The sequence below is a fragment of the Colwellia sp. MB02u-14 genome (genome assembly GCF_014076915.1).
GTDB lineage: Bacteria > Pseudomonadota > Gammaproteobacteria > Enterobacterales > Alteromonadaceae > Colwellia_A.
This window is the reverse complement of sequence record NZ_JACGUX010000006.1, coordinates 173,015-230,685: the sequence shown is the minus strand read 5'-3', so window position 1 is coordinate 230,685 and position 57,671 is coordinate 173,015. Positions and strand designations below refer to the sequence as shown.

48 protein-coding genes and 1 pseudogene (2 of these 49 running past the window's edge) are annotated in these 57,671 nt (G+C 37.2%); 31 read left to right on the top strand and 18 right to left on the bottom strand.

The window, feature by feature from the left end:
- The 3 genes in view from H4J52_RS02420 to H4J52_RS02410 are tightly spaced (at most 17 nt apart) and all read left to right on the top strand, a layout consistent with a single transcriptional unit that may run on beyond the window.
- A protein-coding gene (locus tag H4J52_RS02420) for an extracellular solute-binding protein (RefSeq protein WP_182180906.1) crosses the window boundary here: on the top strand, nt 1–522 show its 3' portion. Its footprint begins 501 nt before the window's first position; the window shows 522 of its 1,023 coding nt (coding positions 502–1,023); its start codon lies off the left edge, out of view; its stop codon occupies nt 520–522.
- Between the two features lie 17 nt (nt 523–539).
- On the top strand, nt 540–2,168 hold the full coding sequence (locus H4J52_RS02415; RefSeq protein WP_259366560.1) for an iron ABC transporter permease: 1,629 nt from the start codon (nt 540–542) through the stop codon (nt 2,166–2,168).
- On the top strand, nt 2,169–3,314 hold the full coding sequence (locus tag H4J52_RS02410; RefSeq protein WP_182180907.1) for an ABC transporter ATP-binding protein: 1,146 nt from the start codon (nt 2,169–2,171) through the stop codon (nt 3,312–3,314).
- 304 nt (nt 3,315–3,618) lie between these two features.
- Here the strand turns inward: H4J52_RS02410 and H4J52_RS02405 are convergent.
- Nucleotides 3,619–4,221, bottom strand: a pseudogene (locus H4J52_RS02405) (MFS transporter); the annotation flags it as partial.
- 129 nt (nt 4,222–4,350) lie between these two features.
- Here H4J52_RS02405 and H4J52_RS02400 point away from each other — a divergent pair.
- The 3 genes from H4J52_RS02400 to metK all read left to right on the top strand — a co-directional run bounded on the left by H4J52_RS02400 (nt 4,351) and on the right by metK (nt 7,353).
- Nucleotides 4,351–5,088 carry an ABC transporter substrate-binding protein gene (locus H4J52_RS02400; RefSeq protein ID WP_182180909.1) on the top strand — a complete coding sequence of 246 codons (738 nt, stop codon included), beginning with the start codon at nt 4,351–4,353 and terminating at the stop codon, nt 5,086–5,088.
- Nucleotides 5,089–5,182: 94 nt separating this feature from the next.
- A complete protein-coding gene (gene murI, locus H4J52_RS02395; RefSeq protein WP_182180910.1) occupies nt 5,183–6,034 on the top strand; it encodes a glutamate racemase in 852 nt (283 codons plus the stop codon).
- Nucleotides 6,035–6,165: 131 nt separating this feature from the next.
- A complete protein-coding gene (gene metK, locus H4J52_RS02390) occupies nt 6,166–7,353 on the top strand; it encodes a methionine adenosyltransferase (protein WP_182180911.1) in 1,188 nt (395 codons plus the stop codon).
- 441 nt (nt 7,354–7,794) lie between these two features.
- Here metK and H4J52_RS02385 read toward each other — a convergent pair whose 3' ends face one another.
- The 3 genes from H4J52_RS02385 to H4J52_RS02375 form a co-directional block, all read right to left on the bottom strand.
- Entirely contained in the window at nt 7,795–8,772 is a 978-nt protein-coding gene (locus H4J52_RS02385; RefSeq protein WP_182179593.1) for a rhodanese-related sulfurtransferase, read from the bottom strand.
- A gap of 271 nt (nt 8,773–9,043) precedes the next feature.
- The gene (locus H4J52_RS02380) at nt 9,044–12,151 is read right to left on the bottom strand and encodes an efflux RND transporter permease subunit (RefSeq protein WP_182224159.1); all 3,108 of its coding nucleotides are present in this window, start codon (nt 12,149–12,151) and stop codon (nt 9,044–9,046) included.
- 9 nt (nt 12,152–12,160) lie between these two features.
- Entirely contained in the window at nt 12,161–13,339 is a 1,179-nt protein-coding gene (locus tag H4J52_RS02375) for an efflux RND transporter periplasmic adaptor subunit (protein ID WP_182179596.1), read from the bottom strand.
- Nucleotides 13,340–13,579: 240 nt separating this feature from the next.
- On the opposite strand from H4J52_RS02375, the gene rsmE reads away from it, so the two are divergent.
- The 4 genes from rsmE to ruvX all read left to right on the top strand — a co-directional run bounded on the left by rsmE (nt 13,580) and on the right by ruvX (nt 16,522).
- Nucleotides 13,580–14,341 carry a 16S rRNA (uracil(1498)-N(3))-methyltransferase gene (rsmE, locus tag H4J52_RS02370; protein ID WP_182179598.1) on the top strand — a complete coding sequence of 254 codons (762 nt, stop codon included), beginning with the start codon at nt 13,580–13,582 and terminating at the stop codon, nt 14,339–14,341.
- Between the two features lie 69 nt (nt 14,342–14,410).
- Nucleotides 14,411–15,367, top strand: a complete 957-nt coding sequence (gshB, locus tag H4J52_RS02365; protein WP_182179600.1) for a glutathione synthase — start codon at nt 14,411–14,413, stop codon at nt 15,365–15,367.
- Between the two features lie 146 nt (nt 15,368–15,513).
- On the top strand, nt 15,514–16,068 hold the full coding sequence (locus tag H4J52_RS02360; RefSeq protein ID WP_182179602.1) for a YqgE/AlgH family protein: 555 nt from the start codon (nt 15,514–15,516) through the stop codon (nt 16,066–16,068).
- A gap of 19 nt (nt 16,069–16,087) precedes the next feature.
- Nucleotides 16,088–16,522, top strand: coding sequence for a Holliday junction resolvase RuvX (gene ruvX, locus H4J52_RS02355; RefSeq protein ID WP_182179604.1), 435 nt, complete (start codon nt 16,088–16,090; stop codon nt 16,520–16,522).
- A 67-nt stretch (nt 16,523–16,589) separates the two neighbouring features.
- Here the strand turns inward: ruvX and H4J52_RS02350 are convergent, their stop codons facing one another.
- Nucleotides 16,590–17,717, bottom strand: coding sequence for a PilT/PilU family type 4a pilus ATPase (locus H4J52_RS02350; RefSeq protein ID WP_182179606.1), 1,128 nt, complete (start codon nt 17,715–17,717; stop codon nt 16,590–16,592).
- 92 nt (nt 17,718–17,809) lie between these two features.
- Complete coding sequence (locus tag H4J52_RS02345; RefSeq protein WP_182179608.1) at nt 17,810–18,853, bottom strand: type IV pilus twitching motility protein PilT; 1,044 nt, start codon at nt 18,851–18,853, stop codon at nt 17,810–17,812.
- A gap of 67 nt (nt 18,854–18,920) precedes the next feature.
- Here H4J52_RS02345 and H4J52_RS02340 point away from each other — a divergent pair, with 67 nt between their 5' ends.
- The 8 genes from H4J52_RS02340 (at nt 18,921) to H4J52_RS02305 (ending at nt 24,642) form a co-directional block, all read left to right on the top strand.
- Entirely contained in the window at nt 18,921–19,601 is a 681-nt protein-coding gene (locus H4J52_RS02340; RefSeq protein ID WP_182179643.1) for a YggS family pyridoxal phosphate-dependent enzyme, read from the top strand.
- A 104-nt stretch (nt 19,602–19,705) separates the two neighbouring features.
- Entirely contained in the window at nt 19,706–20,521 is an 816-nt protein-coding gene (gene proC, locus H4J52_RS02335; RefSeq protein ID WP_182179610.1) for a pyrroline-5-carboxylate reductase, read from the top strand.
- A gap of 42 nt (nt 20,522–20,563) precedes the next feature.
- Nucleotides 20,564–21,112 (top strand): YggT family protein, encoded by a 549-nt coding sequence (locus H4J52_RS02330; protein ID WP_182179612.1) that lies wholly within the window; start codon nt 20,564–20,566, stop codon nt 21,110–21,112.
- A gap of 94 nt (nt 21,113–21,206) precedes the next feature.
- Nucleotides 21,207–21,647 carry a DUF4426 domain-containing protein gene (locus tag H4J52_RS02325; RefSeq protein WP_182179614.1) on the top strand — a complete coding sequence of 147 codons (441 nt, stop codon included), beginning with the start codon at nt 21,207–21,209 and terminating at the stop codon, nt 21,645–21,647.
- Nucleotides 21,648–21,734: 87 nt separating this feature from the next.
- Complete coding sequence (locus H4J52_RS02320; protein WP_182179616.1) at nt 21,735–22,328, top strand: XTP/dITP diphosphatase; 594 nt, start codon at nt 21,735–21,737, stop codon at nt 22,326–22,328.
- Nucleotides 22,328–23,476 carry a radical SAM family heme chaperone HemW gene (hemW, locus tag H4J52_RS02315; RefSeq protein WP_182179617.1) on the top strand — a complete coding sequence of 383 codons (1,149 nt, stop codon included), beginning with the start codon at nt 22,328–22,330 and terminating at the stop codon, nt 23,474–23,476. The genes H4J52_RS02320 and hemW overlap by 1 nt, the downstream gene beginning before the upstream one ends.
- On the top strand, nt 23,476–23,991 hold the full coding sequence (tadA, locus tag H4J52_RS02310) for a tRNA adenosine(34) deaminase TadA (RefSeq protein WP_310649970.1): 516 nt from the start codon (nt 23,476–23,478) through the stop codon (nt 23,989–23,991). Before hemW ends, tadA begins: the two co-directional genes overlap by 1 nt.
- A 42-nt stretch (nt 23,992–24,033) precedes the next feature.
- Nucleotides 24,034–24,642 (top strand): lytic transglycosylase domain-containing protein, encoded by a 609-nt coding sequence (locus tag H4J52_RS02305; RefSeq protein ID WP_182224158.1) that lies wholly within the window; start codon nt 24,034–24,036, stop codon nt 24,640–24,642.
- On the opposite strand, the gene H4J52_RS02300 is transcribed toward H4J52_RS02305, so the two are convergent.
- Nucleotides 24,639–25,097, bottom strand: a complete 459-nt coding sequence (locus tag H4J52_RS02300; RefSeq protein ID WP_404851970.1) for a MarR family winged helix-turn-helix transcriptional regulator — start codon at nt 25,095–25,097, stop codon at nt 24,639–24,641. The two genes, H4J52_RS02305 and H4J52_RS02300, sit on opposite strands and share 4 nt — an antisense overlap.
- 368 nt (nt 25,098–25,465) lie before the next feature.
- Here H4J52_RS02300 and H4J52_RS02295 point away from each other — a divergent pair, with 368 nt between their 5' ends.
- Nucleotides 25,466–26,683: a PDZ domain-containing protein gene (locus tag H4J52_RS02295; RefSeq protein WP_182179621.1), complete on the top strand. Its 1,218-nt coding sequence runs from the start codon at nt 25,466–25,468 to the stop codon at nt 26,681–26,683.
- Between the two features lie 136 nt (nt 26,684–26,819).
- Here the strand turns inward: H4J52_RS02295 and H4J52_RS02290 are convergent, their stop codons facing one another.
- Both H4J52_RS02290 and purL read right to left on the bottom strand, forming a co-directional pair.
- Complete coding sequence (locus H4J52_RS02290) at nt 26,820–27,494, bottom strand: nitroreductase family protein (protein ID WP_182179623.1); 675 nt, start codon at nt 27,492–27,494, stop codon at nt 26,820–26,822.
- Nucleotides 27,495–27,687: 193 nt separating this feature from the next.
- Nucleotides 27,688–31,614: a phosphoribosylformylglycinamidine synthase gene (gene purL, locus H4J52_RS02285; protein WP_182224165.1), complete on the bottom strand. Its 3,927-nt coding sequence runs from the start codon at nt 31,612–31,614 to the stop codon at nt 27,688–27,690.
- A gap of 202 nt (nt 31,615–31,816) precedes the next feature.
- Between purL and mltF the strand changes: the two genes are divergently transcribed.
- Nucleotides 31,817–33,247, top strand: a complete 1,431-nt coding sequence (mltF, locus tag H4J52_RS02280; protein WP_182179627.1) for a membrane-bound lytic murein transglycosylase MltF — start codon at nt 31,817–31,819, stop codon at nt 33,245–33,247.
- A 354-nt stretch (nt 33,248–33,601) separates the two neighbouring features.
- Here mltF and H4J52_RS02275 read toward each other — a convergent pair whose 3' ends face one another.
- Nucleotides 33,602–34,192, bottom strand: a complete 591-nt coding sequence (locus H4J52_RS02275; protein WP_182179629.1) for a carboxymuconolactone decarboxylase family protein — start codon at nt 34,190–34,192, stop codon at nt 33,602–33,604.
- Between the two features lie 323 nt (nt 34,193–34,515).
- Here H4J52_RS02275 and H4J52_RS02270 point away from each other — a divergent pair, with 323 nt between their 5' ends.
- Nucleotides 34,516–35,286 carry an ABC transporter substrate-binding protein gene (locus tag H4J52_RS02270; protein ID WP_182179631.1) on the top strand — a complete coding sequence of 257 codons (771 nt, stop codon included), beginning with the start codon at nt 34,516–34,518 and terminating at the stop codon, nt 35,284–35,286.
- Nucleotides 35,287–35,431: 145 nt separating this feature from the next.
- Here the strand turns inward: H4J52_RS02270 and cysS are convergent, their stop codons facing one another.
- Complete coding sequence (gene cysS, locus H4J52_RS02265) at nt 35,432–36,817, bottom strand: cysteine--tRNA ligase (protein WP_182179633.1); 1,386 nt, start codon at nt 36,815–36,817, stop codon at nt 35,432–35,434.
- A gap of 190 nt (nt 36,818–37,007) precedes the next feature.
- Here cysS and H4J52_RS02260 point away from each other — a divergent pair, with 190 nt between their 5' ends.
- The 3 genes from H4J52_RS02260 to H4J52_RS02250 all read left to right on the top strand — a co-directional run bounded on the left by H4J52_RS02260 (nt 37,008) and on the right by H4J52_RS02250 (nt 38,708).
- Nucleotides 37,008–37,499 (top strand): peptidylprolyl isomerase, encoded by a 492-nt coding sequence (locus H4J52_RS02260; RefSeq protein WP_182179635.1) that lies wholly within the window; start codon nt 37,008–37,010, stop codon nt 37,497–37,499.
- A gap of 9 nt (nt 37,500–37,508) precedes the next feature.
- Nucleotides 37,509–38,264, top strand: a complete 756-nt coding sequence (locus H4J52_RS02255; protein WP_182179637.1) for a UDP-2,3-diacylglucosamine diphosphatase — start codon at nt 37,509–37,511, stop codon at nt 38,262–38,264.
- Nucleotides 38,265–38,579: 315 nt separating this feature from the next.
- A complete protein-coding gene (locus H4J52_RS02250) occupies nt 38,580–38,708 on the top strand; it encodes a diguanylate cyclase domain-containing protein (RefSeq protein ID WP_182179649.1) in 129 nt (42 codons plus the stop codon).
- A gap of 28 nt (nt 38,709–38,736) precedes the next feature.
- Here H4J52_RS02250 and H4J52_RS02245 read toward each other — a convergent pair whose 3' ends face one another.
- Nucleotides 38,737–39,510, bottom strand: coding sequence for a tRNA isopentenyl-2-thiomethyl-A-37 hydroxylase MiaE (locus tag H4J52_RS02245; RefSeq protein ID WP_182179639.1), 774 nt, complete (start codon nt 39,508–39,510; stop codon nt 38,737–38,739).
- Between the two features lie 1,172 nt (nt 39,511–40,682).
- Between H4J52_RS02245 and H4J52_RS02240 the strand changes: the two genes are divergently transcribed.
- A complete protein-coding gene (locus tag H4J52_RS02240) occupies nt 40,683–41,078 on the top strand; it encodes an OmpA family protein (RefSeq protein ID WP_259366561.1) in 396 nt (131 codons plus the stop codon).
- Here the strand turns inward: H4J52_RS02240 and H4J52_RS02235 are convergent.
- Nucleotides 41,032–43,527, bottom strand: coding sequence for a GGDEF and EAL domain-containing protein (locus H4J52_RS02235; RefSeq protein WP_220460034.1), 2,496 nt, complete (start codon nt 43,525–43,527; stop codon nt 41,032–41,034). The two genes, H4J52_RS02240 and H4J52_RS02235, sit on opposite strands and share 47 nt — an antisense overlap.
- 1,847 nt (nt 43,528–45,374) lie before the next feature.
- Here H4J52_RS02235 and H4J52_RS02230 point away from each other — a divergent pair.
- The 3 genes from H4J52_RS02230 to H4J52_RS20365 all read left to right on the top strand — a co-directional run bounded on the left by H4J52_RS02230 (nt 45,375) and on the right by H4J52_RS20365 (nt 46,583).
- Nucleotides 45,375–45,611, top strand: a complete 237-nt coding sequence (locus H4J52_RS02230; protein WP_182178031.1) for a DNA-binding protein — start codon at nt 45,375–45,377, stop codon at nt 45,609–45,611.
- A gap of 446 nt (nt 45,612–46,057) precedes the next feature.
- A complete protein-coding gene (locus H4J52_RS02225) occupies nt 46,058–46,303 on the top strand; it encodes a hypothetical protein (protein ID WP_182224157.1) in 246 nt (81 codons plus the stop codon).
- A gap of 79 nt (nt 46,304–46,382) precedes the next feature.
- Nucleotides 46,383–46,583: a replication endonuclease gene (locus tag H4J52_RS20365; protein WP_404851969.1), complete on the top strand. Its 201-nt coding sequence runs from the start codon at nt 46,383–46,385 to the stop codon at nt 46,581–46,583.
- Between the two features lie 1,016 nt (nt 46,584–47,599).
- Here H4J52_RS20365 and H4J52_RS02215 read toward each other — a convergent pair.
- The 3 genes from H4J52_RS02215 to H4J52_RS02205 all read right to left on the bottom strand — a co-directional run bounded on the left by H4J52_RS02215 (nt 47,600) and on the right by H4J52_RS02205 (nt 51,301).
- Complete coding sequence (locus H4J52_RS02215) at nt 47,600–49,558, bottom strand: methyl-accepting chemotaxis protein (protein ID WP_182224155.1); 1,959 nt, start codon at nt 49,556–49,558, stop codon at nt 47,600–47,602.
- Nucleotides 49,559–49,843: 285 nt separating this feature from the next.
- Nucleotides 49,844–50,173: a VF530 family DNA-binding protein gene (locus tag H4J52_RS02210; protein ID WP_182178039.1), complete on the bottom strand. Its 330-nt coding sequence runs from the start codon at nt 50,171–50,173 to the stop codon at nt 49,844–49,846.
- A gap of 330 nt (nt 50,174–50,503) precedes the next feature.
- On the bottom strand, nt 50,504–51,301 hold the full coding sequence (locus H4J52_RS02205; RefSeq protein ID WP_182178041.1) for an alpha/beta fold hydrolase: 798 nt from the start codon (nt 51,299–51,301) through the stop codon (nt 50,504–50,506).
- Nucleotides 51,302–51,638: 337 nt separating this feature from the next.
- Here H4J52_RS02205 and H4J52_RS02200 point away from each other — a divergent pair, with 337 nt between their 5' ends.
- On the top strand, nt 51,639–52,871 hold the full coding sequence (locus H4J52_RS02200; protein WP_182224154.1) for a hydroxymethylglutaryl-CoA reductase: 1,233 nt from the start codon (nt 51,639–51,641) through the stop codon (nt 52,869–52,871).
- 206 nt (nt 52,872–53,077) lie between these two features.
- On the opposite strand, the gene H4J52_RS02195 is transcribed toward H4J52_RS02200, so the two are convergent.
- Nucleotides 53,078–55,495, bottom strand: a complete 2,418-nt coding sequence (locus tag H4J52_RS02195) for an alpha/beta hydrolase family protein (RefSeq protein WP_404851839.1) — start codon at nt 55,493–55,495, stop codon at nt 53,078–53,080.
- 423 nt (nt 55,496–55,918) lie between these two features.
- Here H4J52_RS02195 and H4J52_RS02190 point away from each other — a divergent pair, with 423 nt between their 5' ends.
- Both H4J52_RS02190 and H4J52_RS02185 read left to right on the top strand, forming a co-directional pair.
- Nucleotides 55,919–56,197, top strand: coding sequence for a hypothetical protein (locus tag H4J52_RS02190; protein ID WP_404851968.1), 279 nt, complete (start codon nt 55,919–55,921; stop codon nt 56,195–56,197).
- Between the two features lie 267 nt (nt 56,198–56,464).
- Entirely contained in the window at nt 56,465–57,064 is a 600-nt protein-coding gene (locus tag H4J52_RS02185; protein WP_182178049.1) for a Yip1 family protein, read from the top strand.
- 142 nt (nt 57,065–57,206) lie between these two features.
- Here the strand turns inward: H4J52_RS02185 and purF are convergent, their stop codons facing one another.
- A protein-coding gene (gene purF, locus H4J52_RS02180; RefSeq protein ID WP_182178051.1) for an amidophosphoribosyltransferase crosses the window boundary here: on the bottom strand, nt 57,207–57,671 show its end. The gene runs 1,053 nt beyond the window's last position; the window shows 465 of its 1,518 coding nt (coding positions 1,054–1,518); its start codon lies off the right edge, out of view — the gene reads right to left on this strand; its stop codon occupies nt 57,207–57,209.

The window sequence follows — 57,671 nt, the reverse complement described above, 5'->3', positions numbered from 1 at the left end:
ATTGCACTCGTTGCCTCTATGATTGCTGCTCATGGTAAAACAGAGACCCTCACTTGGTTAGAAAAGTTTAAAGTTAACTTGGCCCGCAAACCTCAGGGTAATGACCGTGGTCAAGTACAAGCAATTCATCAAAACTTATGTGATATAGCGTTAGGTAATAGTTACTATTTTGGCAAAATGTTGGTTGATGAAAAGCAGAAGTTATGGGCTGATTCGGTATACATTAATTTCCCCAATCAAAATAACCGGGGTGCTCATGTGAATATATCAGGAATGGGCATGGCAAAATATGCTCCTAATCATGACAATGCTAAAGCTTTAATGGAATTCTTGGTGTCAAAAGAAGCACAGAAGCTTTATGCTGAAACGAATATGGAATATCCAGTGAGAGCTGATGTAATGCCATCTGATTTAGTTGCCTCATGGGGTAAGTTTAAAGCAGATTCATTGTCGTTAGAATCGATCGCAAAGTATAGAAAAGAAGCGCTTAAACTTATAGATAAAGCTAAATTTGATTTATAAAGGATGATGATTATTTCTTGATAGCCCCATTAAAAAATAATATCTGGCGAAGTGCCTGCTGGCTCATAGTATTTTTACTCATAACACCGGTAGTAGTTATGGTATTAGCCAGCTTTAGTTCGTCAAGTGATTTATTTTCTCATCTTTGGCAAACAGTCTTACCTGACTATATTACTAACACACTAGTACTAGGCGTGTTGGTCGTTTTTTTGTCTTTAATTTTTGGTACTTTGAGTGCGGCTTTCATTGTTCATACCAACGTTTTGGGTAAAAATTTTCTGAGATGGTTACTTTTATTGCCCTTAGCAATGCCCGCCTATTTAGTTGCTTATCTTTATACTGATCTGTTTGATTACGCAGGACCCGTTCAGCGCGCGTTACGTAGTTGGTTTAATTGGCAGTCGCCGAGTGATTATTGGTTTTTTGATATACGTACTTTACCTGGAGCTTCCATTGTAATTTCGTTAGTGTTGTTTCCTTATGTTTATATGTTAACGCGTACTGCACTTGAGCAACAAGATCAAAACTTGTTAAGGGCCGGACGTTTATTAGGGTTGTCAGCAAAACAAAGCTTTTTAAAAGTTGCCTTACCGCTGGCACGGCCAGCAATAGCGATATCAGCGAGTTTAGTCCTTATGGAAACCTTAGCTGACTTTGCCACGGTAAATTATTTTGCGGTAAATACACTGACTACAGCTATATATGATACTTGGCTGGGCTATGGTGACTTAGCAACAGCAAATGCTTTAGCCAGTATATTAATGCTGATAATTCTGTTTGTGGTTGTTGGTGAACAACGTGCAAGAGCCGGTCAAAATCATCAATCAAATAGGCCTAATCAGCATATTGAAATTATTACATTATCATTCTTTCAACAACTACTCATTAGCGGTTTTTGTTGGACATTGGTTTTAGCGGGTTTTCTTTTACCTTTCGCTTTGCTTGTTATTATGGCAGTTGAATACAGCAGTATGGCTCAGCTAGCAAATTTAATTTCACCAAGCCTTAACAGTATTGAAGTGTCATTTTATGCCGCAACTATTGCCACTTTATTTGCACTGTTATGTAGTTTATATCGGCGATTAAGCTTTGATAAATGGCGAATACTTCCTTCAAGTTTATCAGGAATAGGTTATGCAGTACCTGGAACAGTTTTAGCAATGGCATTATTGGCTAGTTTTGGACCCCTTGATCATTTTATTAATGATATAGCAAGGTATCTTCAGCTTAAAGAACCCGGTTTAGTCTTGTCTGGCACTATTTTTGCTGTCGTATTTGCCTTTGTGGTTCGTTTTTCAGCGATTGCTAATGGAACAATATCTAGTGGTATCAAACAGATACCTAATTCTATTGATTTTGCTCCTGCAAGTTTGGGGGTAGGCTTAGGTCAAATGTTAAAAAAGGTACACCTGCCAATACTGAGGCCTTCTATTTTTGTAGCATGGTTACTCGTATTTGTTGAATCAATGAAAGAACTATCCGCCGTATTATTACTAAGGCCCTTTAATTTTGATACATTGAGTATACAAATTTATCAATTAATATCAGACGAAATGCTTGAGCAAGGAGCCTTGAGTGCTATTTTAATTGTTTTATTAGGCCTATTACCTATTATTTGGCTCAACAGAAGTAAGGAGTTATCGTAAATGGTCGAAAATGAATTATTAAGCGTTAAGCAACTTTCGGTTAAATTACAGAATAAAGTCATATTGTTAGACACCCACTTAACACTAAACTTTGGTGATATTCTTGGATTAGTAGGACCAAGTGGTTGTGGAAAAACCACATTGCTTAATACTATCGCGGGCTTTAATTCACCCAGTACGGGTGAGTTAAACATAAAGCGTAATAATTCAAGTAGTACTCATTTAATCGTTGAAGAAGATGTTCTCACTATCACGCCATTTAAGCATGTAGTTCCTGAACATCGTAATATCGGTATGATCTTTCAAGATTATGCATTGTTCCCTCATTTATCAGTTGAAAAAAACATCTGCTTTGGAATTAATAAACTGCCAAAAAGTGAACAGAAATTTCGAATGACTGATTTGCTCAACTTACTTAAGTTAACAGGTTTAGAAGCAAGATTTCCACATCAGTTGTCCGGTGGACAACAACAAAGAGTTGCTATTGCTAGAGCATTAGCACCTCAGCCTACCTTATTATTACTTGATGAGCCTTTTTCAAATATTGATGCACGTTTACGCAATGAATTAATGTTAGAAATGCGCCAAATTTTAAAGCAGTTAAAAATGAGTGCTATATTTGTGACTCATAACAAAGACGAAGTCTTTACTTTTGCTGATAAAATTGCAGTAATGCATCAGGGAAGTATCCTTCAAATAGGTAGACCTGCCGATGTTTGTCACTCACCAAACAGCTGGCAAGTTGCTGATTTTTTGCAATTAGGTAGCTGGATACCTGTAAAGGCGATAAATGGCCAATTTCAATCAGCTGTTGGAGAATTACCATCAACTGAAGATCTTTTTTTAAAAGAAAATATGATTACCTACAAAGGGGGTCCTCAAAAACTACAATTGTTATTGAAGTCACAAGCTATTGTGTATTGTGAAGACGGGTTTGAGAAAAATAATGTCAAAGTTGATAATATCTCTATCACTGAACATGGATTTCACTATTTACTGAGTAGTATTGATAAAGACCTATCTTTATCATTTGAACAGTTGAGCTTTTATAGCAATTGTTTATTCGCGTTGGGCCAAAAAATAGCGATAAAAATCAAGAGCCACAACTATCAAGTTTTTAATAGTTATGATGATATTTTAGGGTAACTATAAACGGGATTTCTATCAAAATAACGTTAAATCTTAAGGTTATGTTGCAACCATGAAGTGTAAAAATTCTTTTAACTCACACTTAAGTTTATTTTAAAGCGATGATAAGAAATAGTGGAAATCGTTAGGATCGCTATTTCAATAAAAATCAGAAGTAAAAATCATCTACTTTTGGTGATTATAAGTCATAAGCTAACCGCCAATTTTTCGGTAACTCTCTCGCATGAGCAAAGGTTGACGGTATTTTTTGCTCGCACCAATAGCCTTATATATCTGTTAATTTATAAAAAGGTTCTCACATTTATTTTTCTAAGGCTACATCATCAAAATTTGGCCGCTTGAAAGTAGGTAGTATTCGATATAAATATATAACAACAAAACACAGCAGTGATGCGGTCATGAATAACCAAAAGCCTCCAAAATGATCTAATACAAAACCACCTAACAATGGAGCTATAGCGAAGCCTAAAGAATAAAATGATGCTGCACCAAAGTATGCGCCGCGTAAATGTGCTGGAGCTAAACGGTCAATATGAACATTCATGGTAGGGAATAATATCGCTTCGGCTAAACTCATCACTAATACTGCGCCAATCCATCCCCAGGTAAAGTCGAGTGGGTTTACTGCAAACCAAAGTTGCGAAGCGGCAAGTAACAGTAAACCAATTTGAATACGACTTTCTAAGGCCATCGAAGCCATCATTTTCAACAAAAAAAACTCAGAGCAAATAATTAACAGTGAATTGGCAACAATCATCGATGAAATAAGCAAAATAAGATCAGGCACTTCAGCGCGAGTTAAATATTGAATCAACGAAGAGTCCATTTGTGCATTAATAAACATACACAAAATATTAGCCACAATGAGGCATTGTAATAACTTGTCTTGCTCTAAGATGCTAACAGTAGTTTATTGATTACTCTACTGTCATTATTATTTGTTTCTTTGGATTTTTAAAGGCAAAGGAAGAACAAAAACTTAATTTGCTCTATACTTGGCTTATTAACTCTTGTTAAATAAGTTAGATATTTGATGAATGTAAAGTATCTCTGGATCATTATATTTTTGCTCGGTAATACCTCATCAAGTATTGCCGAACAGCTTGTTGTCACCGAAATATTGCCACCTTACCAGTTCTACCAAGAAAGTAGTGTGCTAAGCGGCTTTTCAGTTGAAGTTATGGAAGAAATATTCAAAGTTACCGGTGATAATATTGATTTGCAAATACTGCCTTGGGCACGTGCTTACAGAACAGCCTTAAACCAACCTAATACACTTATTTTTTCACTCTCTCGTACCTTATCTCGGGAAAATTTATTCATTTGGGGTGGGAAATTAACGAAAGAAGATGTTTACGCTTGGGGCTTAAAAGAAAACTTCCAAACATCAATGACTGATATTCAACAACTCAAAAAATACAAAATAGCCGTAGCAAATTCATCAAGTACCGCACAATACTTTCAGCGACATGAATACCCCTATCTTCATGTACTTGGTTCACCAGAGCAAAGCTTACAAATGCTATATCTTAATAGGGTTGACATTATTACGGGTACAAAGAACACCTTAAAAGTACGAGCAAGTAAATTAAATTTAGATATCAGTAACCTAAAAGTAATTATGCCTATATCAGTCATTAATCATGATTTATATTTTGCTTTTAGTCTTAACAGTGATGAAAAAATTGTCAGTAAATATATAGATGCTTATCATCAAATTAAAAGCAGTGGCATTTTAGATAAGCTCAAAAGTAAATGGCATGTGCTTTAAATTCAATAAATAACAATCAGAGCACTTTACTTTCTTGACTAAAATCAATATAACAAATACAAATTTAATCCCTTACTCATTAACGACAGATATAATGACTCAAAATCAGTTAGTCGCCCAAAAAACAGTAGTCCCCTTAAAGTCAGTTCCAGCAAATTCTCAAACGATCGGTGTTTTCGACTCTGGTATTGGTGGTTTGTCGATTGCGAAATGTATTCATCAAAACTTACCACATGAAAATATTATTTATGTTGCGGATAGCCAATTTGCTCCTTATGGTGATAAATCGACAGCAAATATTACTGAACGGGTAAATAAAATTGCAGATTGGTTAATTGACCAGCAAGTAAAAGCAATTGTTGTTGCCTGTAATACTGCAACGGTTAGCGCTATTGATCAGCTACGTTTACGCGTTTCAATTCCAATCATAGGGGTTGAGCCCGCAATTAAACCCGCCGCAATTCACAGTAAAACCAAAAGAATAGCTTTATTAGTAACAGAAGCAACCGCTGTAAATACGCGTTTTTTATCATTAGTAAATAAGCATAAGAATGGCGCTGAAATTTATATCCAACCTTGTGCCGGATTAGTAGAACTTATTGAGCAAGGTCTTTATGAGAGTGAACAGTGCCGTAAAAGACTAAATGCCTTTTTAGGACCACTTCTGCAAAGTAATATAGATACCCTCGTATTAGGATGTACTCATTACCCTTTTGTTCGTCAACTTATACAAGATATTGTCGGTGATAAAATTACCATTATGGAAACTGCTCAACCGGTAACTGAGCAGCTTGCCAGCCAACTTGAAATTAAGGGGTTACTGGCAAGTCATGAACAGATTTCCCAGCAACATTTTTTTAGCTCAAAGATATCACCGGAACAAGCACAGTTAATGTCAGTGCTCTTTGGTAAAAATATCCCGCTACAACAACTCCCTGCTCTTTAAATAAGCAATTTACAGTTATTTTTGGCCGTTTAGCCTTCTAGGCGTAAAATAACTAGAAAATAGTTAATCTTGCAGTTAGAATAACTTTAATAAAAAAATATCTTAAACTATTAAATTTTTCCTGAGGTTTTATGTCTACTCAATTTTTCACTTCTGAATCAGTTTCTGAAGGTCATCCAGATAAAATCGCCGATCAAATTTCTGATGCTGTACTTGATGCAATTATCGCTAAAGATAAAAATGCTCGTGTTGCTTGTGAAACGATGGTGAAAACTGGCGTAGCAATTATCTCAGGTGAAGTATCCACCACCGCATGGGTTGATTTAGAAACGATTACTCGTAATGTTATTAGTAATATTGGTTACACTTCATCTGACGTAGGTTTTGATGGTGAAACCTGTGGCATTATGAATTTAATTGGCCAACAGTCCCCTGAAATTGCACAAGGTGTTGACCGAGTAAAACCAGAAGATCAAGGTGCTGGTGACCAAGGACTGATGTTTGGTTATGCAACCAATGAAACTGAAACATTAATGCCTGCACCTATATTTTATTCTCATCGTTTGGTAGAGCGTCAAGCAGAGGTGCGTAAGTCAGGTGTCTTACCTTGGTTACGTCCTGATGCAAAGTCTCAAGTTACTTTTATTTATGAAGATAATAAACCCGTAGCAATTGACGCTGTTGTTTTATCAACTCAACATAACCCAGAGATTTCTCAAGAAGATTTACACGAAGCTGTGATGGAAAACATTATCAAAGCGGTTTTACCCGCTGAGTTATTAACTAAAGACACTAAATATTTTATTAATCCTACAGGTCGTTTTGTTATTGGTGGCCCCGTTGGTGACTGTGGTTTAACCGGTCGTAAAATTATTGTTGATACCTATGGCGGCATGGCTCGTCATGGTGGTGGTGCCTTCTCAGGTAAAGATCCATCAAAAGTTGACCGCAGTGCCGCTTATGCAGGGCGCTATGTTGCAAAAAACATTGTTGCTGCCGGTTTAGCTGACCGTTGTGAAATTCAAATCTCTTATGCCATTGGTATTGCTGAGCCAACATCTATTTCAATTGAAACCTTTGGTACCGGTAAAGTATCAGAAGCAACGTTGATTGAGTTAGTTAGAGAGCATTTTGATTTACGACCTTACGGCATTACTAAGATGCTTGATTTATTACACCCTATGTACCAAATGACAGCCGCTTACGGACATTTTGGTCGTGAACCTGTTGAAGTAACAGTCGGCAATGATACTTTTACCGCCTTTACTTGGGAAAGAACCGATAAAGCCGACACGCTTCGTAAAGCCGCTGGGTTTTAATTTTTAACGTTTTAACATCACCGTTCCTACTAAACATAAAAAGCGACTCAATAAGTCGCTTTTTTATTGCAATAAAACCATTAACATTGCGAATAATACTCTTTAACCTAGCTGACTTGGGAAAGAACCGATAAAGCCGACGTGCTCCGTAAAGCCGCTGGTTTTTAATTTTTAACGTTTTAACGTTTTAACATCACCGTTCCTACTAAACATAAAAAAGCGACTCAATAAGTCGCTTTTTTATTGCAATAAAACCATTAACATTGCGAATAATACTCTTTCACCTAGCTGACTTGGGAAAGAACTGATAAAGCCAACACGCTTCGTAAAGCCACAGGGTTTTAATTTTTAACGTTTCAACAACATCGTTCCACCTGAACATAAAAAAAGCGACTCAATAAGTCGCTTTTTTTATTGGAAAAATATGAGGTTAATTTATGACTATTTAGCCGACTGCGCTTTTTTACTGGCTACTTTTTCTTTACGTCGTTGCTCAATAACATCTTGAACATGTCCACCAATGTGTTTTTCACCACGTTGGCTGGCTAAATTAATTTGGCGTTCGCGCTCAGCAAAGCCACTACGTTGTTCGTCAGTATATTTATCATAACAACGATGACAACTGACGCCTTTTACATAATGCTCACTTTGCTTTTCTTGTTCGGTTATCGGGTAACGACAAGCAAAGCATTGATCGTACTGCCCTTGCTCTAAGCCATGCCCTACTGCAACACGGCCATCAAAAACAAAACATTCACCTTGCCACATTGAATTCTCTTGCTCAACTTCCTCTAAATATTTAAGCACGCCACCTTCAAGATGATAAACATCTTCAAAGCCTTGCTCTTTTAAGTAAGCGGTTGATTTTTCGCAGCGAATACCACCAGTACAATACATCGCTACTTTTTTATGTTTGTTCTTGTCTAAGTGCTGTGCAACATATTCTGGAAATTCACGAAAGGTTTCAGTCTTAGGGTTTATTGCGTTCTTGAAGGTGCCTATTTCAATTTCATAATCGTTACGTGTATCAATCAATAAAACTTCAGGATCGGCAATAAGTGCATTCCACTCTTTAGGTTTTACATAAGTACCAACGGTCAGTAATGGGTCAATTCCTTCAACGCCCATAGTCACAATTTCTTTTTTTAATTTTACTTTACTGCGTTGAAAAGGATTCTCGTCAGCGTATGAATATTTATGAGAAAAATTCATTAAACGCTCATCTGTTTCTAAATGCGCTAAGAGCTTATCAATACTGCTTTGTGTACCAGCGACGGTACCGTTAATACCTTCATTAGCAAGCAATAATGTACCTTTAACATCGTTATTTAACATAACAGACAATAATGGTTTTTTAAGTTGTTCAAAGTTTTCTAAGCGTACAAATTTGTAAAGTGCACAGACGGTGATGTTTTGCATAATAATACCCATTGAGCCAGCCAGAACGTAAATCCGGAGCTGTAGATTAATATAAAGCCAACACATCTTAACATCAGTGTAGGCCAAAAGACGCGCATTCTATCAAAAGCCTCAATTTAGATAAAGCCTCTCCTTCAATAGATTAAATGATAGAATCGCTACTTGCACAGCTCTTTAGTGACACAGCGGATAAAAAAATGACTTTTCACGGCAGTAAAAAGTCATTTGAAAATTGAGGTAACCGTTTAACTCATCATAATGGTTATTAAAGTTAACTCGTTGTTCCTTTCAATTCTTCACGCAGTCGTTGAATGACCATATAGAAATATGGCACTAACAACGTACCTAATATAGTGGCCGCTAACATACCTGAAAGTACAGTAACACCAAGGAATATTCGGCTACTGGCTCCTGCACCAGACGACATAACTAAAGGAATAACACCTAAAATAAAAGAGAGTGCAGTCATCAGTACCGCTCTAAATCTTAACTTTGCAGCGTCAAGTGCCGCTTCCATGATCGTCTTTCCTTGGGCTCTTAGCTCCATCGCAAATTCAACAATGAGAATAGCGGTTTTAGTCGATAAGCCAATCAGTAGTATTAACCCTACCTGCGCATAAATATTGTTTTCCATCCCTAAGATATAAAGTGTCAGCATTGAGCCAAATAAAGCTAAAGGCACAGCGGCGATGACAGAAAAGGGGATAGTCCAGCTTTCATATTGAGCGACTAAAAATAAGTAAACAAACAACAACGCTAAGCCAAATAAAACAGGCGCTAAATTACCCGCTTCAATTTCTTGTTTAGACTGCCCTGCCCACTCAAAAATATAGCCTTGGGGTAAGTTTCCTGCTAATTCTTCCATAATCGCTATCGCCTCACCTGATGAATGACCACTCGATGCTTGGCCAGTGATATTTGCGCTACGGTACAAATTAAAGTGTCCGATACTGGTAGGACCTAAAATAGGCTCAAGCTTAGCAAGTGTCGTTAATGGCACCATTTCACCGTCTTGGTTACGCACAAAATAGTAGCGCAAGTCAGAGGGATCTTTACGGAACTCTTTTTCAGCTTGAACGGTTACTCTGTAGGTTCGCCCAAACTGGCTGAAATCGTTAATGTACATTGACCCTAACTGCGCTTGTAACGTTATAAAAATATCCGATAAAGCAACACCTTGAGCTTTTGCTTTATCTCTATCAACCTCTAAAAAGTATTGTGGAACATTTGCGCGGTAAGTACTAAAAACGCGAGTTAATTCAGGTCGTTGATTTGCCTCATAAATAAGACCATTCATCACTTGCGCTAAATCACTAGGGCTTCGACCTTCACTGTCTTGTAGTTTAAATTCAAAACCCGAACTTGTCCCTAAGCCTGGAATAGGCGGAGGATTAAATATCATTATTTGTGCGTCTGGCATTGTCCACAGTTGCCCCATTAAACGCTGGATAACAGCACGCAGTGCTAATGCTGGCTCCGTTCTTTCTTCCCAATCTTTTAGCATGATAATGCCTAAACCATTGTTCGAACCTGCCCCACCTAATAACGAAACACCTGAGACAGTAATAACGTCAGTAACGGCTGGGTCTGCTTTTATCATTGGCGTTATTTTATCAATAAGTGCCTGTGTTCTGTTACTTGAAGCCGCATCAGGTAATTGGATATCGAGAAAAACATAACCTTGGTCTTCGCTTGGAACAAAACCCGTGGGTACCGATGTGGTTAACCACCCTGTAGCTACAAATAAAACACCGACAATAATACCGACGCGAGCAGCACGTTTTAATAAGAAGTTAACGCCTGTGGTATAGCTTCCTGTCATTTTTTCAATACCCCGTTCAAAAGGCATCAGCCACTTGATCGGTTTCATATTATCTTTACTTAATAAAACAGTACAAAGAGCTGGGCTTAACGTTAAGGCATTAATAGACGAAATGATAACGGCAAATGAGATGGTTACCGAAAATTGTTTGTACAATTCGCCAGTAATACCCGGCATAAAGGCGACAGGAACAAATACCGCTAGCAGTACTAAAGTGGTTGCAATAATTGGCCCTGAAACCTGTTCCATGGCCTTAGTCACCGCTTCTTTTATGTCGAGTTTTTCTTCTTTAAGAATGCGTTCAACGTTTTCAATAACAATAATGGCATCATCGACTACAATCCCTATTGCAAGCACTAAACCAAAGAGTGTAATGGTGTTAATGGAATATCCCATTACTAACATAAAAGCAAAGGTACCAATTAATGAAACCGGTATAGCAATAGTTGGGATCAGTGTCGCTCGCCAGTTTTGCAAAAATAAGAAAACCACGAGAATAACTAAAACTATTGCTTGAAATAAGGTCGTTTTTACTTCATCAATAGAACGTGAAATAAATTCAGTCGTATCGTATGGAATAGCATATTCAAGTCCATCAGGGAAACGTGCTGATAATTTTTCTATCTCTAACTTTACTAACCGAGCGACTTCAGTTGCGTTTGCACCAGGCAATTGATAGATAACTAAAAATGCGGTTTCATTACCATTTAAACGTGCTTGAACACCATAGTTTTGCGAACCAAGTTCTAAACGTGCAATGTCAGATAAACGGACAAAATTACCGTTAGAACGAGCTCTTACGATGGTTTGTCCAAATTCTTCAACCGTTTTTAATCGCCCTTTTGCTTGAATTGAATACTCAAACTGTTGATTTGGCAATGAAGGGCTCGCACCTAACTTCCCTGCCGCTACAATTAAATTTTGCTCTTGAAGTGCTTGTTTTACCTCGGTAACCGTAACCCCTAATGATGCCATACGGTCAGGTCGCAGCCATGCTCGCATGCTGTAAGTCATTTCCCCCATGACACTAGCTTCTGCTACGCCAGGTATACGTCCTAGTGGCTCAGTTAATGAATTGGTCGCATAGTTACTTAAGAAAAGTTGGTCGATACCTGCTTGCTTTGAAAATAAATTAATGGCCATTAACATTGAGCTAGATTTTTTCTTAACCGTTACCCCTTGTCGGGTCACTTCTGATGGCAGTGAGCTTTGGGCTAATGCCACACGATTTTGCACATTAACCTGCGCCATATCGTCATCAATACCCACCTTGAAAAATACAGTAATAGTTGCTGAACCATTATTTGAAGCTGTTGACTCGATATACATCATATCTTCAACACCATTGATTTTTTCTTCAATGGGGCGAATAACTGACTCTTCGACAACCTGAGCGCTAGCACCGGGATAAACTGCTGTTATTTGAACTTGCGGTGGTGTTATTTGTGGGTACATATTAACGGGCAATATCCCCATCGCAATGAGGCCCGCTAAAGTAATAACAATTGAGATAACAAAAGCAAACTTGGGTCGATGAATAAACGTTTTACTGATCATGGGAGTGTCCTACTTAATTAAAAGGTCAGAAATAGTACCGGTAAGCGGGTCAATGCTTTTGATAACTGGCTTGACTTCAACGCCACTTCTTACTTTTTGTAAACCTTCTATGATCACTTGTTCGTTCGCTTTAAGACCTGATTCAACGACCCACATCGCATTCATTCTTCGCCCTAAAGTAACCAAACGTTGCACAACTTTATTATCGTCGCTAACAACAAGGACAAACTTGCCTTGTTGGCTTTCTTGAACGGCAACTTGAGGGACTAGCGCCATTTGCTCTTTTTGCTTGCCTTCGATAATTAAGGTGACAAACAAGCCCGGCACAACAATACCGTCAGGGTTATTAAACTTCGCACGTAATTCAACCGTCCCCATACCCTGGTCTATCTTGGTATCGGCAAAAATAAGCAAACCTTTTTCGCCATAGGTGGTGTTGTTCGGTAAACGTAATGAAATATCAATGGATAAATCTTCAGGCTGATGCGTATTTTTTTGTAAATAAGAAATATAATCGCTTTCTTCTACTTGAAAGCTCACATAAATAGGGTCTGTTGCAGTTAATGTCGCGATGGTATTACTGCTTGGGCTCACAACGGCACCAATACTATAATTAACTTTACCAATACGCCCTGAAAATGGCGCTTTAATCACGGTATAACTTAAACTCAATTGAGCTGTTTCTAGTGTGGACTCAGCCACCTGCACCGCCGCTTTTGCTTGGGAGTTATTAGTGATTAACTTATCAAGATCAGATTGTGAAATATAGCCATCTCCTGCAACTTCACGCCCTCGTTTTAAATCTCGTGCCGCACCTTCTGCACCTGCAACTCTGCTAGCTAAATCTGCTTTTGCAGATTCTAAAGAGGCTTGATAAGCCGCAGGTTCAATATTAAGTAGTACTTGATCTTTTTCAACGATAGAACCTTCATCAAAGTGACGTGCTATTAATTCACCTTCAATGCGAGCACGTAAATCAACTTCTTTTGAGGCAACGGAACGCCCTAAAAATTCACGATAGCTACCAATTTCATTTACTTTAATTTCATAAATAGAAACGGCAGGAGCCGGCGTTTTTTGTTTAACTTGCTCAGCTTGTCCACAACTAACAACAGTCAAAGCAATAACTGACAAAAGACTCACGCGAGATAAAATAGGTTGAAAAGATGGTAGGTGTTTTGTGAACATCTATGTTCTCCGTTTAGGATGTATAAGCAGGAAACGAAAACAGCTAATAAAAATCAAGCTGCTTAAAAAGTTATTATTACATTTGATCATAGTAAATTCAGTCAAAAAAGGTAATCAAAGACTTAAAACAGGCGATGTTTATTTTAAAAAGCCGTTTTTCAGCTATTTTATAAAATGATAATTGAAATAAGTGCAAGTCGCCCTTATATTTCTTGTTAAGATAATAAAAAATAAAATAAAATGAGCAATCCTAGAATTTATCAACAACAATCCTTTTCTATTGGCGACACAGTCACCTTAAGTGAAGATGCCTTTGGCCATACCATAAGAGTTTTACGTTTAAAGAGTGGTGATTCCTTAACCCTTTTCAACGGTGAATTTAATAACGGTTTACTAGGCGATTATCAAGCTGAACTCACTGATGTGAATAAAAAAAATGCACAAGTGGTTATAACGTCGTTCACAGAGAAGCATGTAGAGTCACCGCTAAACATTCATTTAGGCCAAGGTATTTCCCGTGGCGATAGAATGGATTTTACTTTACAAAAATCGGTTGAACTTGGTGTTAATACCATAACCCCACTATTTACTGAACGTTGTGGCGTAAAGCTGACGGGTGAGCGTTTACAGAAAAAAATAGACCAATGGCAAAAAATAGTGATTGGTGCTTGTGAACAAAGTGGTCGTTGTTCGGTCCCTATTGTTATGCCAGCTGTTTATTTAGATGCATGGCTCGCTCAACAAAGTGCGTCATTAAAACTAAACTTACATCCCAAAGCGCAATATTCCATCATGAATTTGCCAGAAAAAAATATAACCGACTCAAAGCAGCGTGTACGGTTACTTATTGGCCCTGAAGGCGGCTTAAGTGATGATGAAATTAAACGCGCTAATGAGGCATCTTTTGTTGATGTTTTATTAGGGCCCAGAATATTAAGAACAGAAACAGCAGCATTAACGGCAATTACCGCATTGCAATGTCGCTTTGGCGATATTAACTAGTAATAATACTTTAATGATTGTGTGCAATTGAAATTAATTTGAGTTGTTTGCAAGATATAGGAAAAATAAATGACAATTAAACTTGGCGTAGTAATGGACCCTATTTCACAGGTCAATGTAAAAAAAGATTCGTCTATGGCGATGATGTTTGAAGCGCAAAAGCGTGGATATGAAATTTATTACATGGAAATGAAAGACTTATACCTTGACCAAGGACAATGCCGTGCGACCGCACAAAAATTGAAAGTTTTTGACGATCCTCAACATTGGTATGAACTCGACGACGTAAACGATATAGCAGTTTCAGAACTTGACGCGGTGCTCATGCGTAAAGATCCTCCTTTTGATACTGAGTTTATCTACGCGACTTATATGCTTGAGCGTGCAGAGGTTGAAGGCACATTAATTGTGAATAAACCTCAAAGCCTTCGTGACTGTAATGAAAAACTTTTTACCGCTTGGTTTGCCGACTTAACACCACGTACCTTAGTGACACGTAATAATGATAAAATTCGTGAATTTCATCAAAAAGAAAAAGACATTATTATCAAACCTCTCGATGGAATGGGTGGCGCCTCAATTTTCCGAATTAAAGAAAATGATGCGAATGTTGGCGTTATTTTAGAAACATTAACCAACCATGGTAATCAATATGCGATGGTGCAAGAGTTCATGCCTGAAATTAAAGATGGCGATAAACGCATCCTTATTGTTAATGGTGAACCTATGCCTTATTGTCTAGCGCGTATCCCTGCACAAGGTGAAACGCGTGGTAACTTAGCTGCCGGTGGTCGTGGTGAAGCAAGACCCCTTAGCGCAACCGATAGGTTAATTGCTGAAACTATTGCCCCTGAATTAAAGAAACGTGGTCTATACTTTGTAGGGTTAGATGTTATTGGTGACAAAGTTACCGAAATTAATGTCACCAGCCCAACCTGTATCCGAGAAATTGAAGCTGCATATCCTATTAATATCAGTGGTAAATTAATGGATGCAATAGAAGAAAATATTCGCCCTAGAGTATAAGCCTTTTAGTTATACTCTTTATCACCAAAATAAAGTTATGAGTCTCTTACTAGCGGTAACCCTTTAAAGTAAAGGGTTACCATACCTCTATAAAAACAATGATGCATAGAGTTTTTTTTAAACTTAAGATGTAAAAAGGTGAAGGTATGGAAAGCTTAGAAAATCAACTTTTAATCGCAATGCCTGCATTAGACGATGCATATTTTAATAAAACCGTGACCTATATTTGTGAACATAATGAAGAAGGTGCCATGGGGCTTATTATTAACTTACCCGTTAACGTTACTTTAAACGAGTTGCTCGTCCAAATAGATGCTAAAAAAGAAGAAGCACCTGAATTAGGCCAACAAGTGTTAACTGGAGGTCCAGTATCTCAAGACCGAGGCTTTGTTTTACATAGTCCACAAAGTTGCTGGAAACAATCGTTATCACTCAGTAAAGAGGTGATGATAACGACCTCTAAAGATATTTTAATGGCGCTAGGTACCGAAGAAGCGCCTGAAAAATATATGGTCACATTAGGTTATGCTGGTTGGGGCCCCGGACAACTAGAAGAAGAACTAAAAAATAACGCTTGGCTTTTAACTCCCGCAGATGGTGATATTGTTTTTAATACTCCCATTGAACAACGCTGGAAAAAAGCCACTGAAAAGCTAGGTATTGATATGGCCCATTTATCATCCGATATTGGTCATGCATAAAACTATTAAGGAAGAATAAGTGTCAAAAAATGTTGGCCAACGTACCGTTTTAGGTTTTGATTTTGGTAAAAAATATATTGGCGTTGCTGTTGGTCAAGAGCTTACGGGAAGCGCTTCACCTTTGGGCTCTGTCAAAGCCAAAGACGGTATCCCTAACGAAATGGAATTAACGAAATTCATTAAGGAATGGCAACCTGACTATTTAGTCGTTGGTTTACCATTAAATATGGATGGTAGTGAACAACAGTTAACCCTTGATGCGAAAAAATTTGGCAATCGCTTGTCGAGTAAGTTTGCATTAAACGTAGAGTTTCAAGACGAACGTTTAACCACAGCCGATGCAAAAGAAAGATTATTTGCAGCTGGCGGTTATCGTAATTTAAAAAAAGATAATATCGATGCTGAGTCAGCAAGATTAATTATTGAAAGTTATTTTGAAACGCTTTATCAGTAGATAATTAATGGTAGGTTATTACATTTGTTGTGACTTTTTTGTAACAACCTACCATGTTTATCATTAACTAAATATCTTTAGGGTCTAAACCATCTAGCGTCACACCACTTAATGCACCTGTTCCACCTTGCTCATTACTGCGTAATTTTATCATCAAGCGTAAATCATTTGGTGAATCAGCATGGTGTAAAGCGTCAGCATAATTGATCAAACCTTTATTATATAATTCAAACAAAGCACCATCAAACGTTTGCATACCGAGTTCTTTCGATTTTTCCATCACTTCTTTAATACTACCAATATCACCTTTTTTAATGAGCTCAGCGATATAAGGTGAATTAAGTAGAATTTCAATGGCGGCAACACGTCCCTGACCATCACGCGTAGGAATTAATTGCTGGGCAATAATACCACGTAAATTTAAGGCTAAATCAAATAACAATTTGCCATGTTGGTCTGCCGGCACTAAATGCATAATACGGTCTATCGCTTGGTTAGCATTATTTGCGTGCAATGTTGCAATACATAGATGTCCTGTCTCAGCAAAGCTTAAGGCATGTTCCATGGTTTCTTGGTTACGAATTTCACCAATTAAAATTACATCGGGGGCTTGGCGTAGTGAGCTTTTTAATGCGGCATCGAAGCTTTCAGTGTCTAAACCAACCTCGCGTTGAGTAACCATACAACGAGCATGTTCATGAACAAATTCTACTGGGTCTTCAATAGTAAGAATATGCCCACGTGAATTTTTATTACGATAGCCGATCAATGAAGCCATTGATGTTGATTTACCCGTACCTGTACCACCAACAAAAAGGACTAAACCGCGCTTCGACATCACGACATCTTTTAAAATCGATGGTAAACCTAATTCATCAGCATCGGGGATTTCTGTCACAATACGGCGAACAACCATACCTGCCATGTCGCGCTGCCAAAAGGCTGAAATACGAAAACGGCCAATATCATCGATAGAAATAGCAAAATTACATTCTTTTTCTTCGTTAAATTGTTTTTTCTGTTTATCGTTCATTGCATTATGAACAAGCGCTAACGATTCATCGCTTGTTAAAAGATGGTCATCGATTGCTTGCAACTCGCCATTTATTTTTGCGCTTACGGCAAGTTTGGCGGTAACAAACATATCAGAAGCATCTTCTTTTACCATTTTTTGTAATAAATCATGAAAATTCATTTTTGTATCTCTTATCATTTTTACCGTAACTTGGGGAATACAATTGAAGCTTCTACTCTTTAAATAACATTCGACAAAAGCTTCATTAACAATTAAAAACCTCTAAATTGATTTTTATCAACCGCTTTTTCCATCGCATCTTGTTTAGTTATCAGGCCTCTATTCACTAGACCTTGTAGACACTGATCCATAGTTTGCATACCATGAGACATACCTGTTTGAATCGCACTGTACATTTGCGCTATTTTGTCTTCGCGAATTAAGTTTCTTATTGCAGGAACGCCCAGCATGATCTCATGAGCGGCAACACGACCACCCCCCACTTTTTTAATTAAGGTTTGTGAAATAACTGCGCGAAGTGATTCAGACAACATTGAACGCACCATAGATTTCTCTTCACCGGGGAAAACATCAATGATACGATCGATGGTTTTTGGTGCTGAGGTTGTATGTAAGGTACCGAAGACTAAATGACCAGTTTCTGCTGCCGTCATTGCTAAGCGAATCGTCTCTAAATCACGCATTTCACCCACAAGTATAACATCGGGATCTTCACGCAATGCACTACGAAGCGCGGCTTCAAAACTAAGCGTATCGCGATGTACTTCACGTTGGTTAATTAAACATTTTTTGTTTTCATGAACAAATTCGATAGGGTCTTCAATGGTAAGAATGTGATCATGTTTGTTATTATTAATATAATCAACCATAGCCGCTAAGGTGGTTGATTTACCCGAACCTGTTGGGCCCGTCACTAAAACTAAGCCACGCGGTATATCTGAAATTTCACGGAATATATCTGGGCATCCTAGATCATCAAGCGATAATATTTTACTCGGAATAGTACGAAATACGGCGGCAGGCCCCCTATTTTGATTAAAAGCATTAACACGAAAACGTGCTAAATTAGGCACTTCAAAAGAAAAATCGACTTCTAACTTTTCTTCATACTCTTTGCGTTGGCGATCATTCATAATATCATAGACAAGTGCATTAACATCTTTCTCGTCGAATGCTGGGATATTGAGTTTACGTACGTCACCATCAACACGAATTGAAGGCGGAGTGCCTGCAGATAAATGTAGATCAGATGCATTATTTTCCACACTAAAGGCAAGTAATTCGGTAATATCCATAAAAGACCTCTTAATAATTATTTTTTATAATATAAAGTAAGTTGAAACTAAATTGACACAAAACAATATGACACCCATTAAAGATAATCTTGCTAAGATAAATCTGCAAATTTTTAATGCTTGCCAGCAGGCAGAGCGTGCAACTTCACAGGTTACCTTACTCGCAGTAAGTAAAACTAAAACCAGTGCCATGATTGAACAAGCTTATTTGGCTGGACAAAGAGAATTTGGCGAAAGCTATATTCAAGAAGCGGTTGAAAAAATAGCAGAGCTACAAAGTTTGTCCGGTATTACTTGGCATTTTATCGGCCCTATACAATCAAACAAAACGCGATTAATTGCCGAAAATTTTGATTGGGTACACAGTATTGACCGCATTAAAATAGCAAAACGCCTTAATGATCATAGGTCTAGCCAAGATACTCCCCTCAACGTTTGTTTACAAGTCAATATTAGCGGCGAAGAAAGCAAGTCAGGTGTCGCTATTGAAGATCTTAAAGCACTTGTTGAATTTATTGATCACTGTGAACATTTAACGTTACGCGGCTTAATGGCCATCCCTGAAAAAAATGCCTCAGAACAAAGTTTTGAAAAGATGCAGCAACTTTTTATTCAATTTAAAGAAGCGCATTCCAGTATTGATACTTTGTCGATGGGCATGTCAGGCGACTTAACCGCGGCAATTGCTAAAGGTGCTACGATGGTAAGAGTGGGGTCTGCTATTTTTGGCGCAAGAAAAGATAAATAATTATCTTGGGATACAATCTATTTCACTTTAGTTCAGTATAATTAGTTACAATAGTAAAAACGTTTTAACACTTTTCTTCATCACATATTGACCACAGGTATTCCATGACAAAAATTGCTTTTATTGGCGCTGGTAACATGAATGGCGCAATTATTTCTGGCTTAGTAAAAACAGGCTTTGCCGCACAAGATATCATCGTATCAAATCCTTCACCTGAAAAACGACTGGCTTTACAAGAGCAACTTGGTATTAAAGAAACAGCAGACAATATCGTTGCGGCTAATTTTGCAGATTTTATTGTACTTGGTGTTAAACCTCACTTTATTGCTGATGTTTGTCAAAAAATCAGCCAAGAAATTGATATTAGCAACAAGTGCTTTATTTCCGTTGCTGCTGGTTGCACCGTTGATCAAATGCAAAAAGCCTTAGCTAAACCTTGTGGCATTATTCGTACTATGCCCAATACCCCCTCGCAGATTGGTTTAGGTGTTACTGGTTTATATGCCGACGAAAATGTTACTGCCCCACAAAAGAAAATTGCCGAAGAGCTAATGAGTTCGGTGGGTATTATAAAGTGGTTAGCCACTGAGGATGAAATTGATCACATTATTGCTGTTTCTGGTTCAGCCCCTGCCTATTTCTTTTTGTTTATGGAAGCAATGGAAAAACAAGCATTAGCTTTAGGATTTACGGCAAAAGAAAGCCGCGAGTTAGTACAGCAAACCGCTTTAGGTGCTGCACAAATGGTTGTTAACACCGACTTACCCATTAGCGAATTACGCGCTAAGGTTACCTCAAAAGGTGGTACAACCAACGCCGCTATCAATTCTTTTATTGATGATGGCTTGGAAAAAATAGTAACAAATGCGATGAATAGTGCATTGCACCGCGCTAAAGAAATGGCGCAAAATAACGTTTAACCCATTTTGAGTTTTATCAATTATTAAGTTTTGGAGAAGTAGATGGAAGCCATTAATTATTTGCTGAGTTTTGCCTTTGACGCATTATTAATGTTGTTAGTATTACGTGTGTGGTTACAATTGGTGCGCGCCGATTTTTACAACCCGTTCAGCCAGTTTATTGTAAAAGTGACTAATCCAGTCGTTATTCCTCTTCGTCGTGTTATTCCCGGTTTTGGTGGCATTGATGTTCCAACAGTGCTACTAGCGTTTATCGTAGCATCTTTGAAGTTTATTCTTATTCCATTAATTAATGGCGCTGATATTAATATTATTTCAGCACTTTACTTAGGCCTTATCTACTTAATTAAACAAACAGGTATATTATTGTTTATGCTGATGCTAGTAATGGCTTTAATGAGTTGGGTCGTTCAAGGTTACAACCCTACTCAAGCAATATTTCAGCAATTAACAGAACCGTTTCTAAAACCAATAAAGCGTATCGTACCGAGTATTGGTGGTTTAGATTTGTCTGTACTTATTGCTTTTTTATTACTCAACGTGATTAATATTTTCTTATCAGGCTCAGTACCTGGTTGGGCAGTGCTATAATAGATAATAAGTAAGTAGACAGGTTTTATCATCACTTTCTATAAAGCCTGTCTTATTAGCTGTATCTATCATTAAAATAAAAAAGGCACTCATTATGAAAAATATCTTACAAACCTGTTTATTTATTATTTTAGTTTCATTAACCCTGATCAGTAACGTTTTTGCTGAGAACGTAAAGAAAATGGGGTCGATGCAAGTTCACTATATGGCGATAAATGCCACGTTTTTAACACCTAAGATAGCAAAAGCTTATAACATTGAACGTAGTCGTTTTAACGGTTTAATTAATATCTCCGTGTTAGACGACTCTGAAGAGTCTAGACCTGCAAAAGCAGTTTCAATTCAAGGCAAAGCAAGAAATGATATTGGCCAAATTAAAACCCTTGAGTTTGACGAAGTAAAAGAAGGTGATGCTATTTATTATTTAGCACAAGTTAATTACACTAACGAAGAAACCTTCTATTTTGATATTACGATTAGTGACGGCAAAGAAACTCATCAGCTTAAGTTTAAACAGAAATTTTATGTTGATTAACCCCAATCACCATACAAGTTATTAATTGATAAAATCAGGCTTTTGACCTGATTTTATTTTTTCATCTCTAAACCTTCAAGGTAAAAAATGTCGACCATAGTATTAGCCACAGGCAACCCAGGTAAAGTAAAAGAACTTAGCCACTTATTAGCCGTGCATAACATTGAAATAAAACCGCAAAGTGAATTTAATGTCAGTGAAGTTGCAGAAACAGGAACAACTTTTGTTGAAAATGCCATTATTAAAGCTCGTCATGCCGCAAAAATTACCGGTCTACCGGCAATTGCTGATGACTCAGGATTAGAAGTTGATGCATTAAATGGCGCGCCCGGTGTTTATTCAGCGCGTTATGCTGGAGAAAATGCTAATGATAGCGATAATACCAACAAACTATTAAAAGCATTAGAAAGCACACCTGATGAAGCACGTACTGCGCGTTTTCATTGTGTGTTGGTTTATATGAGCCATGAAAATGATCCTACTCCCATTATCTGTCATGGTGTGTGGGAAGGCAGTATTACCCGTGAAAAATTAGGTGAGCAAGGTTTTGGTTACGATCCTATTTTTTGGCAGGAAGCCCAGCAAAAAACATCAGCACAATTGCCCCGAGATCTAAAAAACAGCTTAAGCCATCGCGGCCAAGCCTTAGCTAAACTTGTTCAACATTTTGGTGTTAAATAATGTTACAAGCGCCACCCCTATCTTTATATATTCATATACCTTGGTGTGTGGAAAAATGTCCCTATTGTGACTTTAACTCGCATGCATTGAAATCAGCGGTTCCAGAAGAAGAATATGTAAAGCACTTAATTGAAGATTTAGATGCAGACATTACCAAGTTTTCGTTGAGTGATCGCCCACTGCACACCATTTTTATCGGTGGTGGTACACCCAGTTTATTTTCAGCACAAGCAATTGAGCGTTTATTGACCCAAGTACTTGAACGTTTCGAATATAAAGACGATATTGAAATAACATTAGAAGCTAACCCTGGCACGGTTGAAGCTGAAAAATTTATAGGCTTTTTTAATGGTGGTGTCTCAAGGCTTTCAATAGGTGTGCAAAGTTTTGAATCTGACAAACTCATCAAACTCGGCCGCATTCATGATAGTAATCAAGCTAAAAAAGCAGCAGAGCTTGCCTATTCATCTGGTATAAAAACCTTTAATCTTGATTTGATGCATGGCTTACCCCAACAAAATATCGCTAATGCCCTTGATGATTTAACCACGGCTATTTCACTTAACCCAACACATTTGTCTTGGTACCAGTTAACCATAGAACCTAATACCGCTTTTCATTCTAGGCCGCCAAAATTACCAGAAGATGAAGTGCTATGGGATATTCAAGACCAAGGCATCGCATTATTAGCAGCGGCAGGTTATCAGCAATACGAAATATCGGCCTACAGTAAACCTGGTTTTGAATGTCAGCATAATATCAATTATTGGCAATTTGGTGACTACCTTGGCATTGGTTGTGGCTCTCATGGCAAGATAACCGACCCAGTTACGAATAAAATTTTTCGTACTATAAAAGTAAAACACCCTAAAGGCTACTTAGACGAAAGCCGCCCACATCTCGACCATTTAGTTGAAGTCAGTGCACAAGAGTTACCGTTTGAATATATGATGAATAGACTGCGCTTACATGAAAGTTTTTGCTTAACTCAATACCAACAAAGAACAGGCTTATCAATTGATACTGTCTTGCCAACATTGCAAATCGCTAAACAAAAGCAATTAATGCTAGAGAATACCAATGGCACATGGCAAGTCAGTAAATTAGGTCACCGTTATTTAAATGACTTACTTGAGATGTTTTTATAGTGACCGTTAGTGAAGAGCAACAAGCACTCGACCAAACGTTTATGCAACGCGCTTTTGAGCTTGCTGAACAAGCTGAGGCTATTGACGAAATTCCCGTAGGCGCAGTTGTTGTCGCTCATAATAAAATAATCAGTGAGGGTTATAATCAGTCTATTACGCTAAACGACCCTTCGGCGCATGCTGAAATGGTCGCTATTCGCCATGCAGGTTCAGTTTTACAAAACTACCGCCTGCTTGACTGTACCCTTTATGTAACGTTAGAGCCTTGCCCTATGTGTGCTGGTTTATTGGTACATAGCCGCATTAAACGCGTTGTTTACGCCACGACAGATCTAAAAACGGGTGCAGCAGGCAGCGCATTTAATTTACTTTGTGATGAGAAGCATAACCACCAAATTCAATTGTCTTCTGGTGTTATGGCTGAAGAATGTAGTCAGCTACTTTCTACTTTTTTTAAACGCCGCAGGACAGAGAAAAAAGTACTCAAACAAAAGATGAAATTAGCGCAAAAATAAGCGCTATACTCAATATTATTGTTAACCTCTGTGAGCGTTTAATTGAAATTATATTGTTGCACTTTATTACTATTATTTTGCTTTACTCATTCTGTATTCGCTGATGATGGAGTAAAAATATACCAGTACAAATCATTAAAAGGGATCAGTTCTTTTTCTGATATTCCCCCCAACACGTCTACTTACCAAGAAATTCGCATAGGTTGCTTTGCCTGTAAACTAAATTCAATGGTTAATTGGCATAACACACAATTATTCACCGCTCACTTTACATCAACGATTAATCAACAAGCACAACGTTATAACATAGATCCCGCTCTTATTCGCGCTGTTATTCATGCCGAGTCACACTTTGACCCTCGAGCATTATCTAAAACAGGTGCACAAGGGTTAATGCAATTAATGCCCGCAACAGCAAAAGAATTAGGGATAAAAAATTCATTCAATGCCCAACAAAATATTCGCGCAGGAAGTAAACATTTAGCACGATTGATCAGAAAGTATGGTGGAAATATCACGTTAGTTTCAGCTGCCTACAACGCTGGCGAAGGTGCGGTTAAGAAGTATAAAGGTGTACCGCCTTATCCCGAAACTCAAAAGTATGTTGAACGCGTAAAAATTTTACATCAGCGTTATTTATCTAACATTTAACGCGCGTCGCTACATTGGCCTTTTTTGTACCAACGAATAAGTTCTTTTTGGTCGCTAGGAGCATCTTCGCCTTGTGCTATTTTGTTTAACGCTTGTTTTGCTAATAATTGTTCAGCTTTATCTTCAATTTTACTCAGTGCATTATAAAAAGCAGTGGTTTCATCATCAGTTAATACACTTTCAAGCTCTTTTGAACGTATCTCCATAGCTGAAGTTAATGCTTGATATAATGCTTTTCCTTGCTCATTTAGGGCTAATATCTTAATGTTTTTGCTTTTTTTATCGCGGCGGATATCGATTAAATTTTTATTATCTAATGCTTTTACCGCTCGGCTAACATTATAAGAATCGATACGCGATTGGTAGGCAATATCTGCAGACTTAATCGGCATATACGAGCCAATATTTAATAAGACTCGCATTTCTCGTGGTTCTAAATCGCAGAGTTCACGAATTTTCCAATCTCGATTTAAGGCAAGTAAATTACTGACTACGGCGACTCTAAACGGTAAATGTGACGTTAAATCTAATGGTTCAGCTATTTCTTGCGTTAACGTAAACGCTTTATTTCTGGCCGATTTAGTGATGATAATACCTAGTGAATAGAGCCTATTTTTGCTATTTTATCATTAATTTTAAATAAATAACACGTCACAAAATTGAGTATAAAAAGTTATTCTAAAAAAAAAGTCTTAATTAATTTTACTAAATCAGGTGTCTGTTAGCATCATCTTTACAATTTTGTGATATAGGTTAAAATCTAAAAAGGCTTAATTATAAGTGTTTTACTTATTTTTAAATATTAACAAAGAGAATAATAAAAATGCGTAATAAAGGTCTCTTAAAGCTAGTCACTGCAATGGCTACATTACCCATCATACTCTTGGCACAAACGGTAAACGCTTCGGAATGTGCATCGGTTACTTTCGATACAGGTAAAGTTAATGGTAATAAAGTTATTTTAGAATTGTTGGGGAGTAACGGTGTAGCAATCCCACAACCTAAAAAATATCAAAAAATATTAAAAGGTGAGCACAAATACCTTCTCGCACCTGGCATGCATACTTTAATATTAAACCAATGGGATAAAAGTGAGTTTAGCACTTACCAGAAAAACCTTCGCAGAGGACGAAGTGTAACAAACCCGCCAACCCCCATACAAAAAACAGTAAATATTGAGGTTAAAAAAAATCAGCATTATCAGTTAGTGCCTATGGAAACTATTGCAGGTTCTATTGTTGAAGTAAAAAATCAAGAAAGTAAGTCTTGCTCTGGCAAGTACATTGCGGATGCTAAAATTGATGTGCCAAAGCTTTCAGCAGATGAACTTCCCCCGGCAATCGAAAAATTACTTGGCTTAGTGATGAAAAATATTTCTTCACACCACAAAAAAACAGCTGACAAACGTGATGATACGAATGTTGTCTCACGTAAATTAAATGGCTATTTTGGTACGGCATTAGCCCAAGAGTTTGTCGAAGGTAAGCTTCAAGTAAACAGAATAATTCCAAATACTTTAGCTGCTGAATTAGGCTTGGTAAAAGGTGACTTAATTACAAAGATTGGCGGAAGCGAACCTAGTACGTCGAATAATACGCCTTCTCAAGCGATAAACGCTTATTTAATAAGTAGAGCGTTCGGTGAAAAAATAGTTATTGAAGTCATTAGAAATGGAAAGTCTGTAACGTTATCCGGTGATTATATTCCTGTTGTTGTGCCAGAAGCCTATTACACAGTTGAGAAAACAACTAAAAGTGGTATTACCAATCAAAGTAACTTATCTGCTTCCTTAACGTTTCAATTTGACCAGCTCTTACTGGCGATAAACAGCCACTATAAAAAAATGGGAGAAGATAATAAAATTATCGTTATAGAACGCCCATCATTTCATTTAGAAGTTAACTTAGCTTCAGTTGGACAAGCACAAAAAACAATGTTCGCTGAAAGTTTAAAAAAAGATGATGATTATGATGAAACGAGAAATAAAAGAAAAAGAAGTAGTGGTTACATTAATCCTAACATGAAATCACCTCGTGGCTAATATTTAAGGGGAGTAACATAAATAATTCAGTCAGAAGTTAGAGTAATAAATCCTCCTGCTTTCTGACTTCTTATTATCTCATGATTTAACACGTTATCATTTTTTGTGTTAAAGATAGCATTGTTATTGGAGGGTTCTACAAAAAAGTAGCAATTTCATCGAGTGGTTTTTTAATTTGAGCATGATGAGGTACTGTTGCATCTTCGTTTGGATAGCCGGTAATAAGTAACATGTAAGCCCGATCATTCTCTGGCCTTCCACAGACTTTACTTAAAAAAGACATCGGCTTTGGAGTATGCGTTAGTGTTACAAGCCCAGAGGTATGTAGCGCATTAATTAAAAAACCTGTCGCTATACCCACTGATTCATGCACATAATAATTAGTATTTTTATCTTCTGTACTAATTCCCCCTTTCTTTTGGCTAAAAATAGCAATCAGCCATGGGGCATGCTCTAAATATGGCTTATTAGCGTCAGTGCCTAATGCTTTTAAAGCGCCTAACCACTCTTCACCTGCTCGACCTTCATAAAAGCCTCGCTCATGAAATTCAGCTTGCTCTCTAATTTGCTTTTTTATATCGCGGCTATGTACGGCGACAAAGTGCCAAGGTTGGTGATTAGCGCCGCTTGGCGCAGTTGCAGCAGCTTTAATACAATTTTCTATAATCTCTTTAGGCACAGGGCGATCGCTAAAGCTACGAATACTGTGTCGGCGCTTTATATCTAAATAGAAGTTTTTCGAGCGTAATAGCATTTCGTCTTGTGGGTACTCAATGTAATCGCTCAAAGGGCTTGAGTCATGATCTTGCATCGCATTTTATCCTGTATATTTACTACTCATAAAGAGCAGGATATAACACTGTAAAGATATTGCAAGTGCAATATCTTTACAGTGTTATATAAAATATAAACATTAACTTCATACACTTTACTGATATTACTTTTACTTGCGATCAAAAAAAACGCCGAAGCGTCTTTTTTAAACAAGGTAGGCCTATGGCTAATTAGCCGATAAACGCACGCGCATTACGGAACATGCGTACCCAAGGAGAATCTTCTTGCCATTCGTCTGGATGCCATGAGTTAGCGACGGTTCTAAATACACGTTCAGGATGCGGCATCATAATAGTAACACGACCATCCGTTGTTGTTAGCGCCGTAATACCGTCAGGCGAGCCATTAGGGTTAGCTGGATACGTTTCAGTGATTTGACCATAATTATCAACATAACGCATTGAAACAGTACCTGAATCATTAACAGCACCGATAGCATCTTCTGAACTAAATTCTGCATGACCTTCACCATGAGAAACAGCAATAGGCATACGAGAACCTGCCATACCTTTAAATAATACTGACGGACTTTCTTGTATTTCAACTAATGAGAAACGTGCTTCAAAACGTTCAGATTTATTTTGTACAAAATGTGGCCACGCTTGAGCGCCAGGAATAATTTCTTTCAGATTAGATAACATCTGACAACCATTACAAACACCTAAAGTGAAGGTGTCTTGGCGTTCAAAGAAAGCTTTGAACATGGCTTTAGCATCTTTGTTAAATAATATGGATTTTGCCCAACCTTCGCCAGCACCTAAGACGTCTCCGTAAGAGAAACCACCACAAGCGACTAAACCGTTAAAATCAGCTAAATTAGCTCGGCCAGATAAAATATCAGACATATGTACGTCAACAGCAATAAAGCCAGCTCGGTCAAAAGCGGCCGCCATTTCAACATGAGAGTTTACGCCCTGCTCACGCAATATTGCAATTTTTGGATTCGAACCTTTAAGTGCATCTTGTGCGATTAACTGAGCGACAATATCTTCATTGATATCAAAAGTAAGCTCAGCATGTAATCCTGGGTCTTCAGTATCATATTTAACGTCATGTTCTTGTTGAGCACATTCTGGGTTATCACGCAGTGACTGCATTCTATAGGTCGTTTGTGCCCATACAGTACGATAATAAGTACGTGAATTTTCAAGTACTACCTTACCATCACGGCTAAATCGGAGTGTATCTTCGTTATTAATACGACCAATATCAGTACAACAATCTGCAATACCATGTTCAGCTAAAATTGCGTCTATTGCAGCAACATCACTTTCACGAATTTGAATAACAGCGCCAAGCTCTTCGTTAAATAATACGTCAATGTCATTACCTGAGACTGAGTTTAATGCTGTTAAATCAATATCTACACCGGTATGACCAGCAAAAGCCATTTCAACGACAGTGGTGAATAATCCGCCATCAGAGATATCATGATAAGCAATAAGCTTTTCATCACGAACTAATGTTTGCATGGCGTTGAAGAAACCTTTTAATGTTTCCGGGCTATCTACATCGGGTGTTTCTTTACCTAAGTGCTTATAAACCTGTGCTAAACATGAGCCACCTAAGCGCTTTTTACCTTTTGATAAATCAATAGCAACAAGTCGAGTGTCGCCTTGGTCTATTCTTAATTCAGCCGTAACCGTTTTACGAATATCTTCAACAACACCAAAAGCGGTGATAATTAATGACATAGGAGATGTGACTGATTTTTCTTCGCCCTTATCTTCCCACTTAGTTTTCATCGACATTGAATCTTTACCCACTGGGATAGTTAACCCCAATGCTGGACAAAGCTCTTCGCCAATAGCTTTAACGGCTTCATATAAACCTGCATCTTCACCCGGGTGTCCTGCTGGCGACATCCAATTCGCAGACAATTTGATCCGGTTTAAATCGCCAATATCTGTACCGGCAATATTAGTTAGTGACTCAGCGACCGCTAAACGAGCAGAAGCGCCAAAGTTTAATAAAGCCACGGGAGTGCGCTCACCCAAAGACATGGCTTCGCCGTGATAAGAGTCAAGCGCAGAGGCGGTAACACCACAATCGGCAACAGGCACTTGCCAAGGACCAACCATTTGGTCGCGATTAACCATACCCGTTACCGAGCGATCGCCAATGGTAATAAGAAAGGTTTTTTCTGCAACTGTCGGCAACGACAAAATACGGTCAGCAGCATCAGCTAAGGTGATATCCGTTAAAGAAAATTCATCTCCACCGGCTTTTGCCGTTAATACATCTTTAAATATTTTAGGTGTTTTACCTAATAAAACATCAAGTGGTAAATCAATAGGTGTAGCTAATTTATCATTACCAGTAAAATGAGCATCAGTCACAGTTAAATGTGCTTCTTCTGTCGCACGACCAACAACAGAAAATGGTGCGCGTTCACGGTGACATATTTGTTCAAAGGTCGCTAAATTTTTGTCTGATACGGCAATAACATAACGTTCTTGAGATTCGTTACACCAAATTTCATGAGGTGCCATACTGCGTTCATCATTTGGAACATTGCGAAGTTCAAAAACACCACCACGGCCGCCATCAGCAACTAACTCAGGGAAAGCATTTGATAAACCGCCAGCACCGACATCATGAATGAAAGCGATTGGATTCTCTTCTCCCAACTGCCAACACTTATCGATAACTTCTTGACAACGACGTTCCATTTCAGGGTTTTCACGTTGCACAGAAGCAAAATCTAAATTCTCGGCTGATTGACCAGAGGCCATTGATGATGCTGCACCACCACCTAGACCAATATTCATGGCGGGACCGCCAAGTGCGATTAAATGAGCGCCAACGATAATTTCACGCTTTTGTACATGTTCATCACGAATATTACCTAAGCCACCAGCAAGCATAATTGGCTTGTGGTAACCACGTACTTCAACACCGTTAAACGAGTTAACTTCTTCTTCGTAAGTACGGAAATAACCTAGAATTGCTGGACGACCAAATTCATTGTTAAAAGCCGCGCCACCTAAAGGACCTTCCATCATAATATCAAGCGCTGAAACAATACGACCTGGCTTGCCAAAATTAGTTTCCCATGGCTGTTCGAAATTAGGAATGCGTAAGTTGGATACTGAAAAACCGACTAAACCTGCTTTGGGTTTAGAGCCAATACCTGTTGCACCCTCGTCACGAATTTCACCACCTGAGCCTGTTGCTGCGCCAGGGTATGGAGAAATAGCGGTGGGATGATTGTGTGTTTCAACCTTCATTAAGATTTGTATGTCTTCATGGTGGTAACCGTAAACATTCGTTTGAGGATTAGGGAAAAAACGTCCGCCCTTATTACCGACCATAACTGCTGCATTATCTTTGTAAGCACTTAAAACAAAGTCAGGATTAATTTCATGGGTATTACGGATCATTTTAAATAATGATTTTGGCTGTTTTACACCATCTATGGTCCAGTCAGCATTAAATATTTTATGGCGACAATGCTCTGAGTTTGCTTGCGCGAACATGTAAAGTTCGATGTCGTGTGGGTTACGACCTAATTTGGTAAAATTTTCAAATAAGTAATTTACTTCATCTTCCGCTAAAGCTAAACCTAATTCTATATTCGCCTTAACTAAGGCATTTTTTCCACCCTTTTCAATATCAATGGCGGTTAACTCACCTGGCTCTGCGGTCGCAAAAAGTGACGTTGCTTGTGCCATTTTGGTAAATATAACTTCCATCATGCGATCTGAAATCAAATGATCAAACTGAGCTTGCTGTTGCTCATTCAAAGATTCACCAGAAATGTAATAAGCGATACCACGTTCTAAACGGTTAACTTTAGTTAACCCACAGTTATGAGCGATGTCAGTTGATTTTGAAGACCAAGGCGAAATAGTGCCAGGGCGCGGAGTCACTAATAAGAATTGACCTACCGGTTCGTGTTCTTCAATGTTTGGTCCATACTTAAGAAGTTGCTGTAAAACTTGAAACTCTTCGTCGTTAAGATCAGCTGAAATATGCACAAAGTGCGTAAATTCAGCATAAATATCTGTTATAGGAAGTTTTAATTCAGCACATTGAGCTAATAATTTTTTAACTCTAAAGTCTGAAAGTGCCGGAGCGCCGCGAAGGGTTTTCATCAACATCGTCATAAACGTAATCACCAGTTTAGTTTTATTTTAGTTGCGTTTTCGCAGTTAAAATAATGGAAGAAAAATCGCGCATATTATAATAGATATAAAGGGTTTTGATAAGCCTTAAAAGATTAACTTAAAAAGTTAATCTTCATTATTGATAAAAAGTGCTTTGAATAAAGAAGGAATCACGCCACAATAACCCTATATGATTAACTTAAATTTTAAAATAGTTAAAAAAATCAGCACGTTTGTAAGTATATTATTCTTGACTGCTTTTTTACTATTAGGCTGCCAGCCCACAGAAAAAAATGCCAGTTTGCAGCGCATCATTGAGCGTGGCTATATTAACGTCGGTACTATTTACGGCTTAACCAGTTATTACTTGGAAGCTGAAGACGCTGCTGGTTTTGAGTATGAATTAGTTAAAAATTATGCTGACTCATTAGGTGTTGACTTAAAAGTAGTCCCTAGTTACAGCCTTGAAGAGCTTTTTGACAAATTAGACAGTGGCCAAGTGGATATTCTAGCCGCGGGTTTAGCCGTTACCGAAAAAAGGCGTCAACAATATGATTTTTCACCAAGCTACGACAATATCAGCCAGAAACTGGTGTTTAAGCAAGGGAAAATTAGACCTCGTGATATTGAAGACTTAACAGGCAACTTACTCATCATGGCTCATTCGAGTCATGATGAAAACCTCACCCAATTAAAAAACAGCCACCAAGAGTTAACTTGGCGAGTAAGTGATGAATTTGATAGCGAAGAACTCTTACTTAAAGTATTGTCAGAAGAAATTGACTACACCGTTATCGACAGTAATACCCTTGCAGTTAATCGCCGCTATTATCCTGAAATCAGTATTGGCTTTACCATTAAAAAACCTCAGCCTTTAGCTTGGGCTGTTAAAAAAAATAATGACCAGTCAATTTATGCCAGCCTTGTTGAGTTTTTTGGCAGAGTTCATCACGACGGAACATTATTAGCCCTCGATGACAAATACTACGGTCATGTTGAAGAATTCAACTATGTTGACACTCGTATGTTTATTAAAGCCGTTGAAGGTAAACTGCCTCAGTACCGGCCATTATTTGAGAAATATAGTCAGGAACTTGATTGGCGTTTACTCGCTGCTATTAGTTATCAAGAATCCCACTGGGAACCGCATGCGCGTTCTTATACAGGCGTACGCGGCATGATGATGCTAACCTTGCCAACCGCAAAACAAATGGGGATTAAAAGTCGTTTAGATGCTGAACAGAGCATTCGTGGTGGCGCTAAATACTTTAAACAAATGATCGATAGAATGCCTGACAGAGTCCCTTCACCTGACAGATTATGGTTTGCGCTCGCTTCATATAACATTGGCTTAGGCCATTTAAATGACGCACGAAAGATAACACAAAAACAAGGCGGAGACCCAGATCGCTGGGTAGAGGTTAAAGATCGTTTACCTTTACTTAAGCAGAAAAAATACTACAAACCAACCAAGTATGGTTATGCTCGCGGTGACGAAGCCGTAAACTATGTTGAAAACATAAGACGTTATTACGACACGTTGACTTGGATGGACAATAAGTCAAAAGAAAATGCTATCCCTCAACCTATTAAAGATAAAACAGTTATTATCACACAATAGCGCTTGCCTTTATTTGGACGGCGTTATTTTGAAAACTCATCAATGTACTCATAATTATTGATTGTCATCAAAATGACATATTGTGCAAGGATACTTAAACCTAGTAGGGTAATTCTGAACTTATTTACGTGTATGTACGTACTTAGAATTACTCTGGAACAATAAACCTGTTTGACAGAATTTCAATAATTAATGAGAAATAATAATGAACAATCGCATTAGACGACAAGTGCAAAGCACACATAGAAAAAGACAGATACAACGCCAAAAGCACAAAATCAACACCCGTCGATTAGGGCAATTTTTAATTGAAAACCAATAACATATCGTTTATTGGTTCTTTAATTGATGCCTTTATTTATGCTTACCTTGAGTCCAATTTGACCCTAACAATAATCGTTCGCCAGCGTTAACAGCACCTGTTTCCATCGTAGTTCCCATAGAATCATTCCAACGATTCAAATAGCCAAATAAGGAAATAACGCCCAGTATTTCTACAATTTCTCCATCATCCCAATGTTTATATAATTCAGTGGAAATATTATCGTCAACAGCATTTGGTACACTTGAAGCGGCGAGTGCAAATTCAAAAGCTGCCTTTTCACCCGCACTATAGCGATCACTTTCTCTAAAAGACCAAATATTAGCGAGTCGTTCATCAGTGCCTCCATAACGTTCAGCAGCTAAGATAGTATGAGCTTCGCAATAGCGACAGCCTGTGTTAGCACTTGTTATATAACCTATTAAGCGTTTTTGCTCAGCCGTTACTGTGCCTTCATTTGCCATAACAGCCATATTCAAATTTATAAAAGCCTTAGCAATAGCTGGGCGTCGTTGCATCGTCAACACACTATTTGGGCAAAACCCTAATGTTTCATTAAAGAAACGGGTAAGTTCAGAAACTTCTTCATTTTCATCTTTATCAAGTGGGGCAACTAACGCCATAACGCTCTCCGAGTATTGATCTATAAACATGAATATAAAGCAACGATATTGTAAATGCAACATTGTTGCTTTTCAGTTTTTAATCATTAACATCTGTTACTTTCAATAAAAATAGCCAAATACAAATAACACGATTACACTTAATCAAAGTTAGAGTGATTGACTGTTTTTTACTTTTAAATAAGACTGATGCCAAGGTAAGAAGATAATAGGTTCAAAGCAACGAAAGCCACTCTAGATTGTCCTATAAAAGCTTTAATCGACAAATTCAGCGGTAGCATTTAAAGTAAGTCCTCTCACTAATTTAACCAAGGAGATGAGATATGAAAAAATATTTAATTTTTGCTCTTGTATTAACTTTTCATGGTTCAGCTAATGAAGCCCCATCAAGAGATTATGCGGTAGGGTGGGAATTGTGGTATCCATACCAGTATCATAATAAGCAACAAGAACTTGTGGGTTTAGATTTCGATATTTTCAATGCAATTATTAAAGAGTCTACCCTTAAAGTAACATTCACAGAAATCCCTTGGAAAAGACATTTACAATATATAAAAACTGGTAAAATAGATATGGCAATGGGTGCCTCTCATTCAGCTGAGCGCGAACAAACTGCATATTTTTCTATACCTTACAGACTTGAGAAAGTTAACCTTTTTGTTAAAAAAGGAACGGCTCAGAAAATAAAGCTAAAAAAATTAAGCGATCTTTCTAGTGCTGATTATATGATTGGTGTTGAGGGTGGCTATTATTACGGTAAAGAATATCAAAAACTAATTACAACAAAAGCCTTTCATGCCCATATTAATAACGTTATCGACCTAGAACAAAATGTGGCGCTATTATTAAAAGGTCATATTGACGGGGTTTTGGTCGATCCGGTGACGATGAAAGCGTTCTCTGAAAAGTACTCATTGCAAGGTGAATTTGAAATACATCCCTTGGAAATATATCAAGATACTATTCATATTATGTTAAGTCGCCAGTCGTGTACCATTGAAACACTTAATCGTATTAATGATGCCATCACCACATTAGTACAAAATGGTGAAATAGCTAAAATCATTGCACATTGGACAGCCATCCACAAATAACCCTATTGTATTCTACTGTCACCTTTTTATGACTCCAATATCCCCTCGCCTAGATAAAAAGACTCCCACTAAAACTAAAAAACCTCAGTTACAAATTTGTAAATGAGGTTTTGGGTTACTCGCATTAAGTATTAACAACTTTTGATTAGCCTTTACGCCAAGTTGTTTTGCCTGCACTGTCTTCAACAATAATATTCATCACCGCTAACTTATCGCGAGCTTCATCAGCTGATGCCCAGTTTTTACTTACTCTGGCATCATTACGTTGCTTAATTAACGCCTCAACTTCAGCAACTTCATCATTGTCACCTTCACCTTGTAAAAAGCTTGCTGGAGGTAATTGTAACAAACCAATTAAATCACCTAACCCTTTGAGTGTTGCTGCTAAATAGGGGGCTCTGTCACTATCAGTATTTTTAGCAACATTTAACTCTTTGGCTAAATCAAATAATACCGCTAAAGCTTGTGGCGTATTAAAGTCGTCATTCATGACTTTAATAAATGCGCTAACATAAACATCGTTCTTATCTAAAGAAAAATCAGCAAGTACATCAACCTCACGCAAAGCAGTATATATACGCTCTAAGCCAGAACGAGCTTGGTCGAGATTATCAGTAGAGTAATTCAACTGACTACGGTAATGTCCTGATGTTAAAAAGAACCTTACGGTTTCTGAATCATATTGTGTTAACACATCACGAATAGTGAAAAAGTTATTAAGTGATTTTGACATTTTTTCTTGGTCAACTTGCACCATACCGGTATGGATCCAATAGTTAACATAAGGCGTGTCAAGTGCACAGCAACTTTGTGCTACTTCATTTTCATGATGTGGAAACTGTAAATCTGAACCACCACCATGAATATCGAAGTGACGACCTAGCTCTTTCGCACTCATAGCAGAACATTCGATATGCCAACCAGGGCGCCCTGCTCCCCATGGTGATCCCCAACTCGGCTCACCCAGTTTAGCTGACTTCCATAAAACAAAATCTAGTGGTGACTTTTTACTTTCGTCAACTTCAACACGAGAGCCTGCTTGTAATTGCTCTAAATTTTGTCCACTAAGTTTGCCATAGTCTTCATAACTAGAAACGGCAAATAACACATCGCCACTATCTGCAACATAAGCATGATCTTTTTCTACAAGGGTAACTATCATGGCAATTATTTCGTCCATGTGAGTAGTCACTCTTGGTTCAAGATCCGGTCGCTGTATATTCAATGCGTCAAAATCTTCATGCATCAATGCAATAGTTCGCTCGGTAAGCTGATCGGGTGTTTCGTTATTTTCTTGTGCACGTTTAATTATTTTATCTTCAACATCAGTGATGTTACGAACATAATTTACGTCATAACCGCTAAATCGTAAATATCTAGCGATATTGTCAAAGCTAATATAGGTTCGACCATGACCGATATGGCATAAATCGTAAACAGTACAACCACATACATACAAACCGACTTTACCTGCTTCAATTGGGGTAAAAACTTCCTTCTGACGGGTTAATGTATTGTATATCTGTAACATAAGATTTTCTGGCTCCGTTTACGATTAAAATATAAGGTATTATTCATTAATAAAAAATCAACGATTTTTCGATAATTGTACCCGAACAAAGTGCTAGGGTCATTATTTAACATGAGAATATCCATAAGTTTTCTTTACAGTTCTGTGCTTTCGTTTACAATTCGCCCATCGAAATTGAAGAGTAAATAAAATGATCACTTTAAAAACAAATTTAGGCGATATCAAAATTTTATTAAACGTTGATAAAGCACCCCTTACGGCAAAAAACTTTCAACAATATGTTGAAGATGGCTTTTATAATGGCACTATTTTTCACCGTGTTATTAATGGGTTTATGGCACAGGGTGGTGGTTTTGCTTCAGGTTTAGAAGAAAAAGATTCTCGTGAAACCATTCAAAACGAAGCGAACAATGGCTTAAGCAATAAGCGTGGCACTTTAGCGATGGCAAGAACACAAGAGCCACATTCCGCTTCTGCACAATTCTTTATTAACTTAAGTGACAACGACTTTTTAGATTTTAAAAGCGAAACGGTACAAGGTTGGGGTTACTGTGTTTTTGCTGAAGTTGTTGAAGGCATGGACATTGTTGATAAAATGACATTAGTTGATACAGGCCGTTTACACGGTCATGACGATGTACCAAAAGAAGAAATCATCATTGAATCTACGATTATTGATTAATTTCATTCAGTGACTAGTAGAGAATTAAAAGAGTCGGTAACCTATTTTATTGCCGACTTACATTTAGCTCAAAATAGGCCTGATATCACGGCCTGTTTTTTGTCATTCCTTAAAAATGATGCACCTAAAGCCGAAACGCTTTACATATTAGGTGATTTATTTGAATACTGGATTGGCGATGATGATACAAATCCTTTTGTTATAGACGTTTCCAACGCCTTAAAAACATTAAGTAAGCTAAGTACTCGTATTTACTATATTCATGGTAATCGCGATTTTTTACTTGGTAAAAAATATGCTAAAGCCTGTGGTATGCAGTTATTACCTGAAATTGATCTTATTAATTTATACGGTAAACCTGTTGTTATTATGCACGGCGATACCTTATGTACCCGTGATATTGCCTATCAAGCCTTTAGAAAAAAGTCACGTTCATGGTGGTGGCAAGCCATCATCAAAAACTTACCTTTATTTGTACGCCGAAAAATTGCAGAGAACTATCGCATAAAAAGTGCGAGTGCAACAGCAATGAAATCACAAGAAATAATGGACGTTACCGAAACTGAAGTTATAAACGCACTTGAGTTATATAAGAGTCAGTTAATGATCCACGGACATACCCATCGTCCAAACATCCATAACATTCAAGCAAATAATGCTTCTGCTCAACGTATTGTACTAGGCGACTGGTATGAACAAGGCGCTTGGTTAAAAGTAACCGAAAACAGTATAGAATTACTTTCACAAGCCTTTAAAACTGACTAAAAATTACGTTTATTTTAAATTGAATGATACTTATATAAAGCACTTATAGCTTGGTCAATAAAAATTTATCCCCCCTGTTCCTATATACTTTTACATTGAGTTTACTGTTAATTAACGTTATGAGGTAAGAAATAATAAAAGGACGTATTATGCAAGAGAATTTTCATCATGCTATGATTATTTCTGAAGAAGAAAAAAATTAATTATTTTTCATACTGTTGCATCTAAATCTAGTCATTACGCTGTGGCATATTATTATTTCACGAAAGAAATATTTATCCCTCAATAGTAAAATAGATGTTCAATTAGCCGCCAATAACAGTATCTATTGGTGTTGCCGAACTGCAAAGTAATATGACGTGGTCGACATTATTTAATAATGCAGACCAAGCGTTATATAAAGCTAAAAATTCAGGGCAGAATTGTTGTGGTTTGGCGGTATGATTGCCACACAACAGCCAGAAAATTCTTACTAAAATTCAACAGCTTTTGTTAGTAAACCACTGTGAAACTTGAAGTCTTCGTCAGGGCTAATAATTAATGCCGCTTCAATATCGGCAAAGTACTTTACTCGTTCAGAAATGTCTTTTCCGGCTATCTCTGCCGCTAATGATAAATAGTCTTGGTAGTGCCTAGCTTCAGAGCGCAATAAAGAAATATAGAAATCACCAAGACGTTTATCAACATGTGGTGCTATTTTAGCAAAACGTTCACATGATCTTGCCTCAATAAAAGCCCCTATAATTAACTTATCTACCATCGCATCAGGTTCAAAAGATTTTACATGGCGAAGTAAACCTTTCGCATACCGACATGGCGTAATACTTTGATATTCAACAGCGTATTCATCCATTATCTCTAGTACTTGATAAAAATGGTGTAACTCTTCTTTAATCAATAAGACCATTTTGTCAATAAGGCTTTGTCCGTGAGCTGAACCTGACTTAGGTAATATTGCTTTAGTTAACTTGTTTTTTGAAGGTAACGAGCGCCAATCGCCTTGTCTTTTATAAATTAATTGCTCAAAAGGCTGTAGCCAAGCTAATAGTGCATCACCACTTTCTTTATCTACGGCATATTTTCGGATCAAAAACATTGCCGACTGCGCAGCTTTTAGCTCACAAACGAGGTGATCGATCAGGAGGATAGATAGATTTTCTGGCTTAACTGCCTCATCAAGCCATGCTTGTGGTGTTTCGCACTTTAAGAATGACATGATTGGTGCTAATAATTCTTGAGTCGACATTTGCGCTAATTCTTCGCTATATACACTAGAGTAATTTTTATTTTATCATATTCAGATTAAGAATTACGGGGCTATTTGCGGATAATATTCAATTCCAATTAATATTAAATATCTTAGATCTTACTTGAAACGCTATTATTACAAAGAAGTCTGTTTTTATGAATCAAAATCATCCCTCCAAGCGGACACTTTTATGCGGGATAAAGCTTATAGTATAGACGGCACCTATTAATTAGCTCTAAGAGAAGTCTATCAATTTAAATATCGGGAGGAACTTTATCTATAGATGAATCAGGTGTTTTATATGGTAGAAAGTTTTATGGACGCTAATAATTTATCAGTATTCAACGGACAATAATTAAGCTGTTATAGGCCTATTCTAAAATATATAGGTTATAGCTTTATCGTGCCTTCGATCTTCGACACCAGACTGATTCAATTAAAGTAAGAAGCTTCTGCTAAGCTGTCATAAGCATTAGCGTAGTTGAGAAATTCTCTTATTGATCACTCTAAAATTTTGATTGCGCTTTGATATTGCTTTGTTCAGAGCAATTTATACCCTATACGGATTAATGCATTTTCATTACTAAAATCATAACCGATTACTGAGCGTGGTTTAACTCTTAATTATGCCACTTTGTTAACATTAGTATTTATACTGAAAAACTTTGTATGGCCAAAACTTCTTAAATTTAACAGATAACCAACGACAAAAATAAATCTTACAACTAAGTTGCTTCCAACATTACAGTAGATTGAAGCGAAACGTTGGCCTAAGATATACTCAGCAATTCTAATTCCTTCATAGATCACAGATGAATACGCTTAGAGATATACAAGCCGAGGCATTTATAATCACCGCATTGTTACCAAAAATAACCTTTCTAGTTTAATACACTCAATGCATAAACTAATAAATCACTCTCCTAAGGAACAAAATCAAAAAATTTACTATTCCTCTAATAACTTCTCTAGCCCTAAGCGCTTGTGCTACTTTTGACCGATATACGGTGAGTAAAAGTTTCCATTACCGCCAAAGGTGCGGGTATCAGTGCAGGTGTTGCTGCTGTAGCGGCCTATTTAGTCAATAAAAATGAGGATAATATAGGTAAAAGTAATCGTATAATGTTGAAAGCTGCGACGCTGAGATTATTGGTGGTATTGGTTATTATATGGATACACAAGAAGCTAAATTGAGAAAAAAACTACGTGGTTCAGGTGTTAGTGTTGAACGTGAAGGTTATAACATCAACTTAACTATGCCTGGCAATATTACATCTCCTTCAGGTAATGCCAATATTGATCAACGTTTCTTATCTGTTTTAGATTCGGTTGTTTTAATATTACAAGAATTCAACAAAACCTTGATGGTCGTTGCGGGTCATACTGATAGCTCTGGCTCTGATGCACTAAACCAGAGTTTATCAGAACGCCGCACTCAGTCTTTTTTTACCTACCTTAATAATGCAGGTGTTATTATAGAGAGAATTGAAGTGATTGGTTTTGGTGAAACTCAGCCTGTTACTTGTAATAGTTCAACCAACTCACATCGGGCTTCCATTTTTTAATCCACGATGGAATATCACTGGCAGGCATAGGTCTGGCTATGCCATAACCTTGGGCTAATTCACAGCCAAGCTGTAATAGTGCGATACCATGTTCAATAGTCTCCACCCCTTCAGCAATCACATTACGTTTAAATGATTTAGCTAAGGCTATCACGCCTTCAACAATGGCTAAATCATCCACGTCAATCAACATATCTCGAACAAAGCTCTGGTCTATCTTAATTAAATTTGCAGGCAATCGCCTAAGATGAGTAAGAGACGAATAGCCTGTGCCAAAATCATCTAAGGCAAATTTAACTCCCAACGCCATGCACTCATTCATTGTTGTTGAGACATGATGTACATCTTCTAAGGCGCTAGTTTCCAGCATTTCTAGTTCTAAATGGTGTGGTTTAACATCAGGATACGCTGCTAGCATTGTCTTTAGTTTCTGTGTGAAATCGGATTCCTGTAATTGAACTGCTGCAATGTTTACGCTAATGCTTAAAGGGAGATTAATCCCCATTGCTTGCCATTGGCTGATTTGTGACAGTGCAGAGTTAATAACCCACTCACCTAGCTCAATCATCATAGGGGTATCTTGAATGTCAGGTAAAAAATCGATTGGATTTAACAGTCCACGTTCTGGATGTTGCCAACGAATTAATGCCTCAACACCTATTACCGACCCTGTCCGCATATGAACCTTAGGCTGGTAATAGAATAAAAATTGATGATTATCTAATGCGCTACGAATAGCTTCTAAGCTTTCCAATTGTACTTTATGTGCGTCATCTTGGGCCATATCAAATAGGTGATAACGATTTTTGCCTGATTCTTTAGCCGCATACATGGCCTGGTCGGCATGCCGGATGAGTAAATCGGCATCAACATTATCTTGCGGATAAAGGGTGACACCAATACTGGCTGATACATTTAAGACCACATTATTGACTTTTACAGGCTCTGACGCTGCAAGCAATAATCGCTCTAATATTGGCCAACAATCTTCAACTACAGCTAAACCAGCTAATACTATTACAAATTCATCACCGCCAATGCGGGCTAAGCTATCACCTTTACGCAACGTTTCCTTCATACGCTTTGATAGTGCAATCAGTAATTCATCACCCCTACTATGCCCATAAGTATCATTGATTACTTTGAACCCATCTAAATCAAGGAATACGACAGCGATAGACTGTTTCTGACGACTGCACTGCAACATGGCTTGGGATAATCGGTCTGCCAATAATGCACGGTTCGGTAAATCAGTAAGTATATCGTAGTGAGCCATATGCTCTAGTTGCTCTTGATGTTTTTTTGTTAGGGTAATGTCATTACCCAAGGATACATAATGGGTAGTGATACCGTTTTCATCACGTACAGCAGTGATAGTTTTCATTTCCGCATACACTTCGCCATTTTTACGACGGCTCCATATTTCACCAGACCAGAAACCTTCTATTACTAGCGCTTTCCACATATCAGCGTCGAGCTCAAGTGATTGGCGTCCAAAATGAAAATTCTGTATGAATTTACCAATACATTCTTCTCGGCTATAGCCTGTTATATGAGTAAAAGTCTCATTCATATCAAGTACTTTACCCGCAGCATCACTGATAGCGATGCTTTCACGAGCATGTGTAAATACGCTCGCAGCTAGTGTTAATTTCTCTTTAGCATTTTTCTGCTCTGTAATGTCTTGAATTATACCGACTACCCACAAAGGTTTACCTTGCTCATTATGTTCAAGCACTACACCTCTGTCCCAAATCCAGATTTGTTTATCGTCGTTTGGGCGTACCATTCTATATTCAAGACTATAGGGTATGTTTTCTTCGAGTAACCGGTCCAGTGCTCTATTTACTTGAGCTTTATCCTCTTCAAAAATACAATGTTGAAATTCATCAAACGAATTTTCGATATCAACCACACCAGTGATCATTTCCCAATTTTTATTGTGGAATACATCATTAGTTTGAGTATTCCATTCCCACAGGCCTTCACTCGAAATATCTAAAACAGCAGTTAGCCTTCTTTCATTTTTTTCTGCTTGATTTTTTAAGGCAATAATATCAGTGACATCAGTTGCAATAATCACGACATTTTCTTCTCCTTTACAGTTAATGAAAGGCGCATTTACAGAATGAAAATTATGATTTTCTCCTGTTTTAATGTCGGTAGCATCTTCATAAAAAACTTGATTTTTTTTACTGTTGATAACGATTTTTACACTTTCTAACAATTGATTCGTCTGCTCTGTATTACCAGTAAAATAAGAGTCGTCTTTGCCAATTATTTTTTGTGATGTTGTATTATAAAAGTCAGCAAGCGTTTTATTAGCAAAAATAAAATTACCATAAGAATCTTTTGCAAAAACAGGCTCAGGAATAGCATTGATGATATCTAGTAGCAGTCTATTTTGTTTTTTTTCGTTTTCAAATTTTCGTTGTAAATCATATGTCATGTAAAAAAACCTTAATGTACTTCCCATAAAAAACTATGAAGAAAATGTCTTATTTAGGTGATAAAAGAACGAGATTATGAAATTAAAAAAAGGTTTCAAGCTCATTTGATGTCCAATAACTCCACTAGTGATGTCTATTCATACTTGTAGAGCTTCTCAAATCATGAATTTCTTTTAAGCTTGCCGTATATTTAACCATATTACTATTTAACCTATTGAGGGAGAGTAATCGTCGTTGTTATTACTTGCGGAGGTGTAGCTCTGCAAACAGTAACTACTATCGCTAATACTTTTTATTTTTATTTTTATTTATCCCATTTTACTTGTTTCATCTACCTTTAAAATCATGCTCTAAACTAATTTCTAAAAATATCGAATAACTATATTAATTTAAGATTTTCAACGAACTTAGAGTTACTAAACGCCACAAGGGTGTTTCATTAATACAATAGCTAAATATTAAGTACCTGAAAAACGCTCCAATAATTGATAAAGTAGCAAAAAAAACCAATTCGGTATACATACGAATTTCAATCGGAATAAGATCAACACGTAAAGTCCAACTTGTAATCACATTGAATGAATGGATACATTAAAAAGATCGATTCTGTATGATATTTCGCGAGTGGACTAGTTATAGGTCTATTTTATGGGTCGGAGATAGATTGTGGAAAACAATTAAAGTGCTTACAGGTAGTAATTATTTAATCTAGCGTTTATCTTGTTTGATAAGTTCACGCTGTCTCGCATTAAGTCTCGACGATATTCCACTAACTGAGTGTATCGTATGTGACTCATACTCAATGATCGTGGTTTGTCTTTATGTAGAGTGAATATTTTGCATCAGAGGGAGCATATTTAGCGTTACTTAGTATAAAGACTTGATGGTAATTAGACACGGTTGAAGGGGTAATCGTAAATAAATAGAGGTGATTACATTTGGCTATGGCATAAATAAGCGGACCTTTTTTAAGTTCACAGCCACTCTAATTTGTTGGTTCGGGTAACGCAGATTAAGGCTCATTGCATAGTCATGTAATGCTTTAGGCTTATTTTTAATAATACAATAGTGGTATTTTTCTGTGTAGTTAGGCTGTTCACAGATATTATGCTTAATACCTATCTAAGTTCATGTTCTATTTAATACAAATTTTGAACCTTATGCTGAAAAAGATAGATACAGGTATTTCAAGTAGTGTTGCTTATAGTTGAATTAGAATATGGCAATTAAATACTATAATTATAAGCCTCGCAGAAGCAGACTACTGTCAAAATGAAAGGTTTAGGCACCTTCCATCGGAAAGAGAATGGAATAAAGTATTAAGGTCTAAAACCCAACAATTATGTGGGAATGGGATCGTTTATGATTCTTGTGAAAGTTGACGTAATTACATGATTTGTGAATTAGATGCTAAACCACGGTATATATAGGTGAGTATTGAAATTTTCATATAACAAGTAAATAAATAAGGACTTAAAATAGTTTGCTGTTTTTCGTACCTTAAACTTTTAGCAAAAATTTCAAGCCTGTTATGTAGGGGGTATCCATAAAAAATCTAATCCGAAGTAGTGTTTGACGCTAACAATCTAATGTCTCTTTTGTGGTCAGCCTGTGTAAAAAATCATTACTCCTTTATAAACTTAACAATATCTTATAACTCTACGTTTTTTATTTGTTTGATAGGTGCGAGTTTATTATATAAAAGATAAGGCTAGAGCCTATATCCTGGAATTTATAGCGTTTAATAAGTCTTGATTATCCATTACATATAACATTCGTTTGGATGTTATATGTAAGCATATGGAGGTTCATTTCGATACTGATATTTTAAATCGACGGGGGAGTAATGCGTTATACCCATCCAGCGCTTAATCGTAACGAACGTTTGTTAAACGGTATGAGTCGTTCTTTCTTACGTCAATCACGTATGGAAGGTAATCGTGAAAACAGAACTCCCGATCCACCCTTCATTAAAATAGGTCGTGCCGTTTGTTATCTAAAAGATGATTTAGATAATTGGCTTGATAGTTTCTTTCGTATGCAGCACTTAGGACAAAAGTCCGTTGGTGGTGAGCATGCGTAAATCCCCTAAAACACCAAAAGTCACAAAGTTGATTTAGTCTTAATCGAATTAATTTCAAACCGACCACTTAAGCCGTTAAAGAAAAAGATAACGTTAACGGAAATACGGCTTTTTCTATTAGGGGAGAAAATTCCGTTAACGTAACAGAAAATGAAAATATCGTTAATGAAGTTCAGGACTCAACTCATGAAATTGACTACTTAACGATATCAGGGTTTGAATCATCTTCATTATCAAGTACAGCACTGAGTGCTCACTTACTCGTTGACGAATTTGATGTTGAGGACAAGCTTAATAAAACGTTTATTGGTAAACAGTTACTGAGCATTCCTTTTAATTGTCGAGTAGTCGCAAAAAACACCTATAACTGTTTACTTAAATTACCGGTAAAGGCAGCCTTTCAAGCCAATACGTATTTAAGATAATTATGTGAGTTTTGTCAATCTATGCCTGTTGATGTTACTTGGTCTGATTCACAGATTGAACTGGTTGGTAAAAACCAAGCAAGTCAATGTCTTCAAATGGTTACTAACATGCATAATTTAGGTGATTCAGAAAAAGCGAGGGTTTTTGCCTTAGAAGCTTTATTGGTTGATTTCTCTATTCAGGCGAGAAAGGAAAAATATATTGATGTTAACATTGCCCTTTATGCTTGTGGTAAGTGGCGTCGAAAAAAAGCCAAATATACGTAATAGACGCTAACTTTAAAAAGGGGCATGAAAACAAACGGCGTAATCAATTATTAATGGCTGAGTTAGAACTAGTTAATGAATAAGGGGGGATGTTGTTGATTTAACCGAAATGGCAAACAGCTACAATGCAAACCCTGTAAAACCTCGTAATGAACTGATCGCTAGACTACATGTCTTTGAAGTCTACGCAGGCAAACATGATTATGTTGCAGACTTTTTAACAACCACTTGTCCATCACGCATGCACCCCGTTCATAATAGCAGTAGAGCCATAACCTGAAACTTGAACGCCCGAGTGTAAATAAAATAAATGTCATTTTTTCATAAAGTAAAATACAAGATGCCTCATATTTTCCATCTTAACATTTATTTTATATTCTTAAGGAATTGAAAGCCTGCTATTTTCGTCTATTACTTAACCGTCTTTACGTAATTGAGAATTAAATAAAGTGCCATCCATTGTTGTGCAAACCAGTTTTAAATATTACTTTTTCTATGATGATGAACGACTTTATTCAAACAGACTTATCTGAGGCGGTGCTCGGGCTGAACGTTTGGTAATCGCGCTAAGAAAATATTAATTTTTTAACTCATGATGTCAACTACACGCACAGAGTGATCGTCAATAATTCAAAGTTGACTATTAGCAATAGTAGCAATAGTGGCAAAGCTGACTGTTTATGGTGATAAATTCACGATTAAATTAGTTTTTTTAGCATTAGTGAGGCTTAGATAATTAATTTACCAACCATTTTGATGCTCTACTGCCAAGGTCTTATTGGTGCACTTTGCGGAAATTTGCATAGAAAAAATTTTCATATATTTTCTAATGAGTCGATTTTGCTACTCAATTAATAACTGAATGATAAATTTTATGGCTTTATATTGCTTAGAGTATTTACATAACGTGCTATTTTGAGCTCAAATAGCTCATAGCTCGTTATGTTTTTTCATAAATAAAGCTGAGTATAGAGAAGCTTGCTAATAACTTACTGCATCTATTATATAAATGTTGTCCTTGAATTAATAAGCTCGATATGTCGACGGTTTAAATAGGAATATATACTAATAAGGTGGTAGGTTACGAAGGAAAGAATATGAAACCCCCTTACCGGTATTGTTGGTATATGGGGCGCACTACTTATAATTTTCACTAAGTAACTTCATAGTGCGAGGCAAGTATAAGGCGTTTAAGTATGCCAAAAATAATCGGCTAGAGCCTGTAACAAAATCTGTTACAGGGTTGTATAAATAGTGAAAATAAACTGGTTCGTTAATTAATACTAATATTACGTGTTAATTACTGACTTTAAAGCGACCGACTAAATTTGTTAAATCTTTGGATAAAACAAGCAAGTCATTCGACCCATCGGCTAATGTATCAGCAGTATTAACAATACCTTTTGCCGATTGATTAATGCCACTAATATCGTCATTGATCAAGTCAGATGAGCTACGCTGTTGATCTGCGGCTTGAGTAATACGTGAGATATTTTCCTTCATTTGTCCAACCAAAGAACTAATTTCGTTAAATGATTGATTCGCTTGTTCAATTTTTTGGATAGTCTGTTTCGATAGTTCGACATTCACACCCATTTGTTGAGAAACAACACGTGTTTTATCCAGCAAGTTCATCAATACAACATCAATTTCTTCAGTAGCGCCTCGCGAGCGTTGCGCTAATGTTCTCACTTCATCTGCGACCACAGCAAAACCTCTCCCTTGTTCACCCGCTCTTGCCGCTTCAATAGCCGCATTAAGTGCTAACAGATTAGTTTGTTCAGCAATACTCCTGATAACATCTAATATTTTAGTAATATTCTCACTTTCCAGTTCAAGTGACTTCATCGATTGAGATGATTCACTTAGCGATTGATTTAACGAACTCACTTCACTTACCGTAATAGAAATTAACGAAATTCCCTTTTTTGAGTACTCTTCAGTTTTCATAATAGTCGTTGAACTTTCTTGACAGTCGTTTGATGTTTGATGTGCGATATCTGTCATTGTTGTGATAAGACTATTCACATTATCTATTGATTTTTCTTGTTTATGGCTTACTGCTTTTACATCAGCGATTTGTATACCTGATTCATTAGCCACCACATTTAATGTTGAAGCACAGGTTTTAATATCAACAACAAGCTGATGAATAGAGTCTAAGAATTGATTAAACCATTGAGCCAGTTCACTGACTTCATCTTGACCAATAATCTCTAGTCGCTTAGTTAAATTTCCATCACCTTGTGCAATATCACGCAAACCTTCAGCCACACGGTTAATGGGTTGAACAATACGGTTGGCTAACCAAAATCCCATGGCTATAAATAATGTAACCATAATAAAGGCTATTACGGTAATGGTCTGACTCATACTATATGCAGGCGCTAAAATTTCATCGCTATGGATAACGCCAACAAAACGCCACTTTAATTCTTTTGAATAATAGCTGGCAACATCAACATCTTCACCTAAATGTTCTGTAGAAAAATGATGTTGATTTGGACTTTTTTGTAATATAGAAAATAATGATGATGAAAGATCTTTAATATTTTTGAAATTGTTTTCTGGTGTTTTGGCATCAGCTAGCACGGTTCCTGACTCATCAATAAGAATGAGATAGCCGCTTTTACCTAGTTTTGTATTACTCAATATATCCGTTAATGTTGAAAGGGTAACATCTAGACCTTGTACGCCTATAATATCGCCTTGCTCATTTTTAACCACTAACGCAGAAGTGACTACAGGTTTTCCTATGACATCTTGATATGCTTCAGTAATAATTGGCGCATTGGGAGAAGCTAGTGCCTGTTTATACCAAGGACGTTGTCTTGGATCGTAACCTCCAAGCTCTTCTAAGGGATATTGAACAAAGCCACCTTCTTTGGTACCTATGTATACATAAAGTAAATCAGGGTGTGATGAACCAAAATCTTCATACAGCTTATATAAATCTAATTCTTCGACAGAGTCATTTTTTGGCGCCATCATATGATCAGAGCGAAGATAAGTATGAGTGTCATCAGGAAGTTGAGTCGTTAATTTATTTTGAGCTAAAAATTTTACGTTAGCTTTGATTTGTTGAAAGAAAAGTTGAAAGCCGTTATCTACTTGTCTTAACTCATCCTGAGTGCGTTCAACAAAGCTTGTTGAAGATTTAGAAATCGTCATTGATATGCTGACAATCGCAATCGCAATAATAGGCAAAATAACCGTGGCGGCAAAGCTCAACGTTAGTTTAGAGCGAATATTCATAAAAAGTCATTAAATAATCGTAAATGTAGTCATAATATAACTGAGAATGACGCTGAGACCAAGCCAAAATAAGTCAGAGTGAAAGTACTGGCTAAACTCAAAAACCGTGGCCAACCTTACTTGACCACTTCAGTTTTCAAGTCGGACTCATAACTGTTAACTGGGTTCACTTCGTTTCACCTTTTAGCCAACAAGTATTCGCCGTTTAAACGGCGTTAGCGACGAATAAACTCATACGAATTAAATTTACCCCATTAATACTAATGTCTACAATGTGACTTAAGTCTATTTATTCTTCAATGTTGGCCAAACAAAGGGAGCGGGCTTGGTGGAAGTTATTCCTGCTACTACTGTATTTTGGGCGAGTATCCCCCTAATTAATTTCCCAGTTTCTTTATGTTTACTGCAAAATGTTTTTAGGTATAAAATTTCAACTCTACTGCGTGCCCAAGGGGTTGTACGCAGAAATTTCAAACTTGATTTAAGACGCGGTTTATTGGTAAAACAACGAATATTAAGTAACTCACCCATCTTATCCCAACCAATTTTCTTCTCCAGTTCGGTTAGAATCTGTTCAAGTTTCACGCCGTGTAGTGGGTCATTACTTTTATTCATAGTCTACCTAAAATCAAAAATAGCATTGTAAAAAGTTTCCTAAATATTGACAGAATTATGCGTTTAACTCAGGTAACCGTGCGCCAAGAAAATTATGGAAAAGCTAATGGCCCAAATGAAATTGAAGTGACGTTAGGCTTTATAAGTTACTAATTTCCGCTAAGCGCACTTACTTGTCTTTATTTTCTGATAATTTGTGACGTTTGTTATAATTTCCTTATCATTTTTGACGTAAAAGCTTCAGTTAATTTATTCCTATTTAGCTGTAAGCCCTCATACTAGCGTTCTGGAATTATCATTATGTGATGTAATAAAGATAATAAAAGTCCACTAGCTGTCTTGCTGAGCAATAAACGCTAAAGAGTGTTGATTAAAAAGTTCAGGGTTCTCCACATTGCAGACATGACCACATTGTTGAATCGTATGTAATAAGCTATTTTTATGTTGCTTTACCATTTCTATTACCGGTCCCAGAAACATATGATCTTCCTTGCCCATAATATAAAGAATAGGTATATCTATCTCTTTTTCTTTGAAGTATCGCATTAAAGGATTTACATCCATTGCTAGCTTAAACCAACGAATAAATTCCTTTTGGCACAGGCGCTTAGCTTCGCGTACAAATAAATGTCGAGATTCTTTATGACGTTTTTTTGGCATCATAATAAAAGCAAATAAACGATACAGCCACATGTATGGCAGGCAATGTTTAAAAGTATTACCCAAATAAACCAAGATATTACTACGCGCATTAAAACGAGTAATAGCACCACCTAAAACCATACTTGATACGTACTCAGGTGCAAGTTCGGCTATATTTCGAATGATAATAGTACCCAGTGAAATGCCAACAAAATGAGCACACGTAATATTATTGTGATCTAAGACATCGATAATATCTTCAGAAACTTTATTAAAAGAATAATTACTGTCAACAAAGGTTTGTACCAAGTGACTGGACTTCCCGTGACCACGAAGATCAAGTAAAAGCACATTATACTCTTTTTGATAATCCCTGATCTGACGAAACCAGATTGCCGAACTACCACCAGCACCATGGACAAAAACAACCCATACTTTGCTGGTTTTATGTGGATAAATAGTATGAAAAAGAATTGATTTGCTCATTGCCGCAAGCGCCCTATTACACTGAGTTGTACAAGCTTAAAATATTCAGTATAACTAATTTAAAAGAAAATCTCCTTATAAGTTCTCTAACACCACTCTTTTACAAGGTTAATAGAAAATTTTGATTATTATCAATGCGATTTCATATCAATATTGACCTTTATTTAACCTTGTATATTATTTAACCTTAACATTAATAACCTTTTGCTAACTTACCTATAATGACTTGCTAAGCCCCTTAAGGAAAAGATAGAATTGGCCGTTGATTATTTCGCTGTAACGTCATCATAAAATCAACACTTAACACCCTTCTTTTAAATTTACTACTGGTTAACAGATGATTACAGACGTAAACAAAAATGATAATTTTTTCAATGATTTGTCTCCCGACCACACCAGTCCCTATGTTCGGTTTCCTAATGGTAGTGATTGTACCGTGACGGCTATTAATAAACGCTGGCAGCACTTGACTAAAGTTGATACTAAAATTACCGCGCATGTTTCAAGTTTATATGCAGGTGAAGACTTAAGTGAGTATGCGTCTAATATTGAAAACTGTATTGGCACAGTGAAAGTCCCCGTTGGTATTGCTGGACCTATTCGAGTTCGCGGAACTTATGCTCAGGGTGATTTTCTATTACCGATGGCAACCACTGAAGCGGCGCTAGTCGCCAGTTATCATAGGGGCTCAGTACTTATTTCTAAAGCCGGTGGCTGCTCCGCCATCTTAATTTCCGAGGGGGTCACTCGTTCTCCTGGCTTTGCATTTAATACTATCGCTAACTTAGCGACTTTTTCTCATTGGGTTTTACTCAATAAAAACAAACTAAGTGAAACGGCTAAACAGACCAGTAATTATTGCCAACTAATTGATATTCGCATTGCCACAGAAGGGAATCACCTCTATTTACTCTGTGACTACACCACTGGTGATGCAGCAGGTCAAAATATGGTGACTATAGCTACACAAGCCATTTGTGAATATATTATCGCGAATAGCCCTGTACAACCTGAGTACTGGTTTGTCGAAGCAAACTGCTCTGGTGATAAAAAATCATCTGCGCAATCTTATACCAGTGTTAGGGGCAAAAAAGTTTCTGTGGAAGTAAAAATACCAGAGAAGTTGGTGAAACGTTTTTTACATACAACACCACAACGTATGGTTGATTGCTGGCGTATGTCAGCTTTAGGCGGTGTTATGAGTGGCACAATGGGCGTACAAGGGCATTACGCTAATAGTCTTGCTGCTATGTTTATTGCCTGTGGGCAAGATGCGGCTTGCGTTGCAGAAGCCGCTGTAGGTATCACTCGCTTTGAAATACGTAACGATGGCGCTTTATATTGTGCTGCAACGTTACCCAACTTAATTGTTGGTACCGTTGGTGGAGGAACTAAGCTCCCTAGCCAAAAATCTTGTTTAGAAATGATGAATTTACCAAAAGAAAATCAGGCAAGGGCATTTTCAGAAATTTGTGCCGCTGCCGCGCTGGCAGGAGAAATATCAATTATTGGCTCATTGGCTGCTGGCGATTTCACATCGGCACATAAAAGCTTAGCCAGAGATAGGTAACGTTTATCACCTAACGATTAATAATGCTTTTTGCCAATTCATGCGGCCAATTAAAAGCCGTTAATCTTTTAGATTAATGGCTTTTTTGTGTTTATTTTGATCTGTTTTTAAAACGATTAAAAATGGAGCGAAAATATAGGGTCAACTGAGTTTGTATAATAAGCCATATAAATTGAGTAGTCGTTTTACATGGCTTAATCAAACCGCTATTTAGTCGTCGGATTTTTCACATATTTATCTAACCATTGATGTTGTTCCCATAACATATGTAACAATGACTCTCTGGCTCTATAACCATGCTGTTCGTGGGGTAACATGACTAAACGAGCATTGCCACCAAGGCCTTTAAGAGCGGCAAACATTCGTTCAGATTGCATCGGAAATGTGCCTGAATTTGGATCTTCTTTACCATGGATCATCAACATAGGTTCATTTATTTTTTCTGCATGAAAAAAGGGTGACATAGAAGCATAAGTTGATTGACCTTCCCAGAAGCTACGTTCTTCACCTTGAAAACCAAAGGGGGTTAAGGTACGGTTATAAGCACCACTTCGAGCAATACCCGCTTTAAATAAGTCACTATGAGCCAGTAAATTAGCGACCATAAATGCGCCATAAGAATGACCTGCGATAGCGATACGATCCTTATCAGTAACTCCTTTTGCAACCAAAACATCAACAGCCGCTTGAGCACTTGAAACTAGCTGTTCACGGAATGTGTCATTAGGTAAAGTGCCGTCAAAGCCAACAATTGGCATTTTAGCACCAGAGAACACGGCAAAACCTTGCGCTAAATGTGGCATAGGCCCCCAATAGCTAACACGCACGAATTCATAAGGCGAATCAGATACTTGTCCTGCAACTTTTTTATCTTTGTATTCTCTTGGATAAGCCCAAATTAAGGTAGGTAATGGCCCTTGGCTTTTATCATAATCCGCGGGTAAATAAAGTGTGCCACTCAACTCAACGCCATCTTTACGTTTATATTTCAGCTTTTCTTTACTCACTCCGACAAAAGCAGGTGTTGGGTGTGGAAAATCAGTAAATTGAATTAAGGTATTTTTACTTAAGTCACGGACAAAAAAGTTTGGCTGTTCAGTAGTCGATTCTCGCAGCGTCATTACTTTAGTGGCTTGTTCATTAAGTACTAAAACAATACGCTCATAATAAGGTGCTGTAGATTTCCACACGTTTATTTTCTTTTTAGCACTAAAATCATATTGATTTAAAAAAGGAATATTGCCTTCTGCAGAGGCACCTGTGCCGGTCAAATAAACGCTATTATTGTTATCTAACGTTTTAATAACATTTATGCCAAATTGGTTTCTTTCTTTGATGAAACGACCGGGATCATTATAACGGTCGTTATAAGAACGCTCTTGAAAGAGTATTTTTTTTACATTAGTTTGACTCGGATTAAATTTCCACTGTCTTATTTGACGATCACTAAAGCGCCAATCACTTATCATAGCAAAGTTTTTATTACCCCAGGTTATATCATCAAAACGACGTTCTATTTTTTGGAATAGTTTAGGATCATTTTTAAAAGGAGCTGTCCAGGTGTATACATAGTCATGATGCTCAATGTCTGTTTTCATGCTACCGCCATCTTGGGCTTCTGCCCAAACTAAAGTCGCAGCTACATCACTTCGCCAATTGATATTACGGCGACCTTCTCGAACAGAGTCAAATCCTTTGGGTATATTTTCTCCTGAAGCCAAATCGGCAACTTGAGTCACTAATTTACCTTCAACCGACCAAACTTGTGTTTCCTCTGGAAATCGTCTTGCTGGTACAAGATAAGAAAAAGGCTTTTTAACTTGCGAGACTAATAAATACTGACCATCAGGTGAAAGGGTGAAATCTTTAACCATGGCTGTTTTTCCAAGCTTATTTATTCTACCCGCCAAGCTAATTTCAGCTAATTGAGAACGCGTTAAAAACTCAAAAAGAGCTTCATCATAAGGCGTTTTTAATAAGTTTGAGTATGTTCTTACCGCTGCTTTTATTCCTGAAGTTGTTTGGATCACTGGCTGAATCTTTGCTTTAGACGCTTGAGGTTTATCGCTTGCTTTAGCAATCGTTAATCGGGTATAGAACCCTGTAGAATCGCGTTTCCAACGATATTGAGTCCCACCAAGTGAAGCATTAATTGCGTGCTTACTCACTTGCTTAGTTTTTTTAGTTTTGAGGTTATATTTCCACAAGGTTAATCCTTGTTTGTTTTCTACGATAAAGGCTAAATATTGAGAGTTAGGTGAAAAGTTCACACTCATAATTTTACCTGCAGGCAACTCCTTAATCGCAACTTGTTCATCGCCATCTACTTTTTTAAGGGTAATACTTGTATAGCCACTTGACCGACTTGGGGCAAAAATACTGGCATTAATTCTTAATCCTGCAAGTTTTTCTTCGGGCTGAGCAAGTTCCTCAATCGATTTAGCTCCAGGACGAGCTAATATAGCCACCCATTGTTTATCTGCCGAAATACGCACACTTGGTTGCCTTGGCGCGTCAACTAAATCTGCAAGTTGTTTGGGTGGTATTTTAAAGTCGTTGTCTGCAATAGCATTTTGGCTAAAAGCTACAGTGAGTAAAATAAGTAGTAAACGTTTCAATGAGATATCCCTTTTCTTAGTTTAAAATTATAATTGTTAATATCATACCCTATTTCGCTTTTTGGGGAAAAGCGAGGGGAAATATTGTCCAAGTTATTTATATTCAAGCATCAGGACATTATCAAAAAACGCTTAAAGCATCGTGGTAGCCTTTACTCAGTTGAGTTATCTACCGGTGAAATAATTCCATTAGGAAGATTCAATATGTCATTATTAACACGAGATTTGATAACTAAAGTTTAATTGTTTACGTTTATACGGGTTAAGTCTATTTAGCAGGTGGTGGTATTTTGCGAAATAACCAAATAAGGTTTAGAATAATTTCCCTTCAAAAAATACATATGCATGTTAATGGCACAGCGTTTATTAAGACATTAAACGTGTAAGAGTTCGTTAAACAATTAGTCATAGTTAATGCTGGGAATAATGATGAAAAAGAAAACGGTAAAAGATTTACTTAAAACGCATGAAAAGCTTGTACACAGTGAAAATGTTACGGTAATTTCTCATGTACAAAGAGAACAAGATAAGTGGTTTGTTAATACAGTGATGATAAAGGGCTGTAATGCACCATTTAAATATAAGCGCAAAAAAGTTTATAAATCTCTCGCTAAGCAACAAGTAAATATGACCTATTACGCGGGTACTGAAACGATTGCTGGTTTTGACATAGAGATCATGAATATTGTTAGAATAAAAGTCGCATAGTTTTAAGCCTTTTCAATATAATTATCCATATGACTTTATTCTTAAATAACAAAATAATATATCAGCATATAACTATTAGTTATTTTCGATATAAAAATAAGTTATTTGCACTTAATTTAGCCTAATTAGTATTCATCTCTTGACGAAAGCGCCGCCATCTTACATAAATAAGCTATCAATAATAAAGTTATTGATCGATACAGACATTTATTAATAAAAACTAAAAAATAATAAATGTAATTTTGGGGACAGCGAGAGGATTTTATTATGATATTAAATCATATATGGGGATTGTACACTGACCCTAAGAAAGAATGGCACACAATTGAAAAACGTCATGAAAGCTTAATGTATAGCATGGTTCATATTCTTACCATTGCGTTAATACCGGCCATTTGTAGTTATTTCGCAGCCGCTCATATTGGGTGGACAATAGGCGTAGGTGACCCAATAAAGCTCACTCAATCGAGTGCAATGTCAATGTCAGTAGCAATGTATTTAGGCTTAGTTTTTGGCGTTATTGGTTTAGCTTTTTTAATTCAGTGGATGGCAAAAACATTTGACGCTAAACCTGATTTTACGCAATCTTTAGAGTTAGCTGCTTATACCGCAACACCATTATTAATGGTTGGTGTAACCGCATTATTTCCTGTTTTATGGTTTGTTGCTTTAGCAGGGCTAGGCGCACTTTGTTACTCTGTTTATTTACTTTATTCAGGCGTTCCCATCATGATGAATATTCCTGAAGAGAAAGGGTTTATTTATTCAAGTTCCGTGGTTACCTGTGGTCTAGTACTACTTGTTTCTTTAATGGCATTTAGCGCCATTATGTTAGGTATGGGTTTTGGCTCCGAATATGTATCGTAACGTTTTAGCGTTATCAGAACGACATTGTTAATCACTAATAGTATGCGGCATAAGTTCTTTTTATAATAAAAAGCCCGTTTGGCGTGAAGCTAAACGGGCTTTTTTTTAATACGATAAATCACTAGCTACTGTTATTAACTCGCTATTCGGCACCTTCGTTGTGCATATCAATAATTGAATCAGCATTTTTATCTGAATCTTCTTTATTATCATTGTTTCTCAAAGCGTCTAATCGTTCTAAATAGCCTTGGTTAATGTCTTTAGTAATATACTGACCATCGAACACTGATGTTTCGAACTGTTTAATTTCAGGGTTTACACTGCCTACAGCACTCACCAAATCTTCCAATGTTTGATAGATAAGTTTATCTGCACCAATTAACTGGCAAATATCGTCGACTTCACGTCCGTGAGCAATCAATTCATTGGCACTTGGCATATCAATACCATAGACATTAGGAAAACGAATTTCCGGGGCTGCTGAAGCGAAATAAACATTCTTAGCACCGGCAGAGCGAGCCATTTCAATGATTTGTCCAGAAGTGGTGCCACGTACAATAGAGTCATCAACCAACAAAACGTTCTTGCCAGCAAATTCAGTTGTTAT

Excerpts from the sequence above, each read along its gene's own strand:
- H4J52_RS02260 (WP_182179635.1), top strand. The coding sequence starts at position 37,008 with ATGATCACTTTAAAAACAAATTTAGGCGATATCAAAATTTTATTAAAC.
- H4J52_RS02360 (WP_182179602.1), top strand. The coding sequence starts at position 15,514 with ATGGAAAGCTTAGAAAATCAACTTTTAATCGCAATGCCTGCATTAGAC.
- murI (WP_182180910.1), top strand. The coding sequence starts at position 5,183 with ATGACTCAAAATCAGTTAGTCGCCCAAAAAACAGTAGTCCCCTTAAAG.
- H4J52_RS02325 (WP_182179614.1), top strand. The coding sequence starts at position 21,207 with ATGAAAAATATCTTACAAACCTGTTTATTTATTATTTTAGTTTCATTA.
- H4J52_RS02330 (WP_182179612.1), top strand. The coding sequence starts at position 20,564 with ATGGAAGCCATTAATTATTTGCTGAGTTTTGCCTTTGACGCATTATTA.
- H4J52_RS02385 (WP_182179593.1), bottom strand. The coding sequence starts at position 8,772 with ATGCAAAACATCACCGTCTGTGCACTTTACAAATTTGTACGCTTAGAA.
- H4J52_RS02340 (WP_182179643.1), top strand. The coding sequence starts at position 18,921 with ATGACACCCATTAAAGATAATCTTGCTAAGATAAATCTGCAAATTTTT.
- H4J52_RS02210 (WP_182178039.1), bottom strand. The coding sequence starts at position 50,173 with ATGAATAAAAGTAATGACCCACTACACGGCGTGAAACTTGAACAGATT.
- mltF (WP_182179627.1), top strand. The coding sequence starts at position 31,817 with ATGATTAACTTAAATTTTAAAATAGTTAAAAAAATCAGCACGTTTGTA.
- H4J52_RS02345 (WP_182179608.1), bottom strand. The coding sequence starts at position 18,853 with ATGGATATTACCGAATTACTTGCCTTTAGTGTGGAAAATAATGCATCT.
- H4J52_RS02190 (WP_404851968.1), top strand. The coding sequence starts at position 55,919 with ATGAAAAAGAAAACGGTAAAAGATTTACTTAAAACGCATGAAAAGCTT.
- rsmE (WP_182179598.1), top strand. The coding sequence starts at position 13,580 with ATGAGCAATCCTAGAATTTATCAACAACAATCCTTTTCTATTGGCGAC.
- H4J52_RS02185 (WP_182178049.1), top strand. The coding sequence starts at position 56,465 with ATGATATTAAATCATATATGGGGATTGTACACTGACCCTAAGAAAGAA.
- H4J52_RS02205 (WP_182178041.1), bottom strand. The coding sequence starts at position 51,301 with ATGAGCAAATCAATTCTTTTTCATACTATTTATCCACATAAAACCAGC.
- H4J52_RS02245 (WP_182179639.1), bottom strand. The coding sequence starts at position 39,510 with ATGTCGACTCAAGAATTATTAGCACCAATCATGTCATTCTTAAAGTGC.
- H4J52_RS02225 (WP_182224157.1), top strand. The coding sequence starts at position 46,058 with ATGCCTGTTGATGTTACTTGGTCTGATTCACAGATTGAACTGGTTGGT.
- proC (WP_182179610.1), top strand. The coding sequence starts at position 19,706 with ATGACAAAAATTGCTTTTATTGGCGCTGGTAACATGAATGGCGCAATT.
- gshB (WP_182179600.1), top strand. The coding sequence starts at position 14,411 with ATGACAATTAAACTTGGCGTAGTAATGGACCCTATTTCACAGGTCAAT.
- H4J52_RS02235 (WP_220460034.1), bottom strand. The coding sequence starts at position 43,527 with ATGACATATGATTTACAACGAAAATTTGAAAACGAAAAAAAACAAAAT.
- H4J52_RS02230 (WP_182178031.1), top strand. The coding sequence starts at position 45,375 with ATGCGTTATACCCATCCAGCGCTTAATCGTAACGAACGTTTGTTAAAC.
- H4J52_RS02290 (WP_182179623.1), bottom strand. The coding sequence starts at position 27,494 with ATGCAAGATCATGACTCAAGCCCTTTGAGCGATTACATTGAGTACCCA.
- H4J52_RS02295 (WP_182179621.1), top strand. The coding sequence starts at position 25,466 with ATGCGTAATAAAGGTCTCTTAAAGCTAGTCACTGCAATGGCTACATTA.
- purL (WP_182224165.1), bottom strand. The coding sequence starts at position 31,614 with ATGAAAACCCTTCGCGGCGCTCCGGCACTTTCAGACTTTAGAGTTAAA.
- H4J52_RS02270 (WP_182179631.1), top strand. The coding sequence starts at position 34,516 with ATGAAAAAATATTTAATTTTTGCTCTTGTATTAACTTTTCATGGTTCA.
- hemW (WP_182179617.1), top strand. The coding sequence starts at position 22,328 with ATGTTACAAGCGCCACCCCTATCTTTATATATTCATATACCTTGGTGT.
- H4J52_RS02320 (WP_182179616.1), top strand. The coding sequence starts at position 21,735 with ATGTCGACCATAGTATTAGCCACAGGCAACCCAGGTAAAGTAAAAGAA.
- H4J52_RS02275 (WP_182179629.1), bottom strand. The coding sequence starts at position 34,192 with ATGGCGTTAGTTGCCCCACTTGATAAAGATGAAAATGAAGAAGTTTCT.
- H4J52_RS02380 (WP_182224159.1), bottom strand. The coding sequence starts at position 12,151 with ATGATCAGTAAAACGTTTATTCATCGACCCAAGTTTGCTTTTGTTATC.
- H4J52_RS02400 (WP_182180909.1), top strand. The coding sequence starts at position 4,351 with ATGAATGTAAAGTATCTCTGGATCATTATATTTTTGCTCGGTAATACC.
- H4J52_RS02215 (WP_182224155.1), bottom strand. The coding sequence starts at position 49,558 with ATGAATATTCGCTCTAAACTAACGTTGAGCTTTGCCGCCACGGTTATT.
- H4J52_RS02350 (WP_182179606.1), bottom strand. The coding sequence starts at position 17,717 with ATGAATTTTCATGATTTATTACAAAAAATGGTAAAAGAAGATGCTTCT.
- cysS (WP_182179633.1), bottom strand. The coding sequence starts at position 36,817 with ATGTTACAGATATACAATACATTAACCCGTCAGAAGGAAGTTTTTACC.
- H4J52_RS02375 (WP_182179596.1), bottom strand. The coding sequence starts at position 13,339 with ATGTTCACAAAACACCTACCATCTTTTCAACCTATTTTATCTCGCGTG.
- H4J52_RS02410 (WP_182180907.1), top strand. The coding sequence starts at position 2,169 with ATGGTCGAAAATGAATTATTAAGCGTTAAGCAACTTTCGGTTAAATTA.
- metK (WP_182180911.1), top strand. The coding sequence starts at position 6,166 with ATGTCTACTCAATTTTTCACTTCTGAATCAGTTTCTGAAGGTCATCCA.
- H4J52_RS02200 (WP_182224154.1), top strand. The coding sequence starts at position 51,639 with ATGATTACAGACGTAAACAAAAATGATAATTTTTTCAATGATTTGTCT.
- H4J52_RS02240 (WP_259366561.1), top strand. The coding sequence starts at position 40,683 with ATGGATACACAAGAAGCTAAATTGAGAAAAAAACTACGTGGTTCAGGT.